The organism is Rickettsia slovaca 13-B, from assembly GCF_000237845.1.
GTDB classification, from domain to species: Bacteria; Pseudomonadota; Alphaproteobacteria; order Rickettsiales; family Rickettsiaceae; genus Rickettsia; species Rickettsia rickettsii.
The window spans coordinates 806364-863906 of the sequence record NC_016639.1; the positions used below are offsets into that span (position 1 = coordinate 806364).

Genomic DNA, 57543 nt, shown 5'->3' on the forward strand with positions numbered 1-57543 from the left:
ATATTTGGCTTCAAGGAAGCGAAATTGACGGACTTGGGATTTTAGAGATAATAAAAAAACGCTATCCTTTAATGCCGGTAATAATTATTAGCGGTCACGGTACTATAGAAACAGCAGTAAATGCTATAAAAATGGGTGCTTACGATTATATAGAAAAACCGTTTAATAATGATAAATTAGTTATTTTACTTACAAGAGCTTGTGAAGTAACAAAGTTAAAACGCGAAAATATAGATTTAAAATCAAAGGTTATAGATAAAACTGAATTAGTAGGCGAATGTTCGGTAACTTTAAAATATAAAATGGCAATAGCAAAGGCAGCTACCTCTAGCAGTCGTATAATGATTCACGGTAAAGTCGGTAGCGGTAAAGAACTTGCAGCAAGATTAATTCATAAACAATCTAAAAGGGTTAATAATCCGTTCATTATTTTCAGCCCTACCTGTATGACTACGGAAAAAATCAATCAAGAATTATTCGGCGAATCGGAAAAGCAGGCAAATAATAAACGCCCTACTATCTTAGAATTTGCCAATAACGGTACTTTATATATAGATGAGGTCAGTAATATTCCTATTCCTATCCAAGTAAAATTATTAAAATTCCTTAAAGATCAAACTATTACAAAACCTTGCGGAAAAAATATTAAAATTGATATAAAAATTATCACCGGTACTTCTAAAAATATCCAAGATGAAGTTAATAACGGCAAATTCCTAGAAGATCTATATTATCGCCTTAATGTATCCTCTCTAAAAGTACCTTCATTATATGAAAGAAAAGAAGATATACCACTACTCGTTAAGTATTTTGTTAAGCAACTTTCAAAATTTTCAGGTTTAAAAGAACGTAGCTTTGCCGATGAAACTATCGCTGCTCTTCAATCCTATGAATGGCCGGGCAATATTAGACAATTACGTAACGTTGTTGAATGGACTTTAATTATGAATCCGTTAACTACAGGTAATAATGAAATTATAAAACCTTATATGATACCTTCTGAAATATTAGCAAATAGTGCTAATCTTACAAAACTTGAAGATAGCTTTGATATGTTATCTATGCCGCTTAGAGAAGCTAGAGAAGTTTTTGAGCGTCAATATCTATCGGCACAAATGAGTCGTTTTAATAATAATATTTCAAAAACATCCTCATTTGTCGGTATGGAAAGATCGGCTTTGCATCGTAAATTAAAATTATTAAGCTTACATATACCTCCTACAAATAGAATAAATGACGAAGAATATGAGGAAGCAAATGCTTAAAGTCATATCAATAATTACGATTTATTTGTTATTAAGCAGCTGCTCCGAATCTACTCGTGATGCGAACGGATTACTTACGGATAGCCAAAGCACGGTAATTCGGAATTATATAATATCGCAAAATTCTAAAAACCTTAAAGTGAACCTTAAAGAGAAGTTCGGTTCAAATTTAAAAGGAGTAAAATTAATAGGAGTACAGCTAATAAATGAAGATTTATCAGGAATAGATTTGACTTCCTGCGAAATATTACGTGCTGATTTTGCAGGTAGCAATTTAGAAAAAGCAATACTTACAAATGCTATAATTCAAGAAAGTAATTTTGCAGATTCGGTAATAAAAAATATTTCCGGATATAATTCTGACTTTCAAGGTTCAATTTTTCACAATATAACATTACAAAATACAAATTTTGTTCAATCAAATTTTAGCGATACTGCTTTTAATAAAACTACTATAATAAATGTCAACTTTGAAAATTCTAAATTTAGTCATGTATTATGGAGCAATAATACTATCGACGGTGTTAATTTTCAAAAAGCTAACCTACAGAATAATAGCTTTAAAAATACTAATATAACAAATTCAATATTTTACGGTACGGATTTAGAAAAAAGTATAATAAATAATACCAATTTTACTAATAATTATTTTGAATCTAGCAACCTAAGTCAAACTACATTAACAGCAGTAATAATTAAGGATTCTAACTTCACACAAAGTATTTTTAATGAAGTAAATTTTAATAACGTACAAAGTAATAACTCTTGCTTTTCATACGCTTCCTTTCAAGATTCAACATTACAAAATATTAGCCTTACTAAATGTGATTTACAAAATAGTACAATTAGTAGTTCAGTTTTAAAGCATTTTAAAATCAATAATGCGATATTAAATAATATGAGTCTAAACGATAATAAATTTAATAATTTATCAATAAAAAATAGTAATGCTAATTTTGTAAGGATTAATAAAACTAAAGGCTCAAATATTACTTTAGATAATATTAGCTATACTAATAATATTTTTAGCAATAATGATTTTAAACAATTTATAGTGATTAATACTGACTTAAACAGCAGTGAAATAATAAACTCAAATATAACTAACGGACAATTTAATAATATAAATTTTTCTAAATCTTTAATACAAAACGTAAATTTTTCAGATGTTAAAATTACTTTAGGCAATTTCAACCAAGTAGCTCTAATAAATTCCAATCTAACAAATACTGCGGTTATTAACTCCGTCCTTTCTAATTCGCAAATAAATAATATTAACTACCAAGCGTATTCCGGTTTTATTAATACTAATGTTTCTAATAATATTATTTTAAATAGTGATAATTCGAGCAAAATTCTACCAAATAATATAGTAATAAATTCGGTAAAAAATTTGCAAAAAATAACTCACTTAGCAAATATGAATTTAACAAATTTTGACTTGAGCAACTTAATATTTGATAGAGTAGATTTTTCAAATAGTATCTTTAAAAATGCTAACCTAACAAATACGGTAATAAAAAATTCTATTTTAAAAGAGGCTAATTTTTCTGCAGCAATACTTACTAAAACAGATTTTTCAAACTCAATATTAACAGATAGTATATTTAAATCAGCTAAAATTGATCAGGCGGGCTTTAATAACTCCGACCTAACAAATGCCGATTTTACCGAAACAGCAATTAAAGATACTTCGTTTGATAAAGCTAAGACAAGCGGAATGAAAGGAGTAGAATAATCTTTAAATACCTTGGTCCTTATACGAACATTCAGTATGTCATCCCCGCGTGGCATGCGTGGATCAGTAAATGCTCTTTATGTCATTCCCGCGAAAGCGGGAATCCAGTAAAACATATAAAAAATTTTTTATATGCTTATTTTGTTAAAGGTATAATTTTGTCCAATATTAAGGGTTATTTTTCTAGATACCTGCTTTCACAGGAAGAACATAGCATTTACCTTTGGTTGCTCTTGGAAGACTTTGCTTTATTAGTAGGAGTATTAGACGGTGTAAATGAATTATTATTTATAAAAGCAGTAGGACTTTGCTGCTTCATTCTATTAATAATTTGTTGTTGTTTAAGAGTATTTATCTTTTGTTTTCCGGCTATCCTTATAGATTGAGTAATTTTGGCAGTTTCTACAAATATTTCCTTAGGAGTTTGTAGCTGATCAATTCGCTCATAATATTTTTTAAGAAACTCTTCTTTTATCTTTGGCTTTATTCCTTTCAAATCAACATATGTTCTATATAACTTCTTTAATTTTATTTGTTGCTTGGAAGATTGGTGAGGAAGTGATTTAATCGAATTAACAAGACTACTACCTATTTCTTTTATAATATTAACTGCAGGCGAAGCTATTTTCTTTATTCCTTCATAAATTTTACCTAACCAACTAGCAATAACATCTAATAGTTTAGGCGCATATTCTTTAGATATAGGGGGTATATCCCTAATAATATCTCTCGCTTCAGTTAGATTATGAGCTAAATGGAGTAATGCTTTTTTCTCCTCTAACTCGGTAGAGCGATTAGCATATGAACTAGCTATATCTGCCTGAGCATCTATAGTATCGGTAATTATTGATTTAGTATCATTAAAAGAAAGATCTATAGGTGTCTTTTTTTGCGTTATAGGACTGTCTTCTCTTAATTTATCTAGCCTATCACGTATTGCTTGGTCTTTTTGATCATTAAGGCTTTTACTTTTTTGTTCTAGTTTAAGCTCAGATTGCAGCTGCTCAATTAGATCGTCTACTTCATTACCGGATTTTTTTGTGGGGATATAAGGTCTATCTTGGAGCTTTGCAAACCTTTCTTCTAATTCTTCAAGTGATGGAGGAGTGCCTTTAAGTTTTGCTAGTCTTTCTTCTAATTCTTTTATTATTTGATCGTCCTGCTTTTTCTTAGACATATATATACCTCTATAATAATTCCTAGGTTTTGTAAAAGAAAATTAATAAGATTTTTGCAATAATAGTTATTCCTATTTCAAAAAAATCTTATGATTTACAACAAAAAATAGATTAATTTAATTTTCCGCATGCAAAGCCTAGGTATTAATAACACAAACTACTAACTAAAATAAAGTATTTTTTGATATGAGTTAAGATATAATTATATAAAGCTAGCATTATCCGTGTGGATCAGTTTTGCCATTGTCACCTAGTTCCTTGATCACGGGGTCTAATTAAAAATACTAATAATATTAGTATTTTAAGTTGTTTTCTGGATACCACACAATTCAGCTAATTCTGCACGTGCCTTATTTTCTCATATAACTTTAAACATTTTTCTTTTTTAACCATTCCCTCACTTCATCAGTAGTGTAAGTTTTAAAATCAGGGGCATTAATTCTTTGCAAAGCAATTTTGCATCTTCTGAATCTTCTTGTATTTCCTGTAGATAATATTCAATTGCTTTACGTACTATATATACCCTTTTGATCTGTCTAAGTTTTTTGCTGACTATGCTAAACTATTATTTAGTTCGTCCGGAATAGTTAAATTCAGTCTTGCCATCTTATGACCTATCTTTAATTAATAACACATTACGACACATAATAGCACAAACTACAAACTGAAAAAAGCTATAAATACTTATCCAACACGTCCGACATAATTTTACGAGCTACAGGGGCGGCGGCTTTACTACCGCCTCCGCCATGATCAATAAAGACGGTAACGGAATAACTAGGATCGTGATAAGGAGCGAAGCCTAAGAACAAGGCATGATTACGCCTCTCCCAAGCAATAGATTTACGGCTTAAATCATCTTTAGCATTTAGTTTGCCTTGCACCTGCGAAGTACCGGTTTTACCAGCGAGCTGCCTATTTTTGCCTAAAATTCTATTATAATACGCCGTACCTCCCGCAACATTAACGGTATTATACAAACTTTCTTGGATTATTGTGATATTTTCGGGCTTAATATTGACATTATAAAATTCCGGATCATTTTTTAATATTCTAGGCGTATACAGTTTACCGTTACTTGCAATAGCTGTAATAAACCTTGCAAGCTGCATCGGCGTTACCCCTAGAAACCCCTGTCCGATTGCTAAATTAAAACTATCTCCTATTGACCAAGGAAGCTTTAATTTTTTCTTTTTCCACTCTTTTGACGGTACAAACCCGCTACTTTCAGGAGTTAAATCAATACCGGTTTTTGAACCAAGGCCAAATTCTCTTGCAACTTCAAGAATTTTATCCGGACCTACTATTCTTGCTAATTCATACATATAAATATTACAAGAATGCTTTAAAGCAGACATCATATCTAACGTTCCGTGTCCGCTATGATTCCAACATCTAAAGCTATTAGTACCAAGAGCAGAGCTACCGTCGCAAAAAACGGTTTTATTAGGATTAATGCCTACTTCAAGGGCTGCAAGTACGGTAATTATTTTAAAAACCGAGCCTGGAGGATAAGAATTTTGTATTACCTTATTAATTAAAGGCTTATAAGGATCACTCGTTAAACTTTGCCAATAATTTTCCGATAATTTACTGAAATGATTTGATTCAAAACCCGGAGTGGAAGCACAAATTAGTACATTTCCGGTTTTAGTATCCATAACTATTGCCGAAGAACCTTTAGGATTTAAATATTGCTGGATATTTTGCTGAAGAGACACATCGATATTTAAATGCATATCTTCACCCGATTTAGTAGGGGTTCCTGCTATTTCTCTTACCTGCTTACCGTAAGCATTTACTTCAACTTTTTTATAACCAAATGCTCCTCTTAGTTTATTATCGTAATATTTTTCAATACCGGATTTACCGATATTAAAATCGCTTAAACTATGTATATTTAATTCCTGCTTCTCGTGCTCATTTATTTGACCAAGATAACCGATTAAATGAGAAGTAACGCTTGAAAAAGGATAAAACCTTAAATAACCTATATCAATAAATATTGAAGCGAGTTTATGCTTTTGTTCTTCAATCATTGATACTTGCTGCCAATCAAGCTGATCAAATATTATTAAAGGAGTGTGGCGACTAGATTTTTTAATTTTTTGCTTAATATAATTATATTTTTCCAGAGATAAATTTAGAATATTACTAATTATTTCTAATTCATCCCTATAATTATTATTAATGCTTCTATCTATTACTAGCTGATAACATGGTTTATTAGTAGCTAAAATATTGCCGTCTAAATCGTAAATTCTTCCTCTAGTCGGTGGAAGTACAACGAAATTAATACGATTCTTATCCGATAAAGTCTTATATTCTTCGCTTTTAATAAGCTGTAAATAAAACATTCTTATTCCAAGCAACGATAAAAATCCGAGTTTACCTAATCCGATTATAAAGGCTCTTCGTGAAATTAACTCACCATGTAGTATTTTCTTATTTAGCATACTTTTTAAAGTAATTCATAGGAGAGTCAAGTATAAGACGAATTATATTATAAGAAAATATAGTTGTTAAAAATTGAAAGAAAATTATTAAATATCCGTCTGCTTCTAGCTTCTTGATTGTTATTAGTAAATATTTAAAATTCAATATAAATAAACAATAAACGCAAAAAATAATGAAATTTATTAAATAGTTTTTAGCTACAAAATATTTTGAAGATAATTTATAAATCGTATATGCCGATAAAAAAACTAGCGAATTTGTACCGATAGGCATACCACTTATTTGATCTATAAATAGACCGAGAAAAAATATGCTAAAAATATTTAAGGAATATAACGACATAAAATAATAAATAAATATAATTTCCATCGCCGGAAAGATTCTGCTTTGAATATTTATTTTATAACTCACTAACGGAAATAATATTATAAAAAAACATAGCAAAGCAAACAGCAATTTTAATATTATTTGTAAGCTATTTTTATATATTTCCTGTTTTATCTTTAACATAAATAGTTTTTTGTTATATAGTTTTGTACTGTGTCATACCGTGACTTGATCGGCAATTAGGTTATCATCCCACGACTTGATCGCGGGATCTATATAAACAACATTTTGTGTGGTCATTTTTACTGGACCCCGTGGTCAAACCACGGGGTGACAATAGAAAAATTGCAACCACCCAACGACCATATCAACCATATACAAAATATAAATTAATTTTCTATTTTGTACAGTTTTAAAAAATGAATATGGATTCTACAATAACTCACAACAACTAGGGTTAGGTCTTTTATCATTATCGCTAAGCTCTAATTCTTCTTGTGCCTCGGAACTTGTGGATATAAATAGTTGTTTTGATATAATATTATTTATTGTTGTCGTAAGATCAAAAGACTTAAGCCATGGGATAGGTATACTAGGTTTATCTGTTATATTTTTATTTTTTGACATAAAAACCTCCTTTTTAGCTTATAAATGCGTCATTGCCAGAAAATTTAGGCTTTTTGTTGCACAGATCGTTTTATGTCATTCCCGCATAGGCGGGGATGACATCAAGTAGGTTTTACCGATCTACGCAACAATGCCTGCTCGCAATGACAAAATCTATACTTATTAGGTAATATTTTAACTTTCTTCCTCACTTTGTTCTATCGGTTCTAAACCATATAAAGATATCATACGTTCAAATACTCTACCGGCAGTAGGGGCAGCCGTCCAACTTGCGGTTGCAAAGCCAAAGCTTTCTTTAGTCGGTTTCGGCTCATCAAATCTAATAAAAATAATATATTGCGGGTTAGATGCAGGCAGCATACCTAAAAACGATGACGCTCTACTATTTTTTAGATATTTCTTTTTTCCCCCTGCCCCTTGTGAAAGTTTTTCTGCCGTACCGGTCTTACCGCCGATAAGATAGCCTTTGACCTCTGCTCTTTTACCGTTACCTTCTTTTACTACCGCTCTAAATAATTTCTTCATTTGGGTAGAGGTATTTTCACTAAAAACTTTTGTACCTATTACTTTTTCATCCTTTCTTTTTAATAAAGTAAGATCGTATAAAGTACCGCCGTTAACAACCGGTAACATTGCTCTAACAAAATGCAAAGGGCTAATCGAAATGCCGTAGCCATACGACATAGTAACACTCGTTAACTCATTCCATCTTTTCTCGGAAGGAAATAACGGAGTACCTCGTTCAGGTAATTCTATTTGCAACTGATCTAATAGACCTAATTTCTTTAGGTATTTTTTAAAATTGCTTTTACCGATTTCAAGCATAATTTGACTTGTGCCAATATTTGAAGAATATAGAAAAATCTCAGGTACACTATGCCATCCTTGCCTTGGCGTATAATCCTTAAGCTGGAATCCTCCTACTTTCATATAACTTATATCATAAGCATCATTCATATTTATTGCACCGGTATCAAAGCCGACTGCCATAGTTAATGCCTTAAACACTGAACCCATTTCGTAAATCCCGAGACTTGCTATATTAAACAGCTCTTCCGGTTTGGCTAAACTCGGATAATGCGGATCGAAATCAGGCTTATTTACTAATGCTAAAATCTCGCCATTATTTGGATCAGCAATAATGCCTACTGCTCCTATGGCCTTAAATTGCTTTAAAGTTTTATCAATCTCCTCACTTAAAATACTTTGTAATCTGATATCAATAGATAATTGAAGCGGTGCTTTCCGATTCTTTGGTTCGTTTAATTCATAATCAGAATTAGTTAAATACTTATCATAAGCGAGCTCTAAGCCACTAAGCCCTACCGAGTCTCTACCTACATAACCGACAACATGCGACAATAAATTAGAAAAGGTATAAATTCGTTTCTGCTCTTCTTCAAATTCAAAACCAAGTAACCCAAGGCTAGTTATCTTTTCTTGCTGACTAGGTAGTACATCCCTTTTTACCCATATAAAGCTTTTATTTGACTTAAGTTCTGCAAGTAATTTAGCTTTATTAATATCAGGTAGAATTTCTGCTAGCTTTTTTACGGAAGTTTCAGGATCAAGTACTATTTGTGGATTAGCAAATAATGAGGCAGAAGGTAGGTTCACTGCTAATAAATTACCGTTTCGATCAACTATTTCTTTTCTAAATTGATGATTTTTTTTAAAGGAATTAATATTTTTATCGTAAACATTCGTAGCAACGATTATCAATCTGTAAGATACAGTACAAAAAAGAAAAGAAAAGACACAAATAACCATTAATAATCGGATTTTTGTATTTTTACTACAAACATTCCAAATTGTTAGACTTTTAATTGTAGGTTTCCATTTTTCCCAAATTTGTTTCATATGTTATTTATGGTGTTTCAAACACTAATATTTCCGCAATCCTTATGTCATTCCCGCGAAAGCGGGAATCCAGTACTTTAAAACCTTTTCAAAACTTGATTTGAAAAATAAAAAATCTTTAAAATCAAGATTTTTTGAAAAGCTTGATTTATCTCGCTTTACCCTAGATTCCCGCCTACGCGGGAATGACATCGAACGCTTTTTCCAAGCCATGCAACAATCCTACCAAGATACGAAGATCAACTTCAAAAAGAGCAAGGAATCCACAAGACGAGGAACGGAGCGTATACTTAATACGTGAGTACCACAGTACTTGTAGGATGACGTAGCCAATTTTTGAAGTTCATCGAGTATCCTTCACTCTACTCGAAACAGTCTGTATATACTTATTATTTGTAATTCTTTTGTAACGCCATTTACTACTCTTGGAAATACTAATATTATGATTAAATTTAATATTTTGATCGATATTTGGCCCTAACGGATCTTTTATCATTTGATAAGATTTAACTGTTTCTAATTTTAAATAAGCCGCCGCAAGTTTTTCCAATCTAGCCGGCAAAAGTAGATAAGCTTGCTCTGCTTTTAAAATATGAATATTATTATTCTCACTATTTATCTGTTTTACAACGCTACTTAATTGATAATCAAGAGTTGAGACTCGCTCCTTTATGCTAAACAAACTACATATTGCTATAATTGTTATCAATAATGTTAAATAGTGAAGCTTTCTTATACTCATAATTAATTACTCATATATCGCTTTTGCTGCTCGAAGTTTTGCCGATCTCGCTCTAATATTTAGCCCTACTTCTTTATCTGACGGTGCTAGAGCTTTGTTAGTAATAATCTTAAGCCATTTATTTGGATCAATCGTCATGTCGTCTTTAGCATATTTTGATCTTACTACCGGCTTTTCCGAATTTTCTTTAAAGAAATTCTTAACTATCCTATCTTCTAAAGAGTGAAAAGACACCACAACTAAACGTCCGTCTTTCTTTAATATATTTTTTACATTCACTAAAAACTGCTCTAACTCCCCAAGCTCATCGTTTACATAAATCCTAATGGCTTGAAAGGTTTTAGTTGCAGGATCAATTTTGCCTTTTCTAAATCCTATACTACTTCTAACAATCTCGGCTAACTTGCTTGTACTATCAATTCTTGCCGTTTTTCTATATTCTACAATTCTCTTAGCAATTCTTCGTGAAAAGCTCTCATCTCCGTATTTGTAAATTACGTCAGCTAGCTCTTTTTCCTCTGCCGCATTTACAAACTCCTCGGCACTAAGCCCTTGCCCGCTCATACGCATATCGAGTGGTCCGTCATGCAAAAACGAAAATCCTCTATCTGCTATATCTAACTGCATTGATGAAACGCCTAAATCCAGCACTATCCCATCAAATTTTTTTTCCTTAAGCTTTGCAAAACTATCCGCAAAATTTGTTTCTACAAAATCAAATCTCTCACCGTAATTTTGCTGAATTTCTTCGGCTCTTTTAATCACGTTTGGATCACGATCCAAGGCTGTGACATAACAGTTACAGCTTTCTAATATTGCTTTGCTATATCCTCCTGCTCCAAACGTACAATCTAAATAAGACTCACCGGCTTTTGGGCTTAAGGCCTCTAACATTTCATTTAGCATTACAGACACGTGAGATTGTATCATTAATGAGCATTCCTTAGAGTTAAGCGCTTTTCATGAGCAATTTTTTGAGCGGCATTTAAATATTTCTCAAAATTCTGCGGCTGCCAAATCTCAAAAATCACCCCTTTACCTACAAAACATGCTTGCTCTTCGATTCCTGCATGCTTCATTAAAGATTGCGGCAATATAACTCTTCCCTCCCCATCAAAGGAAAGTTGTACAGCTTCCCCGAATATCATAGTCTCAAACGCATCACGCTCCTCGGAATAAGGATCAAGCGTCTCTATCATCTGCCTTAATTTCTCGATATGCGAAATACCGCACACCTCTATACAATTATTCCTAATCGACGGATAAGCAATTACACCGTTAAATAATTCTTTACCTAGTACCGCACGGTAATTCGCCGGCACCGACACCCTACTCTTTTTATCAACACCATTTACATACTTAGATAAAAATACATTCATTGGGTTAATTTGGGATTTAATGGGAAATTATAGGATATTATAGGAATATCAAGGAGTCAAGGGTTTTTAACAAGGATGAGTTAAATTATTAAGATGTCATACCGTGGCTTGACCACGGTATCCAAAAAAATAATTTAAAATACTAATATTAGTATTTTAGAATGGATTCCGCGATCAAGTCGTGGGATGACAGAGGGGGAATTGATCCACACAACAACGCCATACAGGAATAACATCGAACCACACAACAAAGCTTAATCCAATGATTTTATGGATTTTTTAAAGTGATTTTCACCTTGAAAATTCATATTATTTAATATATTAATTTCAGATAAATGATTATAGTAATTTTATGGCTAAAGTTAGAGAAATAGAAACGATGGCTACTCTAATAACAGAACAAACATCTTCTTATGATACAGGTATGGTGTCTGGATATTACCTTACTAGAGCAAGACGACACCCTAACGCCTATTGCTTCTTCCAATTTTATCCCTAGCATTAGTTTATCGGCCATTCAAGAAGTACCACTGATATCTTCATCTTCTGCACAAGACTCCGGCTACAACATTACACTAGATAAACTATTCGAACAGTTTCACATCACTTACGGAGCATATTCTTTTTACCAATCCAAGTTTTTTCAAACCGCTCAACTAAAACATCTTATAAAAAAGATTTTAGATCATCAAGGTGATGATATCAATATTCAAGATTCGTTTTATCATACAGTTCTACATAAGGCTATTTACCGCAAACTTTATGATATAGCTGAATTTTTACTAGAAAAAGGAGCTTCAACAGAGTTAAAAGATTTAGATGGATATACACCTCTTCAATTAGTTATTCATGAAGGCTACACAGAAATGGTTAAATTTAATAATATGGAGCAGATCATCGAGATAAAAACTAATAGAATTAGTACCCGATGATAAACCTGAATTAAAAGCTTTTTTAAGCCTTGCAATAGCGTCTCAAAATAATAATTCTAGCACAATAGATAATTCTCTTGTTACCACTAAAGATATAGAAAAATTAAATGATACTACAAATTTCTATACCGGTTCAAGAATATCTAAAATTGTTGTGGTTGCTAATGAAAATCCTGAAGAGTTGGGACTTGAATTAGCTGGTGAGAATAGGTTTCTTAAACATACTCAATAATGATCTATAGAACTATTTTAATATAGGTTAATTTAAAAAATATTGACTTATTAATTTTTATTATGTTTTATTTGAAATAATTATTGATTAATGTTAATAATGATTTTATTTTTTACATAAATAAAGGTTAATTATGCCGCAACTTAAAATAGGTATTTTTAAAATACATAAATATTGTAAAAATATAAAAACTACAACTCAATCAAACGCTAACTATCCCCTAAAGAAAAAAACTACTGAACAAAAATTAAACCCCACTGTAAAATATAGAAATATGATCCCAACCAAGATATTTGGACACCAGATACTGAACTTCTTGGAACAGATTATGACACATAATTATAAATCTAGCATTCTTGACTACATATATATTGTGAACAAATGCTAAGTTTGAGCTTTAAAATCTAATTTATGTTTAATTTACCTATTGATAATATTATCGTATTCATATACCTAATATCTATTCTACTTATTGGTATATATTACCGAGCTAAAAATAGTAGTTTTAAGAACTATGCAAATGTTGAAAGTAAAGCGCAAAATAGTAAGCTGTTATTAATAGCTACGATATTTGTAAGTTCTGTCGGAGGAGCCACCACTTTCGGCATTATGGAAAAGGCTTTTTTGGGGCATGAATATTATGCTTACGCTCTTATACTTACAATACCTATAGATATATTAATTGCAATCTATATAGTGCCTTTAATTGCCAAACATTACGGAGCTGAAAGCATCGGCGATATCCTAAGTACATATTACGGTAATATAGGTCGTTTTATCGGAGGGGTTAGTTCGGTTATCGTTTCAGTGGGGTTTTTGGCTGCTCAAATAAGCGTCAGCGGCTATATTTTTCAATATATCTTAGAAATAAATGATGTAAATGGGGTAATTTTAAGTTATAGTATAGTACTTATATATACTACAATAGGCGGTTTACAATCTATTGTTTTTACTAATTTACTACAATTTTTGGCGATGATAATCGCTATACCAACCATAACTTTTATCAGTTTAAATAAAATCGGTTTTGTAGATTTTATTAATAACCTACCTACGGAAAATGCAAATTTTGATCGGAGCAACCTACTTTCTTATACAATTGCAGCAGCTTTAAGTTTTAGCGTCATGAATCTATATCCTACATTTATTCAAAGAGCTTTAATTAATAAAAATCCTACGCAAACAACTAAAGCAATATATGCAAAATCCGCTATATATTTTTTCTTCTTGATTTGCATTACTTTAAATGGTTTAATTGCTTATAAGCTTTATCCAAACCAACCGTCAAATTTAGTATTACCTTATTTAATCAACCAAATCATCCCAACTTTAATTCAAGGGATAGTAATGAGTGGACTCTTAGCTGCCGTTATGTCTACTGCTGATTCTGATTTAAACGTTACTTCTATAGCTATTGTTAAAGATATAATCAATCCTATTTTTAAGGTTAAAAATCAGCAAAAATTATTATTAATTGCTCGAATTATTAACGTTATAATAGGAAGTTTTGCAATAATTGTAGCTTTAAAATTTAGTAATGTAATTGACTTAGTAGTATTCTTCACTGGTTTCTGGGGACCGGTCACATTAGTACCGTTAATAACAACGCTTTTTGGTATCAGAACATCTAAAACTATAATGGTCTTATCATCACTTGGCGGAGCAGCTATCTTCTTAATATGGGAATATTATTCTTTATCGTTGCAATATTTCAACCTTAGAGGAGTGTTCATAGGGACAATGGTGAGTCTTGTGATATTTATTCTAGGATGGTGGTGGTATTCTAATGTCATTACGAAGAAAGTCATATAAAATATATTATCTATTTACTTGAAGTTTTAAATAATTCAATTATTAACCTTGAGTTAATATATTAAATTATGAGGATTTTATGTCTAAGCAAAATAGTATTGAAGGAAAATATAGCATAATAATTCCTATTGAAGACAAGACTGAGAGAATAAAGTTTAAGCTTAAATTCACGTGATGACGTTAATGGCAGCACTTTAGCTGATATAGCTACGTATTCAGAAAATATGCGTAATATGTATTACTCTACTAAGCAAAAAAATGATGCTGTTAACTCTTTAATGACAGGAACTTTAAATTATTCTATTCATAGTACAATGACTCCATATTATCCTGACTTAACTAAATTTAATATTAATGATTTATCTCAGAATGATGAACCTAAATTAATAGGCGAAGCATGCCAAGAACTTAAAGATCCTATTGAGGATATAAAAAGCTAGCCTTTTGCATGAATCCAGAAACCTGCTCGATGTCATTCCTGCGGAAGCGGGAATTCAGTGACAAGTAGGAAAATCGAGCTTTTAATTTTTTAAATTTAGTATGTCTAGACTTTTTAGTGACTGGATTCCCGCCTCCGCGGGAATGACATCGCGACTCATACAACTAGGTTTTTCATGAGTTATAATATTAGTTTTTTCTGTGCAAAACATTAAAAATCATCTCAGCAAGTAACTTGTTAATACCATTTACTTTAGCAAGCTCATATATGGTTGCGTCGCATACTGCTTTATACGAACCGAAATAATGCAGTAATGCTTTTTTTCGAGTTTCACCTACGCCCTCTATATCGTCAAGGCGTGATATTTTTATAGCACGTGATCTACCTAGTCTATGATTCTTTATGGCAAAATTATGTGCCTCATCTCGCAAGATTTGTAAATATTTCATAACCGGCAAATTCTTATCTAGAGTAAATACTTCCTTACCTATCACATGGAACTGTTCAAAACCGGCATTTCTATCTACTCCTTTTGACATACAAACAAAAGGAATATTCATTTCAAATTTATCCATCACCTCTTTAACAACGCCTAAATGCCCTTTGCCGCCGTCTATAATCATTAAGCTTGGCAATTTATGCGGCTCTTGCCTTAACCTTGTAAGCCGCCTTGTTAGGACTTGCCGGAGCATCTCATAATCGTTACCTTTTATGTCACCCCCGCAGTTCTTTATGCCATTCCCGCGAAAGCAGGAATCCATTAACCTTTTTGGATCCCCGCTTTCACGGGAATGACATACGAGAGAGGGAGCATGGACATTAAAAACCCGATATTCTTTTTTATCAAAACCGACTTTACCAGCAACTACCATCACTCCAACCGCAAACTTACCTTGAATATGGCTATTATCATAAATCTCAATTCTTTCAGGAATTTCAGAAAGACCAAATAGCTCTTTAATTTCAAACATAATCTCTTGATTTTTTGCAAATTTCTTCAAATACTGCTCTAGAGAAAATAAAGCATTTGTCTCAGCATTTTGAACTAATTTAGCCTTACCGCCTTTATTAGGTACTGTAATATTAAGCTGAAGTATATCGTTGATTTTCTTAATCGCCTCTATCACATTCTCTTTATCATTAATTTCATGATTAATTATAATTGCCGCAGGCACGTGTTGTTTTTGGTAAAATTGTAATAAAAAATATTCTAATACTTCTTCTTTGGTACTATTTTCGGTAGAAGTAGGAAAATAAGGAATATTACCGCATGCTTGCCCTGCCCTATATAAAAACACTTCCACGCAATAATGCCCGTTCTTTTCCACAATAGCGATTATATCTGCGTCTTTAACGACATCTGAAACCCCTGCCTTAAGCTGCACATAACTAAGTGCTTTAATGCGATCTCTAATTTCTGCCGCCTCTTCAAAACGCATCTGACTACTTAGCTCTTCCATCTTTCTAGATAGGTTCTCTTGGAGTTCTTTAGTGCGACCTTGTAAGAAATCTTTAACCTGAGTTACTAAGTCTCTATAGTCTTCCTTGTTTATTTTACCGACGCAAGGAGCATAACAACGTTTTATTTCATATTGTAAGCAAGGGCGAGTACGTGAATTAAAGTAATTATCCGTGCAGGAACGTAATTTAAAAATTTTTTGTAGTTCGGTCAAAGTAGTATTAACTTCCGCACTCGAGGCAAAAGGACCAAAAAACTTCCCGTCACTTAGAGTTTTACCTCGATATTTTAGTAATTGTGGGAAATCATGATCTAAACGTAACTTAATGAAAGGAAAAGACTTGCAGTCCTTAAGAAGAATATTAAATTTCGGCTGAAATTTCTTGATTAACTGTGCTTCTAAAAGTAGTGCTTCAACTTCGGAATTAGTGATGCTATACTCTAAAAAACAAGTATTTGCAATCATCCGAAGCGTCTTATTATCTAAATTGCTTTTAATGTAATTAGTAAGGCGTTTCTTTAAATTTTTAGCTTTACCGACATAGAGAACTTGCTTGTTAACGTCAAACATTCGATAAACCCCTGAACGTTCAGGAGCATCTATAAGTTTAGATTTAATTAACTCACTTCCGGTAATTTCTAGGGTCATGTGTATAGTGGTCCTATGTCATTCTTAGCTAAAAGCCGAAATCCAGAAAAAATAACCTTAATATTGATATAAAAATTACACATTAAACCTAAAAAAACAAGTTTTTTATAGGTTTTACTGGATTCCCGCCTTTGTGGGCATGACATAGAAGAGTGCACCATGCAACAATAACCTTCAATTCCCCGTTTTATTATACGGATTGTCATTTGCGACTTTAACATTCACTATTTTTCGTGTATTGTCATCAAAGAAAAAGGTTATTTTAAACTCATCTCCTACATTTAAATCTACTTTTGGGTCATAAAGCATAATATGCATGTCACCAGGCTTAAAATCAACATTAATATTACCGGCAATTAAAAATGGATAATCCACTTTTACCATTTTAGTAACCCCTTGATCATTAATTGTTTGATGAATTTCTATTCCACTTATCTTATCTGAAGATATATTCACTAAATTATAACTCTTACTTCTACTATTTATTAATGTAAAATACATAGCAGAATTGCTAACTTTACCTTGCACATTTGTTGTAGGTCTTGCCCAAGGCTGTGCAAAGTGAACGGCTGCCTCTGCAGGTAAATCATCGGGCTGATCAGAAGAAGAAGTTGTAGAATTAGGATTTTGAGCTGTTTGGTTATCAGCATAGTTTACTGCACAAATTAAAGTTATAAAACTAATTAGTAATGTTTTTAGCATAATAATACCCTTAATAAATTAAAATGAAATATTAACATAGATTAAATATAAATCTAGTTTTTTAAAAGATATTTTTTGTACACTTCCTGTGGTAATCTCTCTATAGCATAACGAACTGCGATTCTTGGCATTTGTAAAGTATAGCGATCCAAAAAATCTATTAATTGTTTTGCATCTTTTTTTCCTGCTTCACGTAGCATCCAACCTACTGCTTTATACATTAAATCATGTTTATCGTTTAAGAGTAATTTTGCTATTTCAAAAGTCGTATCTAATGTATTATTTTTGATAAAATACCAAGTAGCAACTATAGCTATTCGTCTTTCCCATAGAATTTCCGATTTTGTTAGTGTAAAGAGATAATCCTTTTCTTTATCCAATAAATAAGCTCCGATTATATGATGAGCTGATGCATCCACTAAATTCCAATTATTTACGTGTTTTATATTGTTTAAATAAAAATTATACAAAAACTCTTTATCCTGTGCTGTCTGATATTGCATAATCAAAATAGCTAATGCTAAAAATTTCTCTTCATTAAATTCTGAAGTAATAAGTCGGCTTAAATCCTCCATATCCAAATTATAAATAACTTTTAGCTATTGTACGTAAAGTCGGCACGGTAATACCAATAAATTGGTCATGCTCTCCATACTCTCCTTCTCTAGTTTTCAAGAATAGCATTCTACGTTCTACAGGAATAGTAGCATTCTCAAATAAAATATTTCTAATTTGTTGTAAATTTTCTCTCATGTTCAATAAGCCATTTTTTACGATGTAATCCCCTGCCATAGCCTCCAAGTTTGCCATTGCTATTAATAATACGATGACAAGGAACAATGATTGCTAACTGATTCATACCATTAGCATTTGCAACAGCTCTATAAGAATTAGGTTTGCCCAAAACTTTAGCCTGATTTAAATAGCTTCGTGTTTCACCGTAAGGTATATTCATTAATTCTTGCCAAACCATTTTTTGAAATGGGCTTCCTAAAAGCTATATAGGCGTATTAAATTTTTGTAAAGTACCGTTAAAGTACAATTGAAGATCCTCTTCAATCATTCAAATCGGTTCAGTGCTTCCAGGAATAATAGCAGATTCTGTCTTAATCCTTAGCCTCTCAAGTGCACGCTCCAAACCTCTTCTATCAACAAACTCTAGCAAATAAAGCAATTTTTCATCACTAATTGCCAGCATAGAAACAAGAGGCGTATCTAGCCAAGCCGCTTTTAAAATATTTAAATGCCGGTTAAATTTTGTCGGCGGTCCTCCCATTATTTTAGAGACAGCATCTCGCAAACCGCTACTTGACTCATAACCCATATCAATTTGTGTATTCATGACCGATTCACCCATGCGCATTTGCTTCATCGCAATACCCATACGCCTTGCTCTCGCATATTCTACAAACGTCATACCAAAACGTTTTTTAAATTGGCAACGTGCTGTAGAAGCATCTACTGATAGCTCATCACAATCACTATCTTTCCATCTTTTAGCAGGATTAAACTCAATAGCATTAACAAGAGTACAAACTAAACCTGAAGCTCTTCACCAAGGATGTGAAAGAAGCTTGCAACGCTGACCAGGTCTATATGAAGCATGCCAAGCTTCCTTAGCAGTTTTATAAAATTCACAATTTTCAAATTTAGGTTTCCGTGCAGGACAAGTCGGTCTACAAAATACTCTTGTTATTTTAACCGCTACAAAAAAGATATTTTCATATCTGTCATCTTTATTAACGAATGCCTGATAATATTCTTGTCTTTGAAGCTTATTAAACATATTAATTTATCCTATAATATAAATTTATAATTATATTATATGAACTTTTTAAAACTCCTGTAACCAAAATTCAGGCATTGATTTTTTATTTAATACTTCTGTCTCTCATGCTCGATAAGCCATTTTTTGCGATCTAGCCCTGAACCATAACCGCCAAGCTTACCGTTATTATTGATGATGCGGTGACACGGAATAATTATAGCAAATTTATTTGCTCCATTAGCATTTGCAACGGCTCTATAAGATCTTTCCATACCTATTAATTTAGCTTGGGTAAAGTAACTTCTTGTTTCACCATAAGGTACATTCATTAGCTCTTGCCATACTAATTTTTGAAATTCGCTTCCTAAAAGATATATCGGAGTATTAAATTTTTGCAAAGTACCGCTAAAGTAAGATTTAAGCTCCTCTTCAATTGATATAATCGGTCTAGTGCGATCTTCAGTAATAGCCGATTTTGTGTTAATCTTAAGTCTTTTAATTTTATACTCTAATCCTTTACTTTCAACAAAATCGAGCAAATAAAGCCTCTCTGTATCACTAATTGCCAGCATAGAACCAAGAGGCGTATCTAGCCAAGCGGATTTTAAACTCATTATTTTACCCTAAATATGATTTCTTAATATTATAATATTGATTTTTTATTTAACAATTTTATATTTTTAAAACTAACAATTTATAGGTAATCACTATGATAAAAGCTCATGTTTTTAAATATTCTCAGGTAATTTTAACCAAGAGGGAACTCGCTATAATAAAATTTAGCAAATACAGCGGACTAAGTATACCGGATATTGCTACTATGGCAAAAGAAGAAGAAAAACTAACGGAATAATAGATCAGTATAAAACCGGTAAAATAACTACCGCAAAATTTCGTAAGAAAATGAATGAGCTTATACAAGAAAAAAACGGTAATCCTATACGAGATAATGAGGTATTTGATAAAGGCTGGAATACTATGTGCAAAATAGAACCTGAAAAGCTAACAGAGATATATAACTTACAACAGACACATAAATTTCATATCCACATTATAGGCAATACAAACGAATTACAGTATAATTATATTCAATAAAAAATAGAAAAGGCCCCAAATCAACCCACCATTTCGTATACACTTTCATACAAACTTGGTAACTCAGGTGAGAGAGAATTAAAACATTATACAAAACATTTTTTAGCAGCTCGCGATTATGAACCGGTATGGCATATGGAAGCTCAAAATGACTATGACCAAAACGCTTTAGACATATTAGGAAAATATTACGATAATACGACTAAAGATATTATATAAATATTGATAGCTTAAAAATTCTACAATAGCGCATTATGCAATAATTCGCTATTTGCGTTATTTAAGCCAAATCATTTAGCTTCATGATCTTTAGCAAAATCAATTAGGCTTTCCACAACATCACTTAAATTTTCATTATTAAAGTCAATCCTCATTTCTTTTTTAACAACATCAACAAAATAATCATCAAGTGAATTTTTCATTTAAAATGGAAGTGTTTTTTGTCCAATGAACAATTATTTCCTGCTTAATGATGTCATAGGTATCAAGAGCAATTTGAATGGCATTTTCACGCTGATTTTGATCTTTTCGATTCTGTAAGAAGCTATTATTGTTTTGTTAGTGCCGAGTTCACTTGGCACATCATTTTTAAATTCAGCTCTTATTTTTTTCACTCTATTTAAAAGATCACTATCCGATAAACGTTTATTATGATGCTGTATTATTGTGTTATTTATTAAGGGTAGAAAATTTTTGATAAAAGGCAGGATCGATACTGATATAATCCTTAATAGTATCTTGTATTTGATTAGCCATATCCATGACCGAATGTTAACCGCCTCAGTTTTAGTAATATGACCGGCAATAACATACTCATCAAGCAACTTCATGACTTGAGCGGTATATATTTTTTTATCCGGTTTTTCTTTATAACGCTTTTCCACTATCTCTTTGAGCTTATTAAATTTTATTCTAAATTAACTTGTTCTTTTTCTTCATAAAATTCATAAGAATTAGAAGCTATAGACATCAGATTTTTAAATTTATTCAACAAGAAATAAAACTTATTGCGTATAACTTCATCGGCTAAATGCTGTTCGAGCTGTTCAGAATCCAAATCGTTAGGCACATTTATAAAAATATTTTTAATTTCTTGTAGTAACAGAAAAAATGCTTTCAATTTATTATCTACAAAAAATATAGCATCTTCTAAATCTTCTCTATCAAAATTGTTTAAACCATAATTTTCATAAAATTGATGTGCTTGTTTTAATTGATTCGATAACCCTACATAGTCAATTATGTAACCGTATTCTTTAGTTTTCCCTTTTTCTTCAAATAGACGATTCGCACGAGCAATTGCTTGTAAAAGACTATGCTCTTTTCATTCTTTGCATATGTAAATAACGACATTACACGGTGCATCAAAACCGGTTAGTAATTTTGAAACTACAATTAAAATTTCAGGATCATCGGAACTTTTAAATTTTTTAATAATTCTATTATTGAATTTTGCTCCATATTGTTCCCTCATGTTTTTTATAAATTTATCTACTTCATTTTCGCTTTCAATATCTTTATAACCGTCCCGGTCATCAGTAGCAGATATAACAACTTCAGAACTTACTTGTCCTATATCATCTAAAAATTTTTTAAAACGAACGGCAATTAATCTAGAAGGAGCTATTAACATACCTTTTCAACCTGTGCCTTTAAACGTTTTTAAATAGTGCGTTGAAATATCAAATGCTTTGGCATAAATAGCTTCCTTTGTTTGAGCAATCATCTTTAAGCAACTGAATCTTGTTTTCAAAGCTGCTTTTTCTTCTTTATTTAATCCATTAGTAATCATATCAAAATCTTGTATTACGTCCTGCAAACTCTCAACTACTAAATTATTTGTAGTACTTACTCCCCTTGATACCTACATACCAAATCTTACAGAGTCAAGATTTTGTAAATTTTTCTTTAAGTCTACCAGCGATGTGCCTGCTACTAGCTTTCTTATATCGCCTGCTATCTGCATAGTCTGAGTACCTAGCTGGTATAAATTTAATGCCTGATCTAGAACATAAAGCCATTGCGTACCATTTTTATGTATTAAGTTATTGGTAAGCTTTGCAGTGTAGCTTAAATCTTCTTGCATGCCAATATGTATTGTATGCCAGCTTGCATTGTAGTAGATAGAGGATTTAGCTGTCATTGCCTATTATATCGACTTCGTCCTCTAAATAAGAAGCTATATGATATTTTAAGGTCAACAGGCATTAGATTAAGGATTGGACTTTCTTCTAAAGACTTGTCTACTAATTTAAAAATGGAGTATGATCTTTAAAAGGATTTTCAGTTTGATCAGAGCTATAAAAAAGCTTATAATTTTGTCCTATAAATAAATTTAATGCCTCTTTATCTATTGCTTTATATTTATCTGCAATCTCCTTTATTTCTTCTAGCGTATAATTATTAGATAAAATTTTAACAAATTCTTTATGAGATAGATTAGTTATTTTTGCTAACGTATTTATATCTTGGAAACTCATTTTATCTTGATAATGATTTGTAAAAGTATATTGCTCATTTTCATAGGTGTTAAACTCTGCAATTTTTATAGAAAAATCCTCGTCTACAATCAATTTAAAAGGTCTGTTATTAGCATTTATTTCTAAAGCTCTATTAGTTATATTAAAATTAACACGTGCATTATTTATGTCTATACTACCTAAGCCATTATAGTAATTCATAGTACCGGTGATACCTAAAAAATATTACTATTAGTATCTAAACTAAAAGAGTGAGTAATATTAGCACCTACAGTAACGCCAAGCCAACTATCAAGACCCATGCTTGCTGCTCCCTTTGCATTTATATTTTTTGTTGTACCACTCATATTATATCCTTATTTTTTTATTAATTTATAAGAAAATAAGTCGTATTTAATAATTTATTATTCTCTTCACTGCTATAATTACTGAGTTCTAGCAAAGCTTCGTATATTTCTTTCTCAAGTAAATAGTCACCTCAGCTTTTGAGTATGTAGATTATTATTTTTGCCTAGATTCTGCTGTTGTAAATACTTCCCATAACCAATAATAGTAGGTACAGAATATTTTTTTAGCAAGACATGGAGCGAAAATTAAAACAAAAGGAACATTCAAAGTTTTTACTAAATTTCAAAAAGCCTTGAACCCCTTATCGGAAGTGGTGGAGGCAAAGGGAATCGAACCCTTGACCCTCTGCGTGCAAAGCAGATGCTCTACCCCTGAGCTATGCCCCCGATTATTTATTGGCGAGGTTTTTGGAAGTGAAAATATTAAGATAAGCTTTTAACTAATCCCCAAGGTAATGGCTGACCATTGCTCCCTACGACTAAATCTCCGGAAGATTCATATTCGGCAGCTAGAAAAGACTTTTGAGCAGCAATAAGCTTGACCGGTTTGATTTTCTGACCGTTATGAAAATATTCTTTAGCCTGTTCCCTAGAAGTCGGGTTATTTTTGGAAGCTGTTTTTGCTTTAGACATATACTATTAACTTTTTCTTAAACTTGTGAAGAATATAAAACTTTTTCCTAAACTTGTCAATAACTACCGTGTCGATAAATAGACATTGCCTAGAAAAAGTTGATAATTTGAAAAGTTGACGTCATTACGAGGAAAATTACAAAGTAATTGACGAAGCAATCTAGTAAAATGCGTAGCATTTTTATTATTTTTCTGGATTGCCACGCTCCTTACAGTCGCTCGCAATGACGATTTGGTATCCATGCAACAGGAGCCTACAGCCGCTTACAATGACGGTATCAACGATTTCTAGGCAATGCCTATAAATATGTTAAGATATCTCAAAACATCATTATTCTTCCGTTATTACTTCACTTTCACCGACGAATGCTATTTTAAATTCTACTATTTCTGATATCGTTTTTCCATCATATATACTAAACCCTACTCCTTTAAATTCTACTTTTGCGTTGATATCAGCACCATATGATACTAACAGCTTATATATTTCATCATCCTTAATATCTTTAGAAGTACATCGAACATTTTTAGCAACCGCATGCAAAGGTATTCTCCTCCGGATTTTCTTTGATCCACCTCAGCTCCGTTCTTAAGTAATAGTTTTGCTACATTAAAGTGCTTACTGCTTCATATAAAGGTGATCCTAGCCAAGCTCCTCGTTCCCGTTTACTGCAGCGCCTTTTGATATTAGATATTCTGCTACAATTTCCGTGACGTGCGGCTGAATTTCAAGGAGTATTCTTCAAAATATCACTACACATATTAACATTTGCTTTTTTTTCTTCAACTAACCATTTAGCCAACTTTTAGTGCATTATTTGTAGATACCGAAAATAGTTCAGTAGTAGATACTGCACGTAATTCATTTAAACTCCTTACTAGGCCCACTTTATCAAGAGAAAAATAGACTCTTTTAAAACATTTTCAAAGCTACATTGTTTTACATAATGTTCTATATCTTGCACTACTACTCTATTTGACTTTAGCAACAGAGTTAAATTACTATTTAATAGTTCTTTTATCATATTCTACTTATTTATACTTTGTATTTCTTAAAGGTGATAAAGATCTCATTGTCATTCCTGCAAAAGGCTTGCTTGAATACCCAAATCGTCATTGCGAGCAGCCGTAGGCTGCGTGGCAATCTTATAAAATAATAACAAACTCCTGAGATTGCTTAGTCAATTGCTATGCAATTTCCTCGCAATGACGATTAGGAAGTCACGCAGACAATACTGAGAACTCCTACTGATTAATCCTTGCCGTATGGTAACCGTTAGGTAGATCACGCACCCAATCACCTCTTGCAAAAGAGCCAAAGATAATCATAGCGATTTTATCTTGTGCAATATCTAGAATTTGCTACACTATAAAATTAAGCCTAGCTTGGATTTTTAGAGAACGCTGAGGTAAAGTGGTTTTCATTATAATACCCTACAATTTTTAAAAAGGTTGTATTGTCTTAAGAATTAATGGCTCGTTTTATGTCATTCCCGCGAAGGCGGGAATCCAGAAAGTATAAAAATCTCGAAGAATTTTTACTTTTTCTAAAAATGTAAAGAAATTTTAAGAAATAGCTATAACCTTTTGATTTTTTCGAGTTTTGCTGAATTCCCGCCTTCGCGGGAATGACATAGAGTAAAAATCGTAGGGTATTATAGGTTTTCATCTATTCATTTGCACCATGACAATATTTATATTTCTTGCCTGAACCGCACGGACATAGCTCATTACGAGATACCCTACCCCAACTAGTAGGATCGTCAGGGTTTCTATCTTTTGGATCAATGCGTGATACGACTGGTTTAAGGTCAGTCTCAAGGCTACTTCCTGCGTTATATTTACTAAATGCCGGATCTTCCCGACTCTCACGCATATTTTTCTGAAGTTTTTTATACTCAAGCGAAACATCTTCTTTTTGAACATTTTTTAAGTCAATATGGAAATGGTATACGGTTTGAATAAATAATTCTTTTAAATTATTAAGCATCTGCTCGAATAAGTTAAATGCTTCTCTTTTATACTCACTAAGAGGGTCTTTTTGGCCATAAGCTCGAAGAGATATGCCTTGTCTTAAATGATCTAAGCTATATAAATGATCTTTCCAAACTTGATCAAGGGTAGTTAATAAAATATATTTCACGGCATTATGCATTAACTCGCTACTATAGGCTTCTTCTTTTGACTTATATATATCATGAGCCATTTGTATAACGGTCTTCGTGATTTCTTCTTCCGTTACATCATTTTTACTTACTACATTATGATCAAATTTTATAGAAAAAACACGATGTAATTCTACGCTTAAATTCTCTATATCCCAATCTTCTCTATAAGAGCCTACCGGCATGAAAGTTAATACTATCTTTTTGGCGAGTTCCTCAGTAGTACTATTTAAGAAACCGTGACTATCTTTAGATTTAATAATTTCAGTACGTTGCTCGTATATTATCTTACGTTGGTCATTCATTACATCATCAAAACGTAATAAATTTTTACGCATTTCGTAGTTATGTCCTTCCACTTTTTGCTGCGCTTTCTCAAGTGAACGACTAATCATTGGATGGTGGATAGCCTCTCCGTCTTTCAATCCAAGTGTTCTAAGGACTCCTGATATACGATCTGATGCAAAAATACGCATTAAATCGTCATCAAGCGATAGGAAAAACTTAGTTTTACCAGGATCACCTTGTCTACCTGATCTTCCTCTTAGTTGATTATCTATCCTACGGCTTTCATGCCTTTCCGTACCTATCACAAATAAGCCGCCTGCTTCAATAACCTGCTTCTTTTCTTCGGCAATTTGAGCTTTTATTTCAGCTATTTTAGCTTCATAATTATGTTCTTTATCCAGCTGTTCTATTAACATTTCAGGATTACCGCCAAGCATAATATCAGTACCCCGCCCTGCCATATTAGTTGCAATCGTTACTGCCTTAAACCTACCTGCTTGAGCAATAATAAAAGCTTCCTGCTCATGAAATTTGGCGTTTAATACTTTATGAGGGATTTTTTCTTTATTTAAAACGCTTGAAAGTTCTTCTGACTTTTCTATGCTTATCGTACCGACAAGTATAGGCTGTCCACGATCGTAACAATCCCTAATTAGCTTTAAGATAGCATCATATTTTTCTTTTTTACTACCGTAAATTTCGTCATCAAGGTCAAGCCTTGTAACTTTATTATGGGTTGGGACTGCAACCACATCGAGATTATATATATCTTTTAGTTCCGGTGCTTCGGTCATAGCCGTACCGGTCATACCCGATAATTTAGGATAATTACGAAAATAATTTTGGAAAGTAATAGATGCTAAAGTTTGGTTCTCATTTTGAATTTTCACATTTTCTTTTGCTTCTAATGCTTGATGTAACCCTTCCGAATATCTACGCCCTTCCATTACACGACCGGTAAACTCATCAATAATCATTACTTTACCTTCACGCACCAAATAATCTACATTAACAGTAAACATATTATGAGCTCTTAAGGCTTGGTTAACATAATGTACTAAAGTTAAATTCTCAAAATCATATAAACTGGTATCTGGTTTTATAATACTTTCTTTACTTAAAAGCGATTCTATATGTGTAATGCCGGTTTCCGTTAAATTGATAGTTTTTAATTTTTCGTCTTTTTCAAAATCACTTGCATTAAGCAGACGTACTATTTTATCAATTTTACCGTATAATTCTGCATTATCATTAACCGGACCCGAGATAACGAGCGGAGTTCTTGCTTCATCTATCAAAATCGAATCAACCTCATCGATGATAGCAAAATTAAAAGGACGAAGTACCCGCTCCTGCAAGCTATACTTCATATTATCCCTTAAATAATCGAAACCGAGTTCATTATTTGTTGCATGAGTAATATCGGCGTTATAGGCGGCTCGTTTTACCTCATCAGGCATACCGCCAACAATACATCCAACCGATAAACCTAAAAAATTGTAAATTTTACCCATGGAAGCAGAATCACGGCGTGCTAGATAATCATTTACGGTTACAACATGTACACCTTTTCCAGTTAAAGCATTTAAGTAAGCAGGAAGCGTTGCAACTAAGGTCTTACCCTCACCGGTACGCATTTCGGTAATCATGCCTCGATGTAATATCAGGCCACCTATAAGCTGAACGTCAAAATGACGCATACCGCAAACTCTTTTAGCTGCTTCCCTAACTACCGCAAACGCCTCATATACTATATCGTCTAAAGTAGCTCCGTTTTTAAGCTTTTCTTTAAACTCCACAGTTTTATTCTTCAACTCCTCATCTGATAATTTTTGTATAGCAGGTTCAAGCGAGTTAATTTTTGTAATTTCAGAAAATAGTTTTTTTACAGTACGATCATTTGCAGTACCGAAAAGTTTTTTTAAAATAGAAAGCATTAAAGTCCTTATGATATTTTTAGTATTTTAGTACTTAAATATAGGTATATTTTATAAAATTATCAAATGTTATAATTTTATTTAAATGAATAATTTTTTACTACAAATATTTGTAAATTATTATTAATAAATAAAATATTCTCAAATAGCTGTTGACGATTATATATTATTTTTATAAAATTTAAGCTTATATTTAACACAATTATGAGTCATAAATGAAAAAATTATCTGTTATATTTTTATCAGTTAGCATGCTTTCCGGTATTGCTTTTGCTGATAAAGACAAGGTAGTTGCTACCTATAAAGGCGGTGAAGTAAAAGAATCGCAAATTATGAAAGAATTTAAGCCTCAGCTTAATCTTCAATCAGGTGAAACAATCAAAAATTTTGATGATTTTCCACCACAAGATCAGGAAAAATTAATAAAAATTTATGTTAATAATCTTTTGTTAAAAGAAGAAGTTGCTAAGTCAAATATTACTTCTTCTAAAGAATTCCAAGAAAAACTTGAAAATGCAAAAAATCAATTAGCTCAACAAGAATTACTAGCAAACTACATAAAATCTAACATTACAGATAAGATGTTTGATGACGAATATAATAAATATGTCGGTAATCTTAAAGGTAAAGAACAAATAAAAGTTGCTCATATTTTAGTTAAATCTCAAAAAGAAGCTAATGATATCAAAACCAAATTAAGCAAAGGCGGAAACTTTACTAAGCTTGCAGAAGAGTTATCTCTTGATAAAGCTTCAGCTTCAAACGGCGGCGTTATCGGTTACATTCTACTAAATCAACCTGGGCAGTTAGTACCGGAATTTGAAAAGAAAGCTTTTGCTTTAAAAGTAAATGAAGTTTCAACTCCTGTAAAAACCGATTTCGGTTGGCATATTATCAAAGTGCTTGAGAAAAAACCTGTGCCTATTCCAACAAAAGAAGAAGCAAAAGTAACTATTGATAATATATTAGCTGCAGAAGTACTAAAGAAATATATTGCTGATTTAGAAGCTAAAGCTAATTTAAAAATCATGTTACCTAAAGCAGACAGCAAAGCCGGATCGTAATTTATATTTTGTTATTGCGAGAGCGGGCATTCCCCGTATACCAAGTCGTCATTACGAGGAAAAACTGTAAGTTTTGACGAAGCAATCTCAGGAGTTTGTTATTACTGCATGAGATTGCCACGTCGCTTCGCGCCTCGCAATGACGGTTTGGGTATCCACGCAACAATGCCTCCGCGGGAATGAAATAGGGTTCACACAGTAACACGCCTCTACCCAAGAATAACATTATAACTACTCTCAATCACTGCAAATGCTACACACACAGGATAATCATCAGCAAGAGAAAGGTGAATATTAAAAGGAGAGAGTGTGTGTGTATAGTTTGAGCTAACTTCTACTATAGGCTTACCTAAATCATTATTTAGTATAGTAATATCTTTAAAATTTATACCTTGACCTATACCGACTCCAAAGGCTTTACTAACAGCCTCTTTAGCAGCAAAACGCTTGGCTAAAAAAGCAGCATGGTTTATTTTTCCCAACAAAGCAAACTGTTTTAATTCCTTTGAAGTTAGAATTTTTTTAGCAAAAAGTTCTGGATATAAATGTAATATTTTTTCGATTCTAGGAATTTGTACTATATCAGTACCAACACCGATAAGCATTTACTTATCGGTTTCATAATCTTCGCCATTCTCATCAATAAAGATTTGATCATCTAAATCAGAATAATCTTCCCCGATATAAACTTCAGGTAAATACTCAAATTTTTCTTCTACAGCTTCTGATTCATCTTGATTAACAAGCGGCTCTATCATAGTTCTTGTACGCAGACTATTTATTAAATCTTGTTCTAACTGAGCTACCGATACTTTTCCGGCAGCAATTCTACGTAATGCGATAACAGGAGGCTTATCACGCTTTTCTTTTTTCATTTGATTAGTTTCTACTTTATAATTTAATAATTTAGCATATCTTGTTGCTAGGACAACAAGCCGAAACCTATCCGGTATAATTTTATTACAATCTTCTGCTGTAATTCTTGCCATAATTTTTCTCCGTTAAAAATAGTATACTACAAATAAATAGGAAACGACTATACGCAGATCAACTTCAAAAAGAGCAAGGAGTTCACAAGGCGAGGAACACAGCGTATACTTAATACGTGCGTACCGCAGCTCTTGTAGAACGACTTAGCCCATTTTTGAAGTTGATCGAATATATTATACCCTTTTTATATCTGCACCACAATTACTTAATTTTTTTTCTAAATCTTGGAAGCCACGATCTAAATGATATATTCGGTGTAATACGGTTTTGCTATTAGTACTAAGACCGGCGAGTATTAGCGATACCGAAGCTCTAAGATCACTTGCCATAACTTCTGCGCCTTTTAACATTTCTACACCTCGAACAACCGCCTTATTACCTCGTACTACTATATCTGCTCCCATTCTACATAACTCAGGGACATGCATGAAACGATTTTCAAAAATATTCTCGGTGATCATTGAAACACCGCTACTAAGCGTCATAAGGCTCATAAATTGTGCTTGCAAATCAGTAGCAAAGCCAGGATAGGGATTAGTTTCTAAATCAACTGAATTTAACTTCCCTTCATAAGTTACTTGAACTCCGTTATTGATCGGCACGACTTTTATACCCGTTTCGATAAGTTTTAAAGCTATATTTTCTACAATATGGTAATCAATCCTACAAATTTTTACATCACCTTTAGTAATAGCTGCCGCAAACATATAAGTACCGGCTTCAATACGATCAGAAAGTACTTTATAGCTCGCTTTATTTAAAGAATCCTTGCCTTTAATTGTTATTTCGCTAGTGCCGATACCTGCAATATCGGCTCCCATTGTGATAAGACAATTACATAAATCAACTATTTCCGGCTCTCGACCACAATTAAAAAGCACAGTTTCCCCCTCTGCTAAAACAGCTGCAAGTATTGCATTAATCGTAGCACCTACGGAAACTTTATCAAAAACAAAATGAGTACCTTTTAAGCGTCCTTTACTTGAAGCGTTAATATAACCGTCTTCTATTTCAATCTCAGCTCCCATAGCTTTTAATACAGCAATATGCAAATCTACTTGCCTTGCTCCAATAGCACAACCACCCGGAAGCGATACTTTTGCTTTACCGTATTTGGTAAGCAAAGGACCAAGCACCCAAATCGATGCTCTCATTTTACGGACTATTTCATAATCTGCAGTAAAGTTATTTATATTTTTGGTATCAATTATAAGCTCAAATTCATCTTGATGTTCCATTATTTCAATATCTGCCCCGTGACTTCGGAGCAAATCTTTCATAGTACTAACATCCGTTAACTTTGGAACATTAGTAATATGCAGTTTATCGGTAAGAATAGACGCTGCCATAATAGGTAGCACGGCATTTTTAGCACCGCTAATATTAATACTACCTTTCAGAGGTGTACCACCGTGAATAATTAATTTGTGCATAAATTATTTTGATAAAATTGTAACGTCATTGCGAGGAGAAACTGATTAAATTGTCATACCGTGGTCAAGCCACGGTATGACACCGATTATACTACACATCCAAATTCACGACATTCAACGCATTTGCTTGGATAAATAACCTGCGAGGTTCAACAACGTCACCCATTAAAGTAGAGAAAATGCCTTCTGCTTCATCAATTTCTGCAACTCTTACCTGAAGCAAAGTTCTTTTTGTAGGGTCAAGAGTAGTTTCCCATAGCTGGTCGGAATTCATCTCACCAAGCCCCTTAAAACGCTGAATATTTATACCTCTTTTTCCGCATTCTATAATGGTATTTAACAACTGACTCGGTGTTAAAATATCGAACTCCTGACTTTTCACTATAAGCTTTAATTGCTTACTAAATATATCAAAAATCGTTAAAGCAAGCTTTGATATTTGTACAAACTCAAATGATTCTAACTGCTCTTTCAATAATATTTTACTTTCTTTTAAACCCCTACTAAAGCGGAAGAACTCTATTTTATTTTCATGTTTTAAAACTTCCCAATTAGTCTTATCAGGCGAATCTTCTAAGCTATTTAAAACATCTAAAGCTTTTTTAAGTCTTAAATCACTTTCAGGCTCAAATATTTTGTTATTAAGTAAGTCATTAATAGCAAGAATTTCGGTAATTGAGCGATTAAATTTTTTGCTAGCATGGTCAAGCAAGCCGTTAAACTTAACCACTTTATTAATTAGCTCTTCTAAATTATCACCCACTAACCGCTCTTTATCGTCTAGAATTAAGGTTGCATCATTAATAGTTGATTTGATCAAATAATCTTGCAGCGCTTGCTCATTCTTTAAATAAAACTCGGCTGCTCCTTTCTTTACTTTATAAAGCGGCGGCTGAGCTATATATAGATAGCCTTTATTTATTAGCTCAGGCATATGACGATAGAAAAACGTGAGTAATAAAGTTCTAATGTGCGAACCATCAACATCAGCATCGGTCATAATAATAACTTTATGGTATCTAAGCTTTTCTAAGGAAAATTCTCGTTCAACACTAATTCCAAGCGCTGTAATTAACGTACCGATTTGGTCCGAACCGAGCATTTTATCAAATCTTGCACGTTCAACGTTCAAAATTTTACCACGCAAAGGCAATATAGCCTGAATTTTGCTATCCCTACCCTGCTTTGCAGTACCGCCCGCAGAGTCCCCCTCAACAATAAACAATTCTGAAATAGCAGGATCTTTTGCATGGCAATCTGCAAGTTTACCTGGTAAATTCGAAACTTCTAAAGCTGATTTTCTTCGAGTGAGTTCCCTTGCTTTTCTAGCAGCTTCACGAGCATTCGCAGCTTCCATAATCTTAGCTATAATTGCCTTAGCTTCTGCTGGATGCTCTTCAAACCACTCAAGAACCTTTGTATAAACGGCATTCTCAACAACCGGTCGTACTTCGGAGCTTACTAGCTTATCTTTTGTTTGAGAAGAAAATTTAGGATCAGGCACTTTAACGGAAAGCACACAACATAGCCCTTCCCTAGTATCTTCACCGCTAAAGTAATTTTTAGCTTTTTTATTAAGACCCGTAGTATCAAGATACGAGGTAATAACACGTGTTATCGCTGATTTGAAAGCACTAAGATGAGTTCCGCCATCACGCTGCCTAATATTATTAGTAAAGCATAAAATATTTTCATGATAAGAATCGTTCCAATGCATCGCAAGCTCAAGGCTTATACCAGACTCAGCATTCTCCGTATTAACTACTATACATGGATGGATAGCGTGCTTCGCTCTGTCTATATATTTTACATAAGCTTCTATACCGCCCGTATAATAAAACTCTACTTCTTTAACTTCTTCAAAGCGATTATCGACGAGTAAAATCTTTACGCCTGAATTTAAAAAAGCAAGCTCACGAAGACGATGCTCTATAGTGCCAAAATCAAATTCTATATTAGTAAACGTTTCTACAGACGGAAAAAAAGTAACTTCCGTACCTTTTTTATCAATATTTTCTTTGACAACCGCAAGCGGAGCTTCCGTTATACCATTATTAAATCTCATCAAATATTCCTTATTATTACGCCAAATACGCAGCTCAAGCCATTCAGAAAGAGCATTTACAACCGATACACCAACACCGTGTAGACCGCCTGCAACCTTATAAGCGTTCTGGTCAAACTTACCGCCGGCGTGAAGTTGCGTCATAATAACTTCAGCTGCCGATATTCCTTCTTCTTCATGAATTTCAACGGGTATACCGCGCCCATTATCGGATACGGTTACTGAACCGTTTTTATTTAATGTTACTCGTACTAGATCGCAATAACCAGCAAGCGACTCATCGATAGCGTTGTCGACTACTTCATAAATCATATGATGTAGACCCGACCCGTCTCCAACATCCCCGATATACATTCCCGGTCTTTTTCTTACGGCTTCAAGACCTTTTAAAACCTTTATGGAATCAGCACCGTATGATGATTCGTTAAATTTTTCTTCAATTTCCGACATATTATATATTTGGCTCTATTACTTGTTGCTAGAAACAATAAAAATGACTATAACGTAACTTATTAAAATAGTAAAGTTTCTTGATTTAAAATTAGCGAGATAACAAAATAAAGATTGATAATTTAAAAAGTTTACGTCATTGCAAGAAAATTACGAAGTAATTGTACGTCCACAATCTCAGAATATTTGACGGGATTGCCACGCAGCCTACGGCTGCTCGCAATGACGATATCAATTGATTCTAGTCAATACCAAATTAGCGAGATAACAATGAATATATTAAAGTTAAAACATATTTTCGACGTAATTAATGATTATGACGTGTTTTTATTCGATCTTTGGGGGGTAATAATTGAAGGGGGGTGTACCTATCCGGGCGTCGTACAAAATATCAATAAGATTATTGAACGAAAAAAAGTATATTTTGTCACTAATGCTCCACGCAATATTTTTTCACTGCATCAAACAATTAAATCGTGGGGATTAAATGCAGAACCGGGAATGATCATTAGCTCAGGCGAAATAGCAGTAGAAATGATACTAGAAAGTAAAGAGCGATTCGGTATAGAAAAACCAGCAATATATCATTTAGGACATTTAGAAAATGATATAATAAACAGAATTCAATGTCCTATCACTGATGATATTAACAAAGCTAATATTTTCTTAATGACTATTTACAGAGACGAAAACGAAAATTTAGATTTAAACGAATTCAATGAATTATTTAAAATTGTTGTACAACGTAAAATGGTCAATATTTGTGCTAATCCTGACCTTGGAATAAATCAGCACGGTGTTTATAGATATTGTAGCGGCTATTATGCCGAAAAAATAAAGCAGCTTGGCGGAAAAGTAATTTATAGTGGTAAGCCATATGAAGAAATATATAGCAAAATTTTAAAAGAATGTCATAATACCCCTAAGAATCGCATGTTAATGATTGGGGACACTGTTTACACCGATATACTTGCAGCAAATCGCCTTGGTATAGACTCTGCCCTAGTGTTAACCGGAAATTCTAGAGAATATCATATTGATTTTGATAATATTGATGAAAAACTAGATAGTTTAATGAAAGCTGCTGTTAAGCAATCGATTACACCTAGTTTTGTTGTTGATTTATCTTGAATAGCTTTGCCGTCATTGCGAACGACTAAAGGTGTTGTCGCATGACTAGTTTATGTCATTCCCGTGGAAGTGGGAATGAAATAGAAAGGTGGAAATAACATCAAAAGAATTCTATTGATATTTTACTCATAATCTGCTATAGAGTAAAACTTAAGCGGTCGTGGCGAAATTGGTAGACGCACAGCATTGAGGGTGCTGTTCTGTAAAAAGATTGGAAGTTCAAGTCTTCTCGACCGCACCATTCGCCGGTTTTTCACAAAGTCAAATTTTTGTTTGTTTCGACACTTCAGATTTTATATTTACTCCTAAGTTCGTCTTGTTAGCAAATGTTTGTGCTAATTGTATACTCCTGATAAATGAAAAGGAGTTGAAATAAAAACTATTGCTTATTTGTACTCTGTGATTTATATTGATTAGCAAATTGTACACAATTCTGTGCCAAGCCTAGCTACCCAGCTTTAAATAATTATAATAAGTCTATAATAAACTATTAGGTCAATAGGCTATGCCTAATTTCAATATATTTAAAAGCATCTTACCAGATCATCACGATCAATTTGCTGAAATTTTTGATCAAATTAACGATCTGATCGAAGATCACAATTATGATGCTGCTGCAAGCAGGCTGGCCAAGCTTCATTATGCCGATTTAGCAGATTTCTTAGATAATCTTAACAATAAAACATATAAAATAATTATTCCTTTATTACAGGATGAAATTAAGCCTGAAACGTTAGTATCATTAAATGCTTATAGTAAACCTTTAATAATAGAAACTTTAGGCATAAAAAAATCTGCAGAATTAATCAATAAGCTAGTTATAGAAGATGCTATTGAAGTAGTAATCGATCTAGACGATTATATAAAAGACCTTATCCTAAGTAATCTCACTAAAGAAAAAAAACACCAAATTACCGTAGGTTGTACATATCCCGAAAATACGGTAGGTAGGGTAATTGAACGAGATTTTATTAATCTTCAAGAAGGATGGACGGTCGAGGAATCATTAAATTTTATCAAGAACGTAAAGAATGACTTTTATGCGGCAATCGTTACGGATCATAAATTACGCCCTATCGGTATTATTTCTCTTAGCACGCTAATTAAAGGCAAACAAAATGAATTGATAAAAGATTTGATGAACAAAGATTTTAAACTTGCAGATGCTTTTACCGACTTAAATGAACTAAGCTTCATTTTTAGACAATATGCTTTAACTATTGTACCGGTAGTAAATAAAAGCGGTAAGTTAGTAGGTAGCGTATCAATCGATAATATAATTTATATTATCGAAGAACAAGCCGGCAAAGATATATTATCATTAAGCGGGGTACACACTCAAGATACTTTCTTCAATGTATTTTATACTGTTAGACATCGTTTTCCTTGGCTCTTTGTTAATCTCATCACTGCCTGCATGACCTCACTTATCATTAACCATTTTAACGATACTATTGCAAAACTTGTAACGCTTGCAGCCACTATGCCTATTGTAGCTTCAATGGGCGGAAATGCCGGAACACAAGCCATGACCGTTACGGTTAGAGCCCTTGCTAATAAAGATATTCATTATAATAATGTCAATAAAGTTATATTAAAAGAAATAGCCGTATCGGCTTTTAACGGTTTTGTACTTGCAATTATCGGAGCAGGACTTAGCTTTGTGATGTTGCTTGACTTAAATCTTAGCGTTATTTTTGCTATTGCAGTTATTTTAAATTTTTTAGTAGCTGGATTATTCGGCTCTGCTATTCCTATAATACTGCATTATTTTGATATAGACCCCGCTACAGGCTCCGGTGTATTTCTAACAACCATAACCGATGCTCTAGGTTTCCTAACTTTCTTAAGCCTTGCTCATATTTTTTTAGTGTAAAATTTGGTGTTTATTCAAATAAAAATACATACACATTGCAGCAAACAGTAGCTATCGCTCCAAGACATTGACATATACCACAACTTGTATCCTGATTTTCAAAGTCGGTAATATTATTCTCATAAGATATATTATTATCTCTTTGTATATTCTGATGATTATTAATATTTGACTCTTTGAACAATAAATTTGCAACAGTTAGTATTAACTCACCCTGTGATGCAGTTAGATTAGTATTATTTAAGGAGCTAGCTTGTGCGTACTCTTGTACTTCTAAACTATTACGGTTTGACATAGTTATATTTTGACTTTAGGATTAATATTTAAAATAATATAACAATAATCTTTAGGTTCTGTGCAGGAAAATTAAATTATTTATATTTTCAGATATTTTTTAGCGAACATTAATAAGATTTTTGCAGTAATAGTTATTCCTATTTCAAAAAAATCTTATGATTTACAGCAAAAAATAGCAAAAATAGATTAATTTAATTTTCCTTCACAGAACCTAATCTGCAGCTATTTATTACTGCAATTTTTGGCATTTCCTCGAAACGGTTGATATCGTCATGAGCTAAGCGACTGCAAAGAGCGTGGCAATGACGTAAACTTTTCAAATTATCAACTTTTTCTAGGCAATGCCTAATTTTTTAATTAATAGCCCACAAATTATAATGAAATAAGAAATAACTTTTATAGAAGATATAAGCTCTTGGAAAGAAAAGTTTGCAATTTGTGTTTATAGTAAAAAATTACTTGATAAACTCGAATATTTAAATACTAAAGTAGCAAATCCTATAGATATACTCGAAATCACAAAAGGTATCTACTATGCACGTAACACGGTTCTCAAATGCGTCAATCAGGCGATCCTTATTATTCGCACCCGATTGAGGTAAAAATTATGCTTGCTGAATTTGTAGCTGAAGAAGCACCTAAGCTTTATAACATTATTATGCTGCAAGCCGCTTTACTTCATGATACTATTGAAGACACTGAATTAACTGAAGAAGCAATTACCGAAATTTTTGGACCGGAAGTAGCAAAACACGTAGAAGGTCTAACTAGAATTAAATCTTACGGGAAGATAAGTAGCGGAGAAAGCCTAAACTTATTAATTAAAGAGAAAAGATACAATACGGCATTAATAAAATTATTTGACCGAATTCATAATGTGCAAACTTTGGGAGTTAAATCACCTGAGAAAGCTAGAAAAATTATTGAAGCGACTTTAATAAATTTTCTTTTGGTCGCTGCTAATATAAATTATAAACTAGAACAAGAATTAAGTTATGCCTAAAAGTTTTTAATATTGAACTTGAAAGACACAAAGCTTTTTCTAATAATAACTCTCTGCTTCCTCCTCTAACTTTATAAAATGATTACTCCAAATGTATAACCAATTAGAATTGGAATAATCAAGAATAATAATCCCCAGTGATTAAAATAATCTATCAAGTAAATTGTTCTAAAAGAAGAAACTGCAAACATTAAAGCTCGTGATAAAGCAAATATAAAACTGCCGCATGTTAAAACGTTTTAATACTGGAAATCTTGCGTAAAACACTGCACCTGCCGGAAAAATAGTAGGGGCAAATACTACAATAAATAATTGGAATAAAAGTAATTCTATAGTATTTGAAATATTATTTAGTAAGATAGGAGACATAAGGGCTACCATAGAAAATATTATTAATCTTACTTTAAGGACTTTTAAAGGATGTATTTTACAAACCAAATAAGTAACAATTATTGTACTTATTAATTCTGTACCACAAACAATAAAATTTTGATGAATTACTTGAGTAGCACTGTAATTAAATGAGTTTTTAGCATATTACCGCAATAAATATAAACAATATAAAACCATAACGGGGCTCCACAATGTACCAAAAAGAAAGCTATTGCTGTTGGTTTATTAATTTTTTCACTCCAAATAGGGCTTGATTTTAGCCGATTACTATCTATCCCTGCTTGCGCTACAGTTTTCTTTATTCGTCTTTTTGCATCAATGAAATCTGGAGTCTCCCTAAGATTTGTCCTTACAACAGCACCAACTATAGCAATAGCTGCTCCAAACCAAAATGCAATACGTCAATCAAGTCCAAAAGAAGTAACAAGTGTTCCTACCGCCAATGCTACACGGTTGCACCTAAAATTACAAAAACAACAAGCGAAGCCACCACCCAATAACGTTGAGAAATTTTTGTCATTTCGGTTAGATAAAGCTCGGCACCTACTACCTCCCCTATAAAGGACATCCCCTGAGCGATACGACACGCAGTTACTACAAAAGTCGCCGTAATACCAATTTCGGCATAAGTTTTTATAATTAGCCATTATAAGATAACAAAGCGACATTAAAAAAGTTGTAATAATGACCGTTGCCTTACGACCTATAGTATCTCCTATCCAACCGAATATTAAAGCACCGATAGGTCTAAATACATATGTTGCACAATATGCAATGGCAGAATATAGAGAAGCTGCTCGTGCATCGGCTTCAGGAAAAAATAGCTCGTTAAATATTACCGCCATGTGTACATAGAGCGTGAGATCAAAATATTCAAGAAACGTACCTATCGATAGTAGCCCTATTGTTTCTTTTTGATTACGGGCTAAACTTTTTTGCTCTTTTGCGTAACTTCACATACTTTTTTACAGATTAGTTAAAATTAATAAAGAACTATACTGTTTTATATAAAAATAAAAGTCAAGTTAACAAAATTAGATTTTTTATAGCATTGCTAACTCAAGACAGGTGTAGTAATGAGCTGAGCGACTGAAAGGAGCGTATCAATCTAAAAAAATAATAATAAATTCTAGTTTACAGAGTTTTTAACTAGATTGCTTAGTCAATATACTTTGTAATTGCCTTGCAATGGCGTTAATTTATTAAATAATCTATCTTTATTTAGCAATGCCAATAAATTTCTAATTTAATACTTGCAATTTATCTTATAATTACTTATATTCAGATTAGATTCGCTTAGATTAAAAAGCACTAAGGCGTTTTATATGTAATTAATTTTGATCCCCTTAAACTTTTTACATTAAAACGCCGTTATTTTATTTAAGCGGGTGTAGCTCAGGGGTAGAGCGCTACCTTGCCAAGGTTGAAGTCGAGGGTTCGAATCCCTTCACCCGCTCCAGTGATTTTGTCCGTTTTATGTCATTCCCGCCTACGCGGGAATGACATAGAGCATGTTTTTCGAGCTAAGCAACAACGCCCTTTTGCAAATGACATCAGTAAGTTTATCATAAATTCAATCTTCCAAACCATATTTTTTCTTAATATCTTCTAATGAAATTACTTCTTCTCTTTTTTCTATACAAGACAAAGCAATTAATAAATCTGCTTTTTCTTCTATATAACTTTCTATTGCTTTACGTATAATATCTAGTTCATTAGAAATTCTAGTAGTTATAACTGTCATAAAAATAGCCATTTATCGGTTTTGTGATAACTTATATATTTTACCCTTGCATTAAAGCTATTAGGTAGCTATTTTTATTTTATTAAACTTAGTGCATCACCTATCTTATAAAGAGAAATTTTAAGGAAACACGGCACGCAGCACCGCAGCGTACAAAAAGGAACGTGAGATGCGAGTACCGGATTGATGTATACCGCAAATACTTCAAAAGTTGGAAGCCAAATAAGTGGTGAGCCTGCGGAGCGTAGAAAACTACATGAGCAAAGGCGAAGCCTAAAATTTGACGTACCAAAGCTTGAAGTATCAAAGGTATACAAATTACTTTTAGAAAGAGGTTATACAGGAAGACTATTGCAACAATTAGGAAATTACATATGTCAGCAAATACGCAAGATAATCAGGCAAATAATAACGACACTATAGAAATACAGGAAACTGAGGTAGTGCCTGCAGAAACAAATTCTTTACAATCGGGGTTAACAAGCTTAATACCGATGGTTTTAATTTTTGCTGTATTTTACTTCTTATTATTACGTCCACAAGAAACACGACGCAAAGAAAGAGAGAAATTAGTAAGTGAAGTTAAAAAAGGCGAAGAAGTTCTAACAAATAGCGGCATTTATGGTATTGTGACTAAAGTAAGTGAAAATGACAATAATATTGAAATCGAAATAGCTAAAGATGTACGTATTAAAGTTTTAAAAAGTGCTATTATCGATATAACTAGTCGTACAAAAGAAGTAGCAGTAAAAAAAGAAAACAAAAAAAATAAGAAGGTAAGCGGTGCAAAAGCTTCCTAAGTGGAAAATTTTTCTTTCAATTATATGTACGGTTTTTGCGGTTATTTGTGCCTTACCTAATTTCATGCAGGTAAACTCTAAGTTTCTACCTCATGATTCAGTAAATCTAGGACTTGATCTTAGAGGAGGAGCCCATTTATTACTCGATGTTGATTTTGACACCTACTTAAATGATTCAATGGAAAATCTTGCCGACACTTTACGCAAAAATTTTCGTGAGGATAAAATCGGCTATAAAAATCTGTTAGTTAGACAAAATAGCATTCAATTAGAAGTAAGATCGCCTGAGAAATTAAAGCCGTTAAAGAAAATAATTAATAAAATCGATCCAGAAATTATCGCTGAAGTAAATGAAAATAAAATAAAGCTTAGCTACAGCGAATCTAGATTAAATGACTTACTTAATAAGGTAGTAGACCAATCTATTGAGATCGTTCGCATGAGAGTTGATAGTACCGGCACTAAAGAGCCGACCCTACAGAAACAAGGCGATAAGCATATATTACTGCAAGTTCCCGGTGAAGAAAATCCCTCTTACCTGAAGAATATATTAGGGAAAACTGCAAAGCTAACTTTTCATTTAGTTGATGAAAATGCCAATATCGAAGAAGCGGTAAAAGGACATGTTCCAGTAGGTTCAATGCTAGTTAAGGGAGATAACGAAAGTCATGGGGAGTATTATGTCGTTATAAAGAAAAAAGTTGTTTTGGGTGGGGATCAGCTTACAACCGCTTCAGCTTCTTTTGACCAAAATTCGCAAGCGGTAGTTGCTTTTTCTTTCAACAATTTAGGTAGTAAAATATTTGGTGAAATAACTAAAAATAATACCGGTAAACGCCTTGCTATAGTTTTAGACAATAAATTACTAAGTGCTCCAACGATAAACGGAGCGATTATGGGCGGAAGCGGTATAATAACAGGAAATTTTACCGTTGAGTCGGCAAATGAGCTTGCACTATTATTGCGAGCCGGTTCGCTTCCTGCCCCACTTAAAATTATTGAAGAGAGAAGTATAGGTCCAAATTTGGGTGCTGATTCTATAGAGTCGGGCAAAAAGGCAGGACTTATAGGATTTATAGCAGTGTGTATATTTATGGTTTGGTCTTACGGTGTGCTTGGTTTATTTGCCAATATAGCCTTAAGCCTTGCATTGTTATATATTTTAGCTTTACTTTCACTTTTCCAAGCTACTTTAACTCTGCCGGGAATTGCAGGAATAATACTCACTATGGGTATGGCTGTTGATGCTAATGTATTGATTTACGAAAGAATTAAAGAGGAACTGCATAAAGGAGTGTCTAATCTTTATGCTATTAGAACCGGTTTTGAATCTGCGTTTGCCACTATCCTTGATGCTAACCTAACTACTTTAATCGTTGCTTTTTTACTTTATATATTTGGAGTAGGTGCAATAAAAGGTTTTGCCGTTGCATTAACGATCGGGATTATATCTTCAATGTTTTCGGCGATTATCATTACTAAATTGTTAATAGATATTTGGGTACAATATTTTAAACCTAAAAAATTAGGGCTTGTGTAAAAGAGTAGACTTTGTTGTATGGTATTTTTATGTCATTCCCACGAAAGCGGGAATCCAGTAACCTTTAATGTCATCCCGCAACTTGATTGCGGGATCTCAGAACACGGCCTATGATATAAGATCCCGTAGTCAAGCCACGGTATGACATTTTCACTTTTCTCTGGATTTCTGCTTTCGCAGGAATGACATAAGAGCCATACAGCAGGACTAGCTAGGATGACAACGCAAAAATGGATAATATCTTATGAAAATACAGTCAAATGTTATAAAAATAATTATCGTAATTAGCTTATTAATAGGAGTAGGAGCATTATATTTGTTGTTATCTTTAAGAACGCCTGAAAAGCCACTTGCCGGTCAAGTTAATATCTATGAAGATAACGTAAAAATCGGCGGTGACTTTGAACTAATAGACCAAAATGGAGAGATATTTAATAGTGATAAGTTGAAAGGCAACTTAAGCCTCATTTACTTTGGATTTACTAGTTGTCCTGATATATGCCCAACCTCTCTAAATAAAATGACGGAGATTGTAGAAATTTTAAATAAACATAAAATAGATATTCTACCTGTTTTTATCACTATTGACCCAAAACGTGATACTCCTATAGCACTTAAAGAATATCTAAAACATTTTCATCCGAAATTTATAGGTCTTACCGGTAACGAGCAGCAAATAAAAGATGTAACTGATAAATTCAAGGTTTTCTATGCTCGTGTGTATGGTGATGATGACGACCCGAACTATATGCTTGATCATTCATCTTTTACATATTTAATCGATGCAAACGGAAAATATCTGAAACATTTCTATTTAGATTCTTCACCTAAGGAAATGATGGAATTTTTAAGAAATGAATAATTATATATCGGTAGCGTATTTATTTACCTTTTTAACCTTAGCGACATTGTTAATTGTAAGTTTTTTAAATTACAAGTCATTGAAAAATAAACAGAACTTTAATGCAAAAGAGAGTAAGAAATAGATTAATAACAATAATTATTTGTTTTTGCTCAGCATGTTTAGGAATTAGTATAATACTTTACAATTTAGAGAAAAATATAGTATTTTTTTTGCCGCCGTCAAAAATTAATGAAATAGAACAAGGCAAAGAGTTAAGAGTCGGTGGGCTTGTTAAAACAGACTCAATAAATAAAATTGCTGATGATAAGATAAGTTTTGTTATTACCGATAATATTAAGGATTTCGAGATATTATATCAAGGAGCCCTTCCGGCTCTATTTCGTAAAGGACAAGGAATTATTGCCATCGGGCAATTATCGAACGGGAAATTTATAGCAAGACAATTACTTGCAAAGCATGATGAGAATTACAGACCTCCGCAATAACAACGTCATTGCGAAGAGCGAAGCGACGTGGCAATCTAGTAAAATAGGCCCGAGATTGCTTCGTCGAATTACGTTGTAATTCTCCTCGCAATGACAAAAAATAACTAAACCAAATAAATAAAAACATGTTTATAGATAAAATCAAAGCAAAAGCAAATAATTACGAAATAAACGTAATTATCGAAATTCCGATGAATAGCGGTCCAATCAAATACGAATTTGACAAAGAATCAGGAGCAATCTTTGTTGATCGCTTTATGCAAACTACCATGAGCTATCCATGCAATTACGGTTTTATTCCTCATACTCTTTCAAATGACGGTGATCCGGTAGACGTACTTGTCGTAGCTCATCATCCGGTAGTGCCTGGGTCGGTTATAAAATGCCGAGCAGTCGGTGTATTGATGATGGAAGACGAATCAGGGCTTGATGAGAAAATAATCGCAGTACCGACTTCTAAGCTCGATATTACTTTCGATCATATTAAAGAGCTAGATGATTTATGTGACATGCTCAAGAAACGTATCGTGCATTTCTTTGAGCATTATAAAGATTTAGAAAAAGGTAAATGGGTTAAAGTTACTGGATGGGAAAATAAATCAAAAGCAGACACTTTAATCAATGAAGGAATAGATAGGGTCAGCTAGGGATAAGAATTCATGACGTTGCTTGCATGGTGCTTGATGTCATTCCCGCGGAGGCGGGAATCCAGAAAAAGTAGCCTTAATCCCGATCTCAACAATTACACATTAATTAACAAAATAAACCTATAAAAACAAGTTTTTATTTTTTATAGGTTTTACTGGATTCCCGCCTCCGCGGGAATGACATCAGAAAAATAAGATAAAAAACAAACAGTGACCGACTTCTTGCATAACGTAGCTAATAAAGAGGAATTTGAAGGAAACACGGAACGCAGCACCGCAGCGTACACTTTAGTACGTGAGAATGCGAGTACCGGATTGACGCACAAATTACCTTTAGAAGCAAGTTATGCAAGAAGTCGATTATTTCGTTCAGGAGTCGTAGTAGCTTTTTGCACATTAATTTCTCGCATATTTGGCTTAGTGCGTGAACAGTTTATCGCATCATTATTCGGCTCTACGCCTATGGGTGATAGCATTAATGTTGCTTTTAAACTACCGAATCTATTTAGAAGAATTTTTGCAGAAGGAGCATTATCAAGCGTATTCATTCCTATTTATAATGAAAAAATGCTTATTTCTAAGAAAGCCGCTAATAATTTTTCAGGTGAGATTTTTACCCTTTTACTTCTGACATTAATAGTAATAATAGCATTAATGCAAATCTTCATGCCACAATTAATGCTGTTTATTGTTCCTGGATTTCACGGTAAAAAAGAAAAGTTTGAGCTTACGGTATTTTTATGCCGAATTACAATACCTTATTTAATATTTGTTTCATTAACGGCTCTACTTGGCGGAATATTAAACTCTATAAAAAAATTCGCTGCATTTGCTTTTTCACCGGTTATTTTAAGTATATGCGTAATAATTTTTACTTTAACATTTGATCATTATATAGAATCTACTATCTCAATTAGCTTATCTTTAATAATGGCCGGAATATTACAAGTTTCGTTTATGTTTGTCTGTGTGAAAAGAGCGGATTTAAACTTTCCGATAATTTTTAACCCAAGCGATCCCGATGTAAAAAAGCTTTTGATTAATATGGGACCGGCAACCATTAGCTCCGGCATACAGCAATTAAACCTTTTCATATCCCAATCTATTGCTAGCTTTATTGAAGGTGCTATTTCTATATTATCTTATGCCGACCGGATATATCAATTTCCTCTATCAATAATAGGTACTAGCTTCTCTACTATATTGCTACCTGAGCTGTCAAAAATCTATAAATCAAATGATATAGTAGCTGCAAAAAAAATACAGAATAATGCTATTAGAATGGGATTATTATTATCGTTGCCTGCTACATTCGGTATTATCATTCTATCTCATCCGATTATTAATATAATTTATGAAAGAGGAGTATTCACGAGCCAAGATACTACAAATACAGCTGAGGCTATTTCTGCGTTTGCACTTGGGCTCCCTGCTTTTATTTTGGCAAAAATTTTAACTCCTATTTTTTATGCTAACGGAGATACTAAAACACCGCTCAAAATAACCTTATTTTCAATAATAATTAATACCGGCATGAACCTATTATTAATGGATTCTTTGAAACATATCGGTATTGCAGTCGGTACATCTATTGCAGCTTGGTATAATCTAGGTTTATTATATAGCTATACTACAAAACAAAATAAGCTTCATATAGAAGCCGGTATAAAACTTTTCTGCGGTAAAATTTTGTTATGCTGTATATTAATGTCTATTATAATTGCTTTAATAAAGCATTATTATTTAGAATATTTTTATTCGGAATATTTACTGATTAAAGTCTGTATGCTAGGTAGTACAATTGCAGTTGGAATGGGAGCATTTTTCGGCACGGCATATTTATTAAAAACGGTTAATTATGATAATAACAACAAATAAGCACCAATCAAATTATCAGGATTGGCTAAAAGCCTTAGCTATTATAGCCATGATCATTGATCATGTAGGTTTATATCTATATCCTGAATTAACGATTATGCGGATCATAGGTCGTACAGCTATGCCAGTATTTTGCTTTTTTGCCGGTTATAATTTTCATGATAAACCAAAAACCCATATAATAATATTCGGTGTTTTATTACAAATATATACCACTGTACTATTTAAACAGTTTCTTACTATAAATATTCTAATCTCTATCTATTTAGGGCAATGGTATATTTATTATTTTCGTAATTCTTTAACTCGCTTTTTCTATAGCGGTTATTGTCATGCAATTATAATGGTACTATTGTGGTATATTAGCTGGGCTTTGATTGATTACGGAACTCTTGTAATTGCTACAATGATACTTGGATTTATTTCAAAACATGAGCAGGCAAACTTAAAACTTTGCTGTTTTATAGCAATTTTTGCTTCTTTCGTGCATTCAACTCTTTTTACTCTTGCGATTTCCTTTAATGAGTTTAATTTTTCAAATACTGACTTAATTTTAAACCTCACTTTCTTAACAATTACCTATATATTAATGATCCTAAGCGATTATTCACAAAAAATAGCTATAAATCTAAAATGGATAAGTCGCAATGTTTTATATATTTACTGCATACACATTATGATCTTACAATTCATATTCATCTATAAATACACATATGGTTTTAAAAATTGGTAAATAAACATTAATAATGAGTGACAGCGTAATTTAGTTAATATTAATATATTTAAATAAATTGATAATTAAATATATGAATATAATAGATCGTTTAATTTTGGATAATGAACAATATAAAGAGCAATTTAAAAAAAACAAACTATTTAAAATTAAGTTAGATAGTACGCTACGAAAAAATAAATTTCTTAAACATTTTCGGATTTGGTCAGACGAATTTCAAAAAATGGTATTAGCAAGAGTAGTGTTTTCTGAAACAAAAGAATTTCAACAACTTGCATGGGAGCATCTTACCGATGAATTTGGACATAATATAGAATTATTCCAAAATCTAGAAAATAATGAAGAAACTACAGATTCTATTTTTGAGGCCTTAGGTTCTTGGTTTACGCTAAAAATGATGACTCTTGGAGATAGTGAAAGAGCCGTCCTTGTCCATTTAGTAATAGAGTCTTGTGCTACTATATTTTATGCAAAACTAGGATCAATATTTTTTAATCATAAAGCAGCAAAACATTTCAAAACACATATGTATCTTGATCCTGAACATGAACAAATGGGAATAGATTTATTAAAACAAATAAACATTAATGATTCTTCTTTACTCACTATTCAAAAAAAAGGCTGGGATATGATTGACGCTCTGTTTACTAGACTTGCTGAAATCACACAGGATTAGCTTTAACTTATAGTATTCTAGATTTTATAAAAAAGCTTGCTTGCACGGTACGGTTTTTCATCATTGCGAGCGACTGAAAGGAGCACGGCAATCTCAGGATTTTGGCACGAGATTGCTTTATCGAATTACTGCGTAATTCTTCTCGCAATGACGGAAAAATCGATCCACGCAACAACGCCAATGTCAAGTGGAAATAGCATATTCAAACTAAACCAACTCGCTTACTTGAGATTTGGCAAAGAGCTTGATCTGAAAGTTAACAAAATTTACATTACCTTTTGAGCCTATTGCCGCAAATTTATACGCTTTAAGAAGTAGGTCATAATCGTCCGCTAAATCGGCGAAGAAAAATGCGATTTCGCCGCTTTGTTTTACTCCTAAAATCTCACCGCTACCTCGAAGTTTTAAATCCTGCTCAGCTATATAAAATCCATCATTAGTTTGTTTCATTATCTCAAACCTACCTCGTGCAACTTTTCTAAGCCTTTTAGGATTGTATAACAATATACAATATGACTGCAAACTACCCCGCCCTACTCTACCTCTAAGCTGATGAAGTTGAGCGAGACCAAATTGCTCAGCATTTTCAATAATTATCAAAGTGGCTTCAGGTATGTCTATGCCGACTTCAATAACGGTTGTTGCAACTAATATCTTAATTTCACCTTCCTTAAATTGCTTCATTATTTGGTCTTTCTGCTCGTTCTTCATCTTACCGTGAATAATACCGGTATAACCTTGATAGATATTGTCGATAGAGTTAAAACGATTCATCACATCCATCAATAAACTATCCTCTTCCGGCGTTTCTTTCTCTCCCTGCTCTATCAATGGACAAATCCAATATACCCGCTCACCTGCAATAAGCTTCTTATTTATCGCTACTATAATATGCTCTATCTTATTAACGGACATGGTATTTGTAGCGATAGGTAAACGACTTTTCGGCTTACCCATGAGCTTTGAGATAGTCATATCACCAAACATAGTAAGTGCAAGACTTCGAGGAATCGGCGTTGCAGTCATAACTAACACATCGGGATTTACTCCTTTATTTATTAAATTCAAACGCTGTTGTACCCCAAATCTATGCTGCTCATCAATAACTATATAACCTAATTTCTTAAAACTTACTTTTTCTTGAAATAAAGCATGAGTGCCGACTAATATATCAATCTCATCGTTGTCAAGTTGTATCATAATATTTTTACGAGCTGCCCCCAGTATCTTACCTGTAAGTAATCCGACTCTTATATTAGTATTTTTTAAAGCTTTAACAAAAAACTCATAATGCTGATTGGCAAGCAAATCAGTTGGAGCCATAAGCGTTGCTTGAAATCCAGTGGCTACCACATTTACCATCGTCAGCAGAGCTACCAAAGTTTTACCGGAGCCAACATCGCCTTGCAACAATCTCATCATTTCTATTTTATCGCTTTGATCACACTCTATTTCTTCTATGACTTGCTTTTGATAAGAGGTTAACTCAAATCCTAGCTCATTTAATATATTTGCTTGAATAGATACAGCTTTAGGGTAAATATTACCTTGTCTTCTACTTATTTGCGTACGTACATTTAAAAGAGATATTTGATTAGCGATAAGCTCCTTAGCTGCTAGTTGTTTTTTGGCGTTAGTATATAAATCGTCATTGCGAAGCCCCTTTAGGGGCTGCGGCAATCTAGAATTTATTAATTTTACATTACTGGATTGCTTCGTCGGCATGCATGCCTCCTCGCAATGATGGAAAACATGCAACATTTGCAAATTCTGCAATATAATATCTAAATAATCTTTTACTTCTTTATCTTCTATACTCTTACACTTCTCTTCAAATATCTCTATTGCTTTTATGATATATGAATATAACTGCTTGTTACTAAGTAAATATGTCAGGGAATAAATCGGCTCTATTTCTTTTGCGAGTTTAGGATTTACAATAAATTCAGGATGCGCAATTTGTAAGTAATGATCAAAAAATTGTACCTTTCCGCTGATAATATGAGAAGTACCAACTTGCAGCTTATTAAAAATAAACGGTGGGGGTTTATGAAAAAACACTAATAACAAAGAACCAGTATCATTGCTAGCTGTAATTTTTAAAGGCTGACTACTTTTCTTTGGTAAATTAATGCTCTCAACTACAATTTCTGTTTGGATTATGTCACCGTCTCTAACTTCAGTTAAATTAGGCGATAATATTTTATTTTGATATGAAACAGGTAGATAAAATAATAAATCACGAATATTGTTAATACCAAGCCTTTTAAGAGCAGATACGGTATCTTCACGTATATTGATGAACGTTTTTACAGAAGAGAATAAGAATTTTTCTAAAATAGTTAGCATATATAGTCATAATTATCTTATATACAAATATATATACTTTATAATACAAGAAGAATAATAAAATATACAAATTATGATTAATATGTCATTCTTGCAAAAGCGGGAATCCAGTAATTAAACGGTGCATACACAGTAAGTTTTGAAAATTAAAAGCTTGATGTATCGCGCTTTTTTCTGGATTGCTGCTTTCGCAGGAATGACATATTAATCATGCAACAAAGCCTTCTCTTATAAATCTAATTTTAACCCTGCTCTAACTATAGCTGAGGATTTTAAAGGCATACCTTCTATAAATCCCGCTGTTTTGTAACCGTCTGAGCCGACTATCTTAAATGTTTCATTTAAGCTAAGCTCAAAATTAACGGCTCCAAGTCCACCTTGCTTACAATTTTCTTTTAAAGGGGTAGCGGTTAACATTTTAGGCTGATTCCAAAATGTCGCTTCTAAACCTAAACCGATAAATTCAACTTTGACTAAGTTATTAGCTTTAACTCCGACACCGTAAGACTTAAATTTTTGATTTTTGCCGTAATTAATATTAACTTGAATATATTTGTTATCAACAACAAAATGGTTAACTAAACCACGCTCTAAACCGTATGGAGCAAGTATCGCTCTAGTAGCCGGTAAATATTTAACCGGTCCTAATTCAATCATCGGAATATTATTTAAGTTAATAAATGAATATCCTGAATAGAATAAAAACGGATCAAATAAATCTAAATAAGCATATGAAAAAATTTTATTTTTAGTAATATAATTTTTACCGTATATGGAGTTAATCGCTTTTACATATGTATTTATATCATCACCGCTTTTATCTTTGCCATCAAACTTAGTACTAAAAATATAACTTGCTTGCTCTAGTCTTGTCCATAAATAACCTATACCGTAAGTAGGATTAATTTTGTTACTTGCCATGTATCTATCTTTAATATTTTCAGATAACAAATAACTTGCTTGCATTCCCCCTGTATCTATAGCAATGTGCTTATGAACTTGCAAAGAATTAAAATCTTTAGTTTTAAAATATGTTGTACCCTCAAAAGGATCTACTTCATATTTTGTTACTTTTAAATCAAATTCTTTGCTCTTGCTCCATAACCTCCTATTTCATGATTACCTACCATACTCCAAGATGTAGCAGTAAATCTTGTAATATAACTTAAGATCTTCATAGCTATATTATCTGAATCGGCAAACATAGCATCATCTAATTGACGGTAACCTTCAATTAATGACATAGCAACATTGCTACTCGCTCTTGAGGACATATCTTTATCATAAGTCACTACATAACTATAATTTTTTTTAGAATTTTCTTGAATTGTTATATTGTCATCAATATTTGATGCAGTTACTAATACTGTTGATGAATACAAAAAACAAGCAGCAATGGTTAAATTTAATTTCTTGTAAAGTATTTTTTTAATATACCAAACTTGTGTATGTCCTTGACTTCTTTTGAAAATCTTCCTAATGTCTTAAATAATAGATATTAAATAATTTAAAATTTATGAATAAAATCTATCCTTCGGCTGAAGCTGCTCTTGAAGGACTTCTTTATGACGGCATGACTATAATGTCGGGCGGATTCGGTCTATGCGGTATTCCTGAAAATTTAATAAATGCACTTCTTAAAAGCAATGTTCAAAATTTAACAGTTATAAGCAATAATTGCGGTGTTGACAACTTCGGACTTGGGCTTCTTCTTCAAACTAAACAAATAAAAAAAATGATTTCTTCGTATGTCGGAGAAAATAAGATTTTTGAGCAACAATATCTTGATAAGGTTTTAGAGCTTGAGCTAAACCCACAAGGAACTTTAGCTGAACGAATTAGGGCTGCTTGTATGGGAATTCCGGCTTTTTATACTAAAACAGGTATAGGTACAATTGTAGAGGAAGGTAAAGAAACAAAGGAGTTTAACGGCAAAAAATATATAATGGAAACTGCCCTTCAAGCTGACCTTGCTATTATTAAAGGCTTTAAAGCTGATAAAAGCGGCAACGTGATTTATAATAAAACTGCACGAAATTTTAATGCAGTCATGGCAGGTGCCGCTAAAGTTACAGTTTGTGAAGTAGAGGAAATAGTTGAGGTGGGAGAGCTTGACCCTAACAATATTCACACACCTAATATTTTCATACAGCGATTAATAGTAGGTGAAAAATATGAGAAACGTATTGAGCAATTAACTGTCAGGGAAAAATAAGATATGCCTTGGAGCAAAGAAGAAATTTATCAAATAACCGCAGAGGAACTTAAAGACGGATTATATGTCAATCTTGGTATAGGTATGCCTACGCATGTAGCAAATTATATACCTCAAGGAGTGAATGTAATATTTCAAAGTGAGAACGGTATGCTTGGTATGGGACCATTTCCTTACGCAGGAGAAGAAGATCCTGATTTAATTAACGCCGGTAAGCAAACTATTACTGCTATTCCTGAAAGCAGCTATTTCGACAGTAGCTTTTCATTTGGGATGATTAGAGGTTCGCATGTCGATTTAACTATTTTAGGTGCTATGCAAGTCTCACAAACAGGCGATCTTGCCAACTGGACTATTCCGGGTAAAATGGTTAAAGGTATGGGAGGAGCTATGGATTTGGTCGCTAACACCAAAAGAGTAGTTATTATAATGGAACATAACGCAAAAAATGGCGGTGCTAAATTATTAAAAGAATGCAACTTTCCGTTAACAGGTAAAAAAGTAGTTAACAGAGTAATTACCGATCTTGGAATTTTTGATATTGATAAAGATGAAATGATATTAGTTAGACAAGCTGACGATGTTACTATTGAAGAAATAAAGTCTAAAACTGAAGCCGAGTTTATAGTTAATTTATAATATGGAGAATAAAATGGTTAAAGTAGCTATCGTAATATTATAGTAGATACGGTCATACTGCAAAAGTAGCTGAAAAACTAAATAAGAGCATAAAAGAAGCAGGAGCAAATGTTTCTTATACAAATAAATAAAGATAAACCTAATAATCTCGATTGGGATTTATTAGACAATGCAGGTGCTATCATTTTTGGAGTCCCAACCTATATGGGTAGTTTAGCCAGATCGTTTAAAATATTTATGGAAGCTACCTCAACTAGATGGGCACAACAAAAATGGAAAGATAAAATAGCTGCAGCTTTTACTAATTCTGCTTTTTATTCAGGTGATAAGTTTGCAGTATTCAGCAGCTATTTCACTTCGCTATGCAGCATTGTATGATTTGGGTCGGGCAAGCTGAAACTGCTCCGAATTTTTCTGATCATGAGATTCCTGATCCCAATAAAATTAACCGCTTAGGTAGCTGGTCAGGACGTATGACTCAATCTAACCACAAATCTTCTCCTGATATTACTCCTACTCAAGGCGATTTAAAAACTGCTAATTTCTTTGGTAAAAGAATAGTTGAAATAACTAAGAAGTTTAAAGGGTAGATTTATATGGTGTTTTATGTCATTCCCGCGGAAGCGGGAATGACATTTATTATCTAACAATTGATGGTTTTTGTGAGTTCCTATTATTAATTTTTTGAGCATGCGTAGTCATTTTAGCATCTCGTTCTCCTTTAGTTTTAAGCATTTTTGATTTATTCCTATTAACACTAGCATCACTCCAGTTACCACTATCGCTTTCACTGCTACTACTATCACTCACCTCTATAGCAAATCTTCGTGCGAAAATTGATTCAAGTCCACTAGGTTTGTTAACATTCTGAGCAGGCTTACTATGAGAATGTGTAACCGGTTTTCCTGTATTAGGGTCAAATTCAACTTTTTTTAGTTTTTTTGGCCCTACTATTTCTCTCATTAAATCAGAAGTATCTATAGAAGGACGTGGTTGATTTTCCAGTTTTTTAACCGTAGTAGATTCTACAGGCTTAGATAATGTCTCAGCCTGAGCCATAGGCGGAGGTGGAGGTGGAGGTGGAGGTGGAATGTTATTTTCCGGTAAAGGAGGCGGTGGTGGAGGTGGAATGTTATTTTCCGGTAAAGGAGGCGGTGGTGGAGGTGGAATGTTATTTTCCGGTAAAGGAGGCGGTGGTGGAGGTGGAATGTTATTTTCCGGTAAAGGAGGCGGTGGTGTTATATTATTTTCCAAAGGTTTAGCTAGGGACGCATTTGCTAATATTGGTTCTTTTTTTGAAGCCATGTGATTTGTAAGGTTACTTACTATCTTTTGTAACTTCTCATTGTCAGGTAATTTTGCAATTATATCCTTAATATTTCTTTCTTTATTTTCAATTAATTCCTCAAATTTATGCTTCGTTTTATATAATTGTTCATCAATCTTTCTAATTGTTCTAGTATTACTCTCTTTGTTTTTTGCTAAAACCTGCTCACTATTATTTACAAAAACATTTTTAACATTTTGCCAAATATTATTTAATTTTTCAAAAAATGTATGAGGTACTTCTGCCCTAATTTCAGCAACCTGTTTTTGTATTTCTTTAAGTTCTTTGATATTAGAATTTTCGGATATTAAATTTTGGATGTTTTGTTTTGTAGCATTTAAAGCATTATATTGTTTCTCTAGTGCTTCAGCATTAATGAATTGTAAGGGATTTGTCATATGTAGAGCTGAGAATCTTTCAGGTTTACTCTTATAACTAAAAAATACTTCCGATAATCTTGCTCTTTGATCTTTAGATAAATCTTTCTTTGTTAAATCCTTAAAATTTTTTTCGATTTCTTCTTGTAATGCTTGCTTTAAAGGTGCAGATTTTTCCGCTATATTATATATCTTATTATCAATATCTTTTAATATTTTATTATTATACTTTATTGCTTCATTTGTTAACTGTTCTTCACTTTTTATCAAAATATACTTTACATTAGAAACTGTTTTTACAAATCTTTTAAACCAAGGCAACGATCTATTATGTTCTTTTTCTAGTTCTTTAGTTTCATTTTGTATTTCGATTAAACCTTGCAACTGCTTATTTTGTTTGCATAATTCATTTACTTGGCTTAATATAGTATTTAAAGCATTATTTTCTTGTGCTAATAATTTATTTATATCTATTTCTTTAACCATGCCATACACCTAATATAAATTAATATCAGTATTATAGCAAATTTCTTGTACAAAAGCAAAGAGAAAGTTAATTTATGTAATGTATTTTGATAAATAAAAGATAGATAAACGAATATAGTTAACGTAATTTTAAGGATGATAAGCCTATAAGAGCAAATATAACTGAAATAATCCAAAATCTTATTACGACTTTTGATTCTGCCCAGCCGTGTTTTTCAAAATGATGATGGAGCGGTGCCATTTTAAATATTCTTTTTCCTTTAGTAGCTTTGAAGTAATATACCTGTAAAATTACGGATGCCGTTTCAATAACAAACAAGCCGCCGACTATAGCTAAAACTATTTCATGCTTAGTAATAACGCTAATAATACCAAGCACACCGCCAAGACTTAGACTACCGGTATCGCCCATAAAAACTTCTGCCGGTTGTGCATTAAACCATAAAAATCCAAGGCAGCTACCGACTAATCCCGCACATAACACCGTTAACTCTCCGGTATTCGGTATATAGGTTAGCTGTAAGTAGTTCGAGTAAATTAGATTTCCTACTAAATAACTTATTAAAGCAAAAGAACCGGCAGTAAAGGCAATAGGAACGGTAGCAAGACCATCAAGCCCATCCGTTAGATTCACGGCATTAGAAGAGCCGACTATAACAAATATAGCAAAAACTATATAACAATAACCAAGATCCAAACTTAAATTTTTAAAAAACGGTACGTTAAGTAAATGACTTGGACTTTTATCTAGATATTCTAGTAAAACACATATAATGAAGCTAATAATTCCTTGAAGCAAAAGCTTACTTTTTCCTCTTACTCCGTAATGATTATTTTTAGTTACCTTAGCATAATCATCCATAAATCCTATAATACCGAAACTAATAAAACCAAATAACGTAATCCAAATATATTTATTCGTTAAATCAGCAAGTAATAAAGTAGAAAGACAACTAGACAAAATAATCATAATGCCCCCCATTGTTGGAGTACCTACTTTTGTTTGATGCGATTCAGGTCCGTCTGAGCGTATAGGCTGACCGTTTTTTTGAAGAGATCGCAGAAATTCTATTAATATCGGACCCGTGATAAAGCTAAGGCTTAGAGTTATAATAATAGCAAGACCGCTACGAAAAGTAATATAGTGAAATAAATTAGCTATATGTGAATTATGGATATGAGGGAGTAAAAGATTGTATAACATTTGTAGATTTAAATTTAAAAGTATATTTTGATGTTATTCATTGTGCATGGATACCAAATCGTCATTGCGCACAGTCGTAGACTGCGCGGCAGCAATCTCGTCAAACATCCTGAGATTGCTTCGTCAATTACTACGTAATTTCCGCGCAATGACGGGCAACCAAACCACACAATATTAAAAATATCCTAGTGTATTTATTTATAATAATCAACAATCTTATCAAGTTTTACGCCTCTTGACCCTTTTATTAGAATCAGCTCATTACCTTCAAATAAATCCGTAATATGCGTAATTAATTCATCAACATTTTTAAAGTATTTTTTAGCTATTTTGGAAGGTAGTAAATCATTAATATATTTAGTATT

61 protein-coding genes, 3 tRNA genes and 7 pseudogenes (2 of these 71 running past the window's edge) are annotated in these 57543 nt (G+C 32.8%); 27 read left to right on the forward strand and 44 right to left on the reverse strand.

All coding sequences use genetic code 11. The features are described 5' to 3' along the window. Both RSL_RS04360 and RSL_RS04365 read left to right on the forward strand, forming a co-directional pair. Window positions 1–1265, forward strand: partial view of a sigma-54-dependent transcriptional regulator gene (locus tag RSL_RS04360; RefSeq protein WP_012719845.1) — the 3' portion only. The gene continues 160 nt to the left of window position 1, outside the view; only the last 1265 of its 1425 coding nucleotides appear in the window; the start codon falls outside the window, past its left edge; its stop codon occupies window positions 1263–1265. Next, complete coding sequence (locus tag RSL_RS04365; RefSeq protein ID WP_014273610.1) at window positions 1258–3003, forward strand: pentapeptide repeat-containing protein; 1746 nt, start codon at window positions 1258–1260, stop codon at window positions 3001–3003. Before RSL_RS04360 ends, RSL_RS04365 begins: the two co-directional genes overlap by 8 nt. Before the next feature lie 217 nt (window positions 3004–3220). On the opposite strand, the gene RSL_RS04370 is transcribed toward RSL_RS04365, so the two are convergent. From RSL_RS04370 to mraZ, 9 genes are all read right to left on the reverse strand, one after another. Beyond that, window positions 3221–4180: a hypothetical protein gene (locus RSL_RS04370; RefSeq protein ID WP_014273611.1), complete on the reverse strand. Its 960-nt coding sequence runs from the start codon at window positions 4178–4180 to the stop codon at window positions 3221–3223. A 675-nt stretch (window positions 4181–4855) separates the two neighbouring features. Continuing rightward, complete coding sequence (mrdA, locus tag RSL_RS04375; protein WP_014273612.1) at window positions 4856–6637, reverse strand: penicillin-binding protein 2; 1782 nt, start codon at window positions 6635–6637, stop codon at window positions 4856–4858. Continuing rightward, entirely contained in the window at window positions 6627–7148 is a 522-nt protein-coding gene (locus RSL_RS04380) for a hypothetical protein (RefSeq protein WP_014273613.1), read from the reverse strand. The genes mrdA and RSL_RS04380 overlap by 11 nt, the downstream gene beginning before the upstream one ends. 249 nt (window positions 7149–7397) lie before the next feature. Next, window positions 7398–7592, reverse strand: coding sequence for a hypothetical protein (locus RSL_RS04385; protein WP_004998106.1), 195 nt, complete (start codon window positions 7590–7592; stop codon window positions 7398–7400). Window positions 7593–7766: 174 nt separating this feature from the next. Then, on the reverse strand, window positions 7767–9452 hold the full coding sequence (locus tag RSL_RS04390; protein ID WP_014419866.1) for a peptidoglycan D,D-transpeptidase FtsI family protein: 1686 nt from the start codon (window positions 9450–9452) through the stop codon (window positions 7767–7769). Window positions 9453–9494: 42 nt separating this feature from the next. Next, the gene (locus RSL_RS09355; RefSeq protein WP_014273615.1) at window positions 9495–9665 is read right to left on the reverse strand and encodes a hypothetical protein; all 171 of its coding nucleotides are present in this window, start codon (window positions 9663–9665) and stop codon (window positions 9495–9497) included. A gap of 130 nt (window positions 9666–9795) precedes the next feature. Further along, window positions 9796–10194, reverse strand: coding sequence for a cell division protein FtsL (ftsL, locus tag RSL_RS04395; protein WP_004998104.1), 399 nt, complete (start codon window positions 10192–10194; stop codon window positions 9796–9798). 6 nt (window positions 10195–10200) lie between these two features. Further along, the gene (gene rsmH / locus RSL_RS04400; protein WP_014419867.1) at window positions 10201–11124 is read right to left on the reverse strand and encodes a 16S rRNA (cytosine(1402)-N(4))-methyltransferase RsmH; all 924 of its coding nucleotides are present in this window, start codon (window positions 11122–11124) and stop codon (window positions 10201–10203) included. After that, window positions 11124–11573 carry a division/cell wall cluster transcriptional repressor MraZ gene (gene mraZ, locus RSL_RS04405; RefSeq protein ID WP_010977464.1) on the reverse strand — a complete coding sequence of 150 codons (450 nt, stop codon included), beginning with the start codon at window positions 11571–11573 and terminating at the stop codon, window positions 11124–11126. Before mraZ ends, rsmH begins: the two co-directional genes overlap by 1 nt. Window positions 11574–11986: 413 nt before the next feature. On the opposite strand from mraZ, the gene RSL_RS04410 reads away from it, so the two are divergent. The 3 genes from RSL_RS04410 to RSL_RS04420 all read left to right on the forward strand — a co-directional run bounded on the left by RSL_RS04410 (window position 11987) and on the right by RSL_RS04420 (window position 14989). Next, the gene (locus tag RSL_RS04410) at window positions 11987–12505 is read left to right on the forward strand and encodes an ankyrin repeat domain-containing protein (RefSeq protein WP_012736705.1); all 519 of its coding nucleotides are present in this window, start codon (window positions 11987–11989) and stop codon (window positions 12503–12505) included. Between the two features lie 643 nt (window positions 12506–13148). Further along, the gene (locus RSL_RS04415) at window positions 13149–14549 is read left to right on the forward strand and encodes a sodium:solute symporter family protein (RefSeq protein ID WP_014273619.1); all 1401 of its coding nucleotides are present in this window, start codon (window positions 13149–13151) and stop codon (window positions 14547–14549) included. Between the two features lie 224 nt (window positions 14550–14773). Further along, entirely contained in the window at window positions 14774–14989 is a 216-nt protein-coding gene (locus RSL_RS04420) for a hypothetical protein (protein WP_014419868.1), read from the forward strand. A gap of 187 nt (window positions 14990–15176) precedes the next feature. Here the strand turns inward: RSL_RS04420 and uvrC are convergent, their stop codons facing one another. The 8 genes and pseudogenes from uvrC to RSL_RS04455 form a co-directional block, all read right to left on the reverse strand. Beyond that, the gene (uvrC, locus tag RSL_RS04425) at window positions 15177–17096 is read right to left on the reverse strand and encodes an excinuclease ABC subunit UvrC (RefSeq protein ID WP_014273621.1); all 1920 of its coding nucleotides are present in this window, start codon (window positions 17094–17096) and stop codon (window positions 15177–15179) included. A 174-nt stretch (window positions 17097–17270) separates the two neighbouring features. Further along, window positions 17271–17798 (reverse strand): copper chaperone PCu(A)C, encoded by a 528-nt coding sequence (locus RSL_RS04430; RefSeq protein ID WP_014273622.1) that lies wholly within the window; start codon window positions 17796–17798, stop codon window positions 17271–17273. A 53-nt stretch (window positions 17799–17851) separates the two neighbouring features. Further along, window positions 17852–18373, reverse strand: coding sequence for a DNA alkylation repair protein (locus RSL_RS04435; RefSeq protein ID WP_014419869.1), 522 nt, complete (start codon window positions 18371–18373; stop codon window positions 17852–17854). Between the two features lie 7 nt (window positions 18374–18380). Further along, on the reverse strand, window positions 18381–18551 hold the full coding sequence (locus tag RSL_RS07985) for a hypothetical protein (protein WP_014419870.1): 171 nt from the start codon (window positions 18549–18551) through the stop codon (window positions 18381–18383). Then, window positions 18526–19074: pseudogene (locus RSL_RS10035) on the reverse strand (methylated-DNA--[protein]-cysteine S-methyltransferase). The gene RSL_RS07985 and the pseudogene RSL_RS10035 overlap by 26 nt, the downstream one beginning before the upstream one ends. Before the next feature lie 30 nt (window positions 19075–19104). Further along, window positions 19105–19215: pseudogene (locus RSL_RS10040) on the reverse strand (helix-turn-helix domain-containing protein); the annotation flags it as partial. 135 nt (window positions 19216–19350) lie between these two features. Next, window positions 19351–19584 carry an Ada metal-binding domain-containing protein gene (locus RSL_RS10045; RefSeq protein ID WP_014419873.1) on the reverse strand — a complete coding sequence of 78 codons (234 nt, stop codon included), beginning with the start codon at window positions 19582–19584 and terminating at the stop codon, window positions 19351–19353. 89 nt (window positions 19585–19673) lie between these two features. Further along, a complete protein-coding gene (locus tag RSL_RS04455; protein WP_014273623.1) occupies window positions 19674–20180 on the reverse strand; it encodes a methylated-DNA--[protein]-cysteine S-methyltransferase in 507 nt (168 codons plus the stop codon). A 95-nt stretch (window positions 20181–20275) separates the two neighbouring features. Here RSL_RS04455 and RSL_RS09360 point away from each other — a divergent pair, with 95 nt between their 5' ends. Continuing rightward, window positions 20276–20419 (forward strand): hypothetical protein, encoded by a 144-nt coding sequence (locus RSL_RS09360; RefSeq protein WP_014273624.1) that lies wholly within the window; start codon window positions 20276–20278, stop codon window positions 20417–20419. A 50-nt stretch (window positions 20420–20469) separates the two neighbouring features. Then, window positions 20470–20661, forward strand: coding sequence for a hypothetical protein (locus tag RSL_RS04460; RefSeq protein WP_014419874.1), 192 nt, complete (start codon window positions 20470–20472; stop codon window positions 20659–20661). A 290-nt stretch (window positions 20662–20951) separates the two neighbouring features. Here the strand turns inward: RSL_RS04460 and RSL_RS10515 are convergent, their stop codons facing one another. From RSL_RS10515 to RSL_RS04505, 10 genes and pseudogenes are all read right to left on the reverse strand, one after another. Further along, a complete protein-coding gene (locus RSL_RS10515; RefSeq protein WP_014410871.1) occupies window positions 20952–21083 on the reverse strand; it encodes a hypothetical protein in 132 nt (43 codons plus the stop codon). Window positions 21084–21116: 33 nt separating this feature from the next. Continuing rightward, window positions 21117–21545 (reverse strand): hypothetical protein, encoded by a 429-nt coding sequence (locus RSL_RS04470; RefSeq protein WP_041472094.1) that lies wholly within the window; start codon window positions 21543–21545, stop codon window positions 21117–21119. Between the two features lie 23 nt (window positions 21546–21568). Then, window positions 21569–21781: a hypothetical protein gene (locus RSL_RS04475; RefSeq protein ID WP_041472095.1), complete on the reverse strand. Its 213-nt coding sequence runs from the start codon at window positions 21779–21781 to the stop codon at window positions 21569–21571. 204 nt (window positions 21782–21985) lie between these two features. Next, window positions 21986–22453 (reverse strand): annotated as a pseudogene (locus RSL_RS04480) (type I restriction enzyme subunit R domain-containing protein). A gap of 72 nt (window positions 22454–22525) precedes the next feature. Continuing rightward, window positions 22526–22804 (reverse strand): hypothetical protein, encoded by a 279-nt coding sequence (locus tag RSL_RS04485; RefSeq protein ID WP_014419875.1) that lies wholly within the window; start codon window positions 22802–22804, stop codon window positions 22526–22528. Between the two features lie 103 nt (window positions 22805–22907). Further along, the gene (locus RSL_RS04490; RefSeq protein ID WP_014419876.1) at window positions 22908–23342 is read right to left on the reverse strand and encodes a hypothetical protein; all 435 of its coding nucleotides are present in this window, start codon (window positions 23340–23342) and stop codon (window positions 22908–22910) included. Between the two features lie 14 nt (window positions 23343–23356). After that, on the reverse strand, window positions 23357–23488 hold the full coding sequence (locus RSL_RS10520; RefSeq protein ID WP_014273625.1) for a hypothetical protein: 132 nt from the start codon (window positions 23486–23488) through the stop codon (window positions 23357–23359). Between the two features lie 312 nt (window positions 23489–23800). After that, window positions 23801–23875, reverse strand: a tRNA-Ala gene (locus tag RSL_RS04495). Window positions 23876–23911: 36 nt separating this feature from the next. After that, window positions 23912–24121, reverse strand: coding sequence for a hypothetical protein (locus tag RSL_RS04500; RefSeq protein WP_004998070.1), 210 nt, complete (start codon window positions 24119–24121; stop codon window positions 23912–23914). 331 nt (window positions 24122–24452) lie between these two features. Beyond that, a pseudogene (locus tag RSL_RS04505) lies at window positions 24453–24697 on the reverse strand (hypothetical protein). 400 nt (window positions 24698–25097) lie between these two features. On the opposite strand from RSL_RS04505, the gene RSL_RS10055 reads away from it, so the two are divergent. After that, complete coding sequence (locus RSL_RS10055) at window positions 25098–25253, forward strand: hypothetical protein (RefSeq protein WP_196792425.1); 156 nt, start codon at window positions 25098–25100, stop codon at window positions 25251–25253. Between the two features lie 131 nt (window positions 25254–25384). Here the strand turns inward: RSL_RS10055 and RSL_RS10060 are convergent. Both RSL_RS10060 and secA read right to left on the reverse strand, forming a co-directional pair. After that, window positions 25385–25546, reverse strand: a pseudogene (locus RSL_RS10060) (nucleotidyltransferase); the annotation flags it as partial. Window positions 25547–25790: 244 nt separating this feature from the next. Next, a complete protein-coding gene (gene secA / locus RSL_RS04515; RefSeq protein WP_014273627.1) occupies window positions 25791–28511 on the reverse strand; it encodes a preprotein translocase subunit SecA in 2721 nt (906 codons plus the stop codon). A 215-nt stretch (window positions 28512–28726) separates the two neighbouring features. Here secA and RSL_RS04520 point away from each other — a divergent pair, with 215 nt between their 5' ends. Then, on the forward strand, window positions 28727–29575 hold the full coding sequence (locus tag RSL_RS04520) for a foldase protein PrsA (protein ID WP_010977485.1): 849 nt from the start codon (window positions 28727–28729) through the stop codon (window positions 29573–29575). A gap of 209 nt (window positions 29576–29784) precedes the next feature. Here the strand turns inward: RSL_RS04520 and acpS are convergent, their stop codons facing one another. The 4 genes from acpS to gyrB all read right to left on the reverse strand — a co-directional run bounded on the left by acpS (window position 29785) and on the right by gyrB (window position 34513). Beyond that, entirely contained in the window at window positions 29785–30180 is a 396-nt protein-coding gene (gene acpS, locus RSL_RS04525; protein ID WP_014273629.1) for a holo-ACP synthase, read from the reverse strand. Then, a complete protein-coding gene (gene rpoZ, locus RSL_RS04530; RefSeq protein ID WP_014273630.1) occupies window positions 30181–30564 on the reverse strand; it encodes a DNA-directed RNA polymerase subunit omega in 384 nt (127 codons plus the stop codon). A 174-nt stretch (window positions 30565–30738) separates the two neighbouring features. Continuing rightward, complete coding sequence (murA, locus tag RSL_RS04535; RefSeq protein WP_014273631.1) at window positions 30739–31998, reverse strand: UDP-N-acetylglucosamine 1-carboxyvinyltransferase; 1260 nt, start codon at window positions 31996–31998, stop codon at window positions 30739–30741. Window positions 31999–32089: 91 nt separating this feature from the next. Next, window positions 32090–34513 carry a DNA topoisomerase (ATP-hydrolyzing) subunit B gene (gene gyrB / locus RSL_RS04540; RefSeq protein WP_014273632.1) on the reverse strand — a complete coding sequence of 808 codons (2424 nt, stop codon included), beginning with the start codon at window positions 34511–34513 and terminating at the stop codon, window positions 32090–32092. Between the two features lie 270 nt (window positions 34514–34783). On the opposite strand from gyrB, the gene RSL_RS04545 reads away from it, so the two are divergent. From RSL_RS04545 to mgtE, 3 genes are all read left to right on the forward strand, one after another. Further along, window positions 34784–35644 (forward strand): TIGR01459 family HAD-type hydrolase, encoded by an 861-nt coding sequence (locus tag RSL_RS04545; RefSeq protein WP_014419878.1) that lies wholly within the window; start codon window positions 34784–34786, stop codon window positions 35642–35644. A gap of 154 nt (window positions 35645–35798) precedes the next feature. Beyond that, window positions 35799–35885: transfer RNA gene (locus RSL_RS04550), tRNA-Leu, on the forward strand. Between the two features lie 264 nt (window positions 35886–36149). Then, a complete protein-coding gene (mgtE, locus tag RSL_RS04555) occupies window positions 36150–37520 on the forward strand; it encodes a magnesium transporter (protein ID WP_014273634.1) in 1371 nt (456 codons plus the stop codon). A gap of 10 nt (window positions 37521–37530) precedes the next feature. Here the strand turns inward: mgtE and RSL_RS04560 are convergent, their stop codons facing one another. Beyond that, complete coding sequence (locus RSL_RS04560) at window positions 37531–37815, reverse strand: hypothetical protein (RefSeq protein WP_014273635.1); 285 nt, start codon at window positions 37813–37815, stop codon at window positions 37531–37533. Window positions 37816–38373: 558 nt separating this feature from the next. Between RSL_RS04560 and RSL_RS04565 the strand changes: the two genes are divergently transcribed. Beyond that, window positions 38374–38820, forward strand: coding sequence for an HD domain-containing protein (locus RSL_RS04565; protein ID WP_014273636.1), 447 nt, complete (start codon window positions 38374–38376; stop codon window positions 38818–38820). 39 nt (window positions 38821–38859) lie between these two features. On the opposite strand, the pseudogene RSL_RS10685 reads toward RSL_RS04565, so the two are convergent. The 3 genes and pseudogenes from RSL_RS10685 to RSL_RS10075 form a co-directional block, all read right to left on the reverse strand. Further along, window positions 38860–39201 (reverse strand): annotated as a pseudogene (locus tag RSL_RS10685) (proline/betaine transporter). 457 nt (window positions 39202–39658) lie between these two features. Then, window positions 39659–39781, reverse strand: coding sequence for a proline/betaine transporter (locus RSL_RS10070; protein WP_081463621.1), 123 nt, complete (start codon window positions 39779–39781; stop codon window positions 39659–39661). Between the two features lie 121 nt (window positions 39782–39902). Beyond that, a pseudogene (locus RSL_RS10075) lies at window positions 39903–40058 on the reverse strand (MFS transporter); the annotation flags it as partial. Window positions 40059–40597: 539 nt separating this feature from the next. Here RSL_RS10075 and RSL_RS04585 point away from each other — a divergent pair. After that, window positions 40598–40672 (forward strand) — tRNA-Gly (locus RSL_RS04585). A 114-nt stretch (window positions 40673–40786) separates the two neighbouring features. Here RSL_RS04585 and RSL_RS04590 read toward each other — a convergent pair. After that, the gene (locus RSL_RS04590) at window positions 40787–40969 is read right to left on the reverse strand and encodes a YlcI/YnfO family protein (RefSeq protein ID WP_004998028.1); all 183 of its coding nucleotides are present in this window, start codon (window positions 40967–40969) and stop codon (window positions 40787–40789) included. 171 nt (window positions 40970–41140) lie between these two features. Here RSL_RS04590 and RSL_RS08020 point away from each other — a divergent pair, with 171 nt between their 5' ends. The 9 genes from RSL_RS08020 (at window position 41141) to RSL_RS04630 (ending at window position 48581) form a co-directional block, all read left to right on the forward strand. Further along, window positions 41141–41380 carry a palindromic element RPE5 domain-containing protein gene (locus RSL_RS08020; RefSeq protein WP_010977496.1) on the forward strand — a complete coding sequence of 80 codons (240 nt, stop codon included), beginning with the start codon at window positions 41141–41143 and terminating at the stop codon, window positions 41378–41380. Next, the gene (yajC, locus tag RSL_RS04595; protein ID WP_004998024.1) at window positions 41332–41757 is read left to right on the forward strand and encodes a preprotein translocase subunit YajC; all 426 of its coding nucleotides are present in this window, start codon (window positions 41332–41334) and stop codon (window positions 41755–41757) included. Before RSL_RS08020 ends, yajC begins: the two co-directional genes overlap by 49 nt. Then, a complete protein-coding gene (secD, locus tag RSL_RS04600) occupies window positions 41741–43297 on the forward strand; it encodes a protein translocase subunit SecD (protein ID WP_014419879.1) in 1557 nt (518 codons plus the stop codon). The genes yajC and secD overlap by 17 nt, the downstream gene beginning before the upstream one ends. A gap of 244 nt (window positions 43298–43541) precedes the next feature. Next, on the forward strand, window positions 43542–44159 hold the full coding sequence (locus RSL_RS04605; protein WP_014273639.1) for an SCO family protein: 618 nt from the start codon (window positions 43542–43544) through the stop codon (window positions 44157–44159). 101 nt (window positions 44160–44260) lie between these two features. Continuing rightward, complete coding sequence (gene ccmE, locus RSL_RS04610; RefSeq protein ID WP_004998015.1) at window positions 44261–44647, forward strand: cytochrome c maturation protein CcmE; 387 nt, start codon at window positions 44261–44263, stop codon at window positions 44645–44647. Between the two features lie 125 nt (window positions 44648–44772). After that, window positions 44773–45294, forward strand: a complete 522-nt coding sequence (gene ppa, locus RSL_RS04615; protein ID WP_014273640.1) for an inorganic diphosphatase — start codon at window positions 44773–44775, stop codon at window positions 45292–45294. A gap of 315 nt (window positions 45295–45609) precedes the next feature. Further along, complete coding sequence (gene murJ / locus RSL_RS04620; RefSeq protein ID WP_410527977.1) at window positions 45610–47172, forward strand: murein biosynthesis integral membrane protein MurJ; 1563 nt, start codon at window positions 45610–45612, stop codon at window positions 47170–47172. Then, window positions 47153–47905, forward strand: coding sequence for a TraX family protein (locus RSL_RS04625; RefSeq protein WP_014273642.1), 753 nt, complete (start codon window positions 47153–47155; stop codon window positions 47903–47905). The genes murJ and RSL_RS04625 overlap by 20 nt, the downstream gene beginning before the upstream one ends. Before the next feature lie 73 nt (window positions 47906–47978). Next, window positions 47979–48581, forward strand: coding sequence for a hypothetical protein (locus RSL_RS04630; RefSeq protein WP_014273643.1), 603 nt, complete (start codon window positions 47979–47981; stop codon window positions 48579–48581). 207 nt (window positions 48582–48788) lie between these two features. Here the strand turns inward: RSL_RS04630 and RSL_RS04635 are convergent, their stop codons facing one another. The 3 genes from RSL_RS04635 to RSL_RS04650 form a co-directional block, all read right to left on the reverse strand. Next, window positions 48789–50930 carry an ATP-dependent DNA helicase RecG gene (locus RSL_RS04635; RefSeq protein ID WP_014273644.1) on the reverse strand — a complete coding sequence of 714 codons (2142 nt, stop codon included), beginning with the start codon at window positions 50928–50930 and terminating at the stop codon, window positions 48789–48791. Between the two features lie 228 nt (window positions 50931–51158). Continuing rightward, the gene (locus RSL_RS04645) at window positions 51159–51935 is read right to left on the reverse strand and encodes a hypothetical protein (RefSeq protein ID WP_231287667.1); all 777 of its coding nucleotides are present in this window, start codon (window positions 51933–51935) and stop codon (window positions 51159–51161) included. A 68-nt stretch (window positions 51936–52003) separates the two neighbouring features. After that, window positions 52004–52312, reverse strand: coding sequence for a hypothetical protein (locus RSL_RS04650; RefSeq protein WP_041472097.1), 309 nt, complete (start codon window positions 52310–52312; stop codon window positions 52004–52006). A gap of 134 nt (window positions 52313–52446) precedes the next feature. Between RSL_RS04650 and RSL_RS04655 the strand changes: the two genes are divergently transcribed. The 4 genes from RSL_RS04655 to RSL_RS10085 all read left to right on the forward strand — a co-directional run bounded on the left by RSL_RS04655 (window position 52447) and on the right by RSL_RS10085 (window position 54374). Beyond that, on the forward strand, window positions 52447–53145 hold the full coding sequence (locus tag RSL_RS04655) for a CoA transferase subunit A (RefSeq protein ID WP_014273645.1): 699 nt from the start codon (window positions 52447–52449) through the stop codon (window positions 53143–53145). A 3-nt stretch (window positions 53146–53148) separates the two neighbouring features. After that, window positions 53149–53784 (forward strand): 3-oxoacid CoA-transferase subunit B, encoded by a 636-nt coding sequence (locus tag RSL_RS04660; RefSeq protein ID WP_014273646.1) that lies wholly within the window; start codon window positions 53149–53151, stop codon window positions 53782–53784. A gap of 108 nt (window positions 53785–53892) precedes the next feature. Further along, a complete protein-coding gene (locus tag RSL_RS10080; RefSeq protein WP_014419880.1) occupies window positions 53893–54162 on the forward strand; it encodes a flavodoxin family protein in 270 nt (89 codons plus the stop codon). Continuing rightward, window positions 54159–54374, forward strand: coding sequence for a hypothetical protein (locus RSL_RS10085; RefSeq protein ID WP_014419881.1), 216 nt, complete (start codon window positions 54159–54161; stop codon window positions 54372–54374). The genes RSL_RS10080 and RSL_RS10085 overlap by 4 nt, the downstream gene beginning before the upstream one ends. A 49-nt stretch (window positions 54375–54423) precedes the next feature. Here RSL_RS10085 and rickA read toward each other — a convergent pair whose 3' ends face one another. From rickA to RSL_RS04685, 3 genes are all read right to left on the reverse strand, one after another. After that, window positions 54424–55974, reverse strand: coding sequence for an Arp2/3 complex-activating protein RickA (gene rickA / locus RSL_RS04675; RefSeq protein WP_014273647.1), 1551 nt, complete (start codon window positions 55972–55974; stop codon window positions 54424–54426). 118 nt (window positions 55975–56092) lie between these two features. After that, window positions 56093–57178, reverse strand: coding sequence for a phospho-N-acetylmuramoyl-pentapeptide-transferase (gene mraY / locus RSL_RS04680; protein ID WP_014273648.1), 1086 nt, complete (start codon window positions 57176–57178; stop codon window positions 56093–56095). Window positions 57179–57372: 194 nt separating this feature from the next. Next, window positions 57373–57543, reverse strand: partial view of a UDP-N-acetylmuramoyl-tripeptide--D-alanyl-D-alanine ligase gene (locus RSL_RS04685; protein ID WP_014273649.1) — the 3' end only. Its footprint extends 1182 nt past the window's final position; only the last 171 of its 1353 coding nucleotides appear in the window; its start codon lies beyond the right edge, outside the window; its stop codon occupies window positions 57373–57375.

What these genes read in the sequence shown, in the direction of transcription:
- RSL_RS04365 (WP_014273610.1), top strand. Translation starts at nt 1,258, where the DNA reads ATGCTTAAAGTCATATCAATAATTACGATTTATTTGTTATTAAGCAGC.
- RSL_RS04370 (WP_014273611.1), bottom strand. Translation starts at nt 4,180, where the DNA reads ATGTCTAAGAAAAAGCAGGACGATCAAATAATAAAAGAATTAGAAGAA.
- mrdA (WP_014273612.1), bottom strand. Translation starts at nt 6,637, where the DNA reads ATGCTAAATAAGAAAATACTACATGGTGAGTTAATTTCACGAAGAGCC.
- RSL_RS04380 (WP_014273613.1), bottom strand. Translation starts at nt 7,148, where the DNA reads ATGTTAAAGATAAAACAGGAAATATATAAAAATAGCTTACAAATAATA.
- RSL_RS04385 (WP_004998106.1), bottom strand. Translation starts at nt 7,592, where the DNA reads ATGTCAAAAAATAAAAATATAACAGATAAACCTAGTATACCTATCCCA.
- RSL_RS04390 (WP_014419866.1), bottom strand. Translation starts at nt 9,452, where the DNA reads ATGAAACAAATTTGGGAAAAATGGAAACCTACAATTAAAAGTCTAACA.
- RSL_RS09355 (WP_014273615.1), bottom strand. Translation starts at nt 9,665, where the DNA reads ATGGCTTGGAAAAAGCGTTCGATGTCATTCCCGCGTAGGCGGGAATCT.
- ftsL (WP_004998104.1), bottom strand. Translation starts at nt 10,194, where the DNA reads ATGAGTATAAGAAAGCTTCACTATTTAACATTATTGATAACAATTATA.
- rsmH (WP_014419867.1), bottom strand. Translation starts at nt 11,124, where the DNA reads ATGATACAATCTCACGTGTCTGTAATGCTAAATGAAATGTTAGAGGCC.
- mraZ (WP_010977464.1), bottom strand. Translation starts at nt 11,573, where the DNA reads ATGAATGTATTTTTATCTAAGTATGTAAATGGTGTTGATAAAAAGAGT.
- RSL_RS04410 (WP_012736705.1), top strand. Translation starts at nt 11,987, where the DNA reads ATGATACAGGTATGGTGTCTGGATATTACCTTACTAGAGCAAGACGAC.
- RSL_RS04415 (WP_014273619.1), top strand. Translation starts at nt 13,149, where the DNA reads ATGTTTAATTTACCTATTGATAATATTATCGTATTCATATACCTAATA.
- RSL_RS04420 (WP_014419868.1), top strand. Translation starts at nt 14,774, where the DNA reads ATGCGTAATATGTATTACTCTACTAAGCAAAAAAATGATGCTGTTAAC.
- uvrC (WP_014273621.1), bottom strand. Translation starts at nt 17,096, where the DNA reads ATGACCCTAGAAATTACCGGAAGTGAGTTAATTAAATCTAAACTTATA.
- RSL_RS04430 (WP_014273622.1), bottom strand. Translation starts at nt 17,798, where the DNA reads ATGCTAAAAACATTACTAATTAGTTTTATAACTTTAATTTGTGCAGTA.
- RSL_RS04435 (WP_014419869.1), bottom strand. Translation starts at nt 18,373, where the DNA reads ATGGAGGATTTAAGCCGACTTATTACTTCAGAATTTAATGAAGAGAAA.
- RSL_RS07985 (WP_014419870.1), bottom strand. Translation starts at nt 18,551, where the DNA reads ATGAGAGAAAATTTACAACAAATTAGAAATATTTTATTTGAGAATGCT.
- RSL_RS10045 (WP_014419873.1), bottom strand. Translation starts at nt 19,584, where the DNA reads ATGTTTAATAAGCTTCAAAGACAAGAATATTATCAGGCATTCGTTAAT.
- RSL_RS04455 (WP_014273623.1), bottom strand. Translation starts at nt 20,180, where the DNA reads ATGAGTTTAAAATCCGCTTGGCTAGATACGCCTCTTGGTTCTATGCTG.
- RSL_RS09360 (WP_014273624.1), top strand. Translation starts at nt 20,276, where the DNA reads ATGATAAAAGCTCATGTTTTTAAATATTCTCAGGTAATTTTAACCAAG.
- RSL_RS04460 (WP_014419874.1), top strand. Translation starts at nt 20,470, where the DNA reads ATGAATGAGCTTATACAAGAAAAAAACGGTAATCCTATACGAGATAAT.
- RSL_RS10515 (WP_014410871.1), bottom strand. Translation starts at nt 21,083, where the DNA reads ATGAAAAATTCACTTGATGATTATTTTGTTGATGTTGTTAAAAAAGAA.
- RSL_RS04485 (WP_014419875.1), bottom strand. Translation starts at nt 22,804, where the DNA reads ATGACAGCTAAATCCTCTATCTACTACAATGCAAGCTGGCATACAATA.
- RSL_RS04490 (WP_014419876.1), bottom strand. Translation starts at nt 23,342, where the DNA reads ATGAATTACTATAATGGCTTAGGTAGTATAGACATAAATAATGCACGT.
- RSL_RS10520 (WP_014273625.1), bottom strand. Translation starts at nt 23,488, where the DNA reads ATGAGTGGTACAACAAAAAATATAAATGCAAAGGGAGCAGCAAGCATG.
- RSL_RS04500 (WP_004998070.1), bottom strand. Translation starts at nt 24,121, where the DNA reads ATGTCTAAAGCAAAAACAGCTTCCAAAAATAACCCGACTTCTAGGGAA.
- secA (WP_014273627.1), bottom strand. Translation starts at nt 28,511, where the DNA reads ATGCTTTCTATTTTAAAAAAACTTTTCGGTACTGCAAATGATCGTACT.
- RSL_RS04520 (WP_010977485.1), top strand. Translation starts at nt 28,727, where the DNA reads ATGAAAAAATTATCTGTTATATTTTTATCAGTTAGCATGCTTTCCGGT.
- acpS (WP_014273629.1), bottom strand. Translation starts at nt 30,180, where the DNA reads ATGCTTATCGGTGTTGGTACTGATATAGTACAAATTCCTAGAATCGAA.
- rpoZ (WP_014273630.1), bottom strand. Translation starts at nt 30,564, where the DNA reads ATGGCAAGAATTACAGCAGAAGATTGTAATAAAATTATACCGGATAGG.
- murA (WP_014273631.1), bottom strand. Translation starts at nt 31,998, where the DNA reads ATGCACAAATTAATTATTCACGGTGGTACACCTCTGAAAGGTAGTATT.
- gyrB (WP_014273632.1), bottom strand. Translation starts at nt 34,513, where the DNA reads ATGTCGGAAATTGAAGAAAAATTTAACGAATCATCATACGGTGCTGAT.
- RSL_RS04545 (WP_014419878.1), top strand. Translation starts at nt 34,784, where the DNA reads ATGAATATATTAAAGTTAAAACATATTTTCGACGTAATTAATGATTAT.
- mgtE (WP_014273634.1), top strand. Translation starts at nt 36,150, where the DNA reads ATGCCTAATTTCAATATATTTAAAAGCATCTTACCAGATCATCACGAT.
- RSL_RS04560 (WP_014273635.1), bottom strand. Translation starts at nt 37,815, where the DNA reads ATGTCAAACCGTAATAGTTTAGAAGTACAAGAGTACGCACAAGCTAGC.
- RSL_RS04565 (WP_014273636.1), top strand. Translation starts at nt 38,374, where the DNA reads ATGCGTCAATCAGGCGATCCTTATTATTCGCACCCGATTGAGGTAAAA.
- RSL_RS10070 (WP_081463621.1), bottom strand. Translation starts at nt 39,781, where the DNA reads ATGTCCTTTATAGGGGAGGTAGTAGGTGCCGAGCTTTATCTAACCGAA.
- RSL_RS04590 (WP_004998028.1), bottom strand. Translation starts at nt 40,969, where the DNA reads ATGGCTATTTTTATGACAGTTATAACTACTAGAATTTCTAATGAACTA.
- yajC (WP_004998024.1), top strand. Translation starts at nt 41,332, where the DNA reads ATGTCAGCAAATACGCAAGATAATCAGGCAAATAATAACGACACTATA.
- RSL_RS04605 (WP_014273639.1), top strand. Translation starts at nt 43,542, where the DNA reads ATGAAAATACAGTCAAATGTTATAAAAATAATTATCGTAATTAGCTTA.
- ccmE (WP_004998015.1), top strand. Translation starts at nt 44,261, where the DNA reads ATGCAAAAGAGAGTAAGAAATAGATTAATAACAATAATTATTTGTTTT.
- ppa (WP_014273640.1), top strand. Translation starts at nt 44,773, where the DNA reads ATGTTTATAGATAAAATCAAAGCAAAAGCAAATAATTACGAAATAAAC.
- RSL_RS04625 (WP_014273642.1), top strand. Translation starts at nt 47,153, where the DNA reads ATGATAATAACAACAAATAAGCACCAATCAAATTATCAGGATTGGCTA.
- RSL_RS04630 (WP_014273643.1), top strand. Translation starts at nt 47,979, where the DNA reads ATGAATATAATAGATCGTTTAATTTTGGATAATGAACAATATAAAGAG.
- RSL_RS04635 (WP_014273644.1), bottom strand. Translation starts at nt 50,930, where the DNA reads ATGCTAACTATTTTAGAAAAATTCTTATTCTCTTCTGTAAAAACGTTC.
- RSL_RS04655 (WP_014273645.1), top strand. Translation starts at nt 52,447, where the DNA reads ATGAATAAAATCTATCCTTCGGCTGAAGCTGCTCTTGAAGGACTTCTT.
- RSL_RS04660 (WP_014273646.1), top strand. Translation starts at nt 53,149, where the DNA reads ATGCCTTGGAGCAAAGAAGAAATTTATCAAATAACCGCAGAGGAACTT.
- RSL_RS10080 (WP_014419880.1), top strand. Translation starts at nt 53,893, where the DNA reads ATGTTTCTTATACAAATAAATAAAGATAAACCTAATAATCTCGATTGG.
- RSL_RS10085 (WP_014419881.1), top strand. Translation starts at nt 54,159, where the DNA reads ATGATTTGGGTCGGGCAAGCTGAAACTGCTCCGAATTTTTCTGATCAT.
- rickA (WP_014273647.1), bottom strand. Translation starts at nt 55,974, where the DNA reads ATGGTTAAAGAAATAGATATAAATAAATTATTAGCACAAGAAAATAAT.
- mraY (WP_014273648.1), bottom strand. Translation starts at nt 57,178, where the DNA reads ATGTTATACAATCTTTTACTCCCTCATATCCATAATTCACATATAGCT.